46 protein-coding genes and 2 pseudogenes are annotated in these 57,144 nt (G+C 66.1%); 14 read left to right on the forward strand and 34 right to left on the reverse strand.

The window, feature by feature from the left end; translation table 11 throughout:
* From ACK4HL_RS08280 to ACK4HL_RS08290, 3 genes are all read left to right on the forward strand, one after another.
* On the forward strand, window positions 1-943 hold a 943-nt coding region (locus tag ACK4HL_RS08280), incomplete at its 5' end, for a sulfatase-like hydrolase/transferase (protein WP_409758500.1).
* Between the two features lie 84 nt (window positions 944-1,027).
* Complete coding sequence (locus tag ACK4HL_RS08285; RefSeq protein WP_409758503.1) at window positions 1,028-3,268, forward strand: cytochrome c3 family protein; 2,241 nt, start codon at window positions 1,028-1,030, stop codon at window positions 3,266-3,268.
* A 93-nt stretch (window positions 3,269-3,361) separates the two neighbouring features.
* The gene (locus tag ACK4HL_RS08290; RefSeq protein ID WP_409758506.1) at window positions 3,362-5,641 is read left to right on the forward strand and encodes a PAS domain-containing protein; all 2,280 of its coding nucleotides are present in this window, start codon (window positions 3,362-3,364) and stop codon (window positions 5,639-5,641) included.
* Here the strand turns inward: ACK4HL_RS08290 and ACK4HL_RS08295 are convergent.
* Entirely contained in the window at window positions 5,611-7,524 is a 1,914-nt protein-coding gene (locus ACK4HL_RS08295; protein ID WP_409758509.1) for an adenylate/guanylate cyclase domain-containing protein, read from the reverse strand. The two genes, ACK4HL_RS08290 and ACK4HL_RS08295, sit on opposite strands and share 31 nt — an antisense overlap.
* Window positions 7,525-7,647: 123 nt before the next feature.
* Between ACK4HL_RS08295 and ACK4HL_RS08300 the strand changes: the two genes are divergently transcribed.
* Window positions 7,648-8,301, forward strand: a complete 654-nt coding sequence (locus tag ACK4HL_RS08300; RefSeq protein ID WP_409758881.1) for an SOS response-associated peptidase — start codon at window positions 7,648-7,650, stop codon at window positions 8,299-8,301.
* 23 nt (window positions 8,302-8,324) lie between these two features.
* Here the strand turns inward: ACK4HL_RS08300 and ACK4HL_RS08305 are convergent, their stop codons facing one another.
* The 4 genes from ACK4HL_RS08305 to ACK4HL_RS08320 form a co-directional block, all read right to left on the reverse strand.
* A complete protein-coding gene (locus ACK4HL_RS08305) occupies window positions 8,325-9,620 on the reverse strand; it encodes a DUF892 family protein (protein ID WP_409758512.1) in 1,296 nt (431 codons plus the stop codon).
* A 121-nt stretch (window positions 9,621-9,741) separates the two neighbouring features.
* A complete protein-coding gene (gene glf / locus ACK4HL_RS08310; protein ID WP_409758515.1) occupies window positions 9,742-10,878 on the reverse strand; it encodes a UDP-galactopyranose mutase in 1,137 nt (378 codons plus the stop codon).
* A 5-nt stretch (window positions 10,879-10,883) separates the two neighbouring features.
* A complete protein-coding gene (locus ACK4HL_RS08315) occupies window positions 10,884-12,062 on the reverse strand; it encodes a glycosyltransferase family 1 protein (RefSeq protein WP_409758518.1) in 1,179 nt (392 codons plus the stop codon).
* Between the two features lie 334 nt (window positions 12,063-12,396).
* Window positions 12,397-13,320 (reverse strand): hypothetical protein, encoded by a 924-nt coding sequence (locus ACK4HL_RS08320; protein WP_409758521.1) that lies wholly within the window; start codon window positions 13,318-13,320, stop codon window positions 12,397-12,399.
* A 443-nt stretch (window positions 13,321-13,763) separates the two neighbouring features.
* Here ACK4HL_RS08320 and ACK4HL_RS08325 point away from each other — a divergent pair, with 443 nt between their 5' ends.
* Complete coding sequence (locus ACK4HL_RS08325) at window positions 13,764-13,943, forward strand: hypothetical protein (protein ID WP_409758524.1); 180 nt, start codon at window positions 13,764-13,766, stop codon at window positions 13,941-13,943.
* 45 nt (window positions 13,944-13,988) lie between these two features.
* Window positions 13,989-15,095, forward strand: coding sequence for an S-methyl-5-thioribose-1-phosphate isomerase (gene mtnA, locus ACK4HL_RS08330; protein ID WP_409758527.1), 1,107 nt, complete (start codon window positions 13,989-13,991; stop codon window positions 15,093-15,095).
* Here the strand turns inward: mtnA and mtnK are convergent.
* A complete protein-coding gene (mtnK, locus tag ACK4HL_RS08335) occupies window positions 15,089-16,369 on the reverse strand; it encodes an S-methyl-5-thioribose kinase (RefSeq protein WP_409758530.1) in 1,281 nt (426 codons plus the stop codon). The two genes, mtnA and mtnK, sit on opposite strands and share 7 nt — an antisense overlap.
* Window positions 16,370-16,648: 279 nt before the next feature.
* On the opposite strand from mtnK, the gene ACK4HL_RS08340 reads away from it, so the two are divergent.
* The 3 genes from ACK4HL_RS08340 to ACK4HL_RS08350 are packed head-to-tail and all read left to right on the forward strand — an operon-like array spanning window position 16,649 to window position 20,299.
* A complete protein-coding gene (locus ACK4HL_RS08340) occupies window positions 16,649-17,674 on the forward strand; it encodes a sugar ABC transporter substrate-binding protein (RefSeq protein WP_409758532.1) in 1,026 nt (341 codons plus the stop codon).
* Between the two features lie 11 nt (window positions 17,675-17,685).
* Window positions 17,686-19,203 (forward strand): sugar ABC transporter ATP-binding protein, encoded by a 1,518-nt coding sequence (locus tag ACK4HL_RS08345; protein WP_409758535.1) that lies wholly within the window; start codon window positions 17,686-17,688, stop codon window positions 19,201-19,203.
* A gap of 25 nt (window positions 19,204-19,228) precedes the next feature.
* Window positions 19,229-20,299 carry an ABC transporter permease gene (locus ACK4HL_RS08350; RefSeq protein ID WP_409758538.1) on the forward strand — a complete coding sequence of 357 codons (1,071 nt, stop codon included), beginning with the start codon at window positions 19,229-19,231 and terminating at the stop codon, window positions 20,297-20,299.
* A 66-nt stretch (window positions 20,300-20,365) separates the two neighbouring features.
* On the opposite strand, the gene ACK4HL_RS08355 is transcribed toward ACK4HL_RS08350, so the two are convergent.
* Window positions 20,366-21,319, reverse strand: coding sequence for an MBL fold metallo-hydrolase (locus ACK4HL_RS08355; RefSeq protein ID WP_409758541.1), 954 nt, complete (start codon window positions 21,317-21,319; stop codon window positions 20,366-20,368).
* Between the two features lie 119 nt (window positions 21,320-21,438).
* Between ACK4HL_RS08355 and ACK4HL_RS08360 the strand changes: the two genes are divergently transcribed.
* A complete protein-coding gene (locus ACK4HL_RS08360) occupies window positions 21,439-22,866 on the forward strand; it encodes a cryptochrome/photolyase family protein (protein ID WP_409758544.1) in 1,428 nt (475 codons plus the stop codon).
* A complete protein-coding gene (locus ACK4HL_RS08365; RefSeq protein ID WP_409758547.1) occupies window positions 22,863-23,411 on the forward strand; it encodes an NADPH-dependent FMN reductase in 549 nt (182 codons plus the stop codon). The genes ACK4HL_RS08360 and ACK4HL_RS08365 overlap by 4 nt, the downstream gene beginning before the upstream one ends.
* Window positions 23,412-23,459: 48 nt before the next feature.
* On the opposite strand, the gene rpe is transcribed toward ACK4HL_RS08365, so the two are convergent.
* From rpe to ACK4HL_RS08380, 3 genes are all read right to left on the reverse strand, one after another.
* The gene (rpe, locus tag ACK4HL_RS08370) at window positions 23,460-24,128 is read right to left on the reverse strand and encodes a ribulose-phosphate 3-epimerase (protein ID WP_409758550.1); all 669 of its coding nucleotides are present in this window, start codon (window positions 24,126-24,128) and stop codon (window positions 23,460-23,462) included.
* Window positions 24,129-24,133: 5 nt separating this feature from the next.
* Complete coding sequence (gap, locus tag ACK4HL_RS08375; RefSeq protein ID WP_409758553.1) at window positions 24,134-25,147, reverse strand: type I glyceraldehyde-3-phosphate dehydrogenase; 1,014 nt, start codon at window positions 25,145-25,147, stop codon at window positions 24,134-24,136.
* A gap of 88 nt (window positions 25,148-25,235) precedes the next feature.
* Window positions 25,236-25,883 carry a TetR family transcriptional regulator C-terminal domain-containing protein gene (locus tag ACK4HL_RS08380; protein ID WP_409758557.1) on the reverse strand — a complete coding sequence of 216 codons (648 nt, stop codon included), beginning with the start codon at window positions 25,881-25,883 and terminating at the stop codon, window positions 25,236-25,238.
* A gap of 115 nt (window positions 25,884-25,998) precedes the next feature.
* Here ACK4HL_RS08380 and ACK4HL_RS08385 point away from each other — a divergent pair, with 115 nt between their 5' ends.
* Complete coding sequence (locus tag ACK4HL_RS08385; protein ID WP_409758560.1) at window positions 25,999-27,264, forward strand: DUF3422 family protein; 1,266 nt, start codon at window positions 25,999-26,001, stop codon at window positions 27,262-27,264.
* A 94-nt stretch (window positions 27,265-27,358) separates the two neighbouring features.
* On the opposite strand, the gene ACK4HL_RS08390 is transcribed toward ACK4HL_RS08385, so the two are convergent.
* The 14 genes from ACK4HL_RS08390 to ACK4HL_RS08455 all read right to left on the reverse strand — a co-directional run bounded on the left by ACK4HL_RS08390 (window position 27,359) and on the right by ACK4HL_RS08455 (window position 45,262).
* Entirely contained in the window at window positions 27,359-28,528 is a 1,170-nt protein-coding gene (locus tag ACK4HL_RS08390) for a Gfo/Idh/MocA family protein (protein WP_409758563.1), read from the reverse strand.
* Window positions 28,529-28,557: 29 nt separating this feature from the next.
* The gene (locus ACK4HL_RS08395; RefSeq protein WP_409758566.1) at window positions 28,558-29,616 is read right to left on the reverse strand and encodes a sugar phosphate isomerase/epimerase family protein; all 1,059 of its coding nucleotides are present in this window, start codon (window positions 29,614-29,616) and stop codon (window positions 28,558-28,560) included.
* Window positions 29,617-29,643: 27 nt separating this feature from the next.
* Window positions 29,644-30,960, reverse strand: a complete 1,317-nt coding sequence (gene xylA / locus ACK4HL_RS08400) for a xylose isomerase (RefSeq protein WP_409758884.1) — start codon at window positions 30,958-30,960, stop codon at window positions 29,644-29,646.
* A complete protein-coding gene (xylB, locus tag ACK4HL_RS08405; RefSeq protein WP_409758569.1) occupies window positions 30,957-32,414 on the reverse strand; it encodes a xylulokinase in 1,458 nt (485 codons plus the stop codon). Before xylB ends, xylA begins: the two co-directional genes overlap by 4 nt.
* Window positions 32,415-32,422: 8 nt before the next feature.
* A complete protein-coding gene (locus tag ACK4HL_RS08410) occupies window positions 32,423-33,448 on the reverse strand; it encodes a LacI family DNA-binding transcriptional regulator (RefSeq protein WP_409758572.1) in 1,026 nt (341 codons plus the stop codon).
* Between the two features lie 69 nt (window positions 33,449-33,517).
* Window positions 33,518-34,984 (reverse strand): alpha/beta fold hydrolase, encoded by a 1,467-nt coding sequence (locus tag ACK4HL_RS08415; RefSeq protein ID WP_409758575.1) that lies wholly within the window; start codon window positions 34,982-34,984, stop codon window positions 33,518-33,520.
* A gap of 5 nt (window positions 34,985-34,989) precedes the next feature.
* Window positions 34,990-36,645, reverse strand: a complete 1,656-nt coding sequence (locus ACK4HL_RS08420) for an ABC transporter ATP-binding protein (protein ID WP_409758578.1) — start codon at window positions 36,643-36,645, stop codon at window positions 34,990-34,992.
* Window positions 36,635-37,537: an ABC transporter permease gene (locus ACK4HL_RS08425; protein ID WP_409758581.1), complete on the reverse strand. Its 903-nt coding sequence runs from the start codon at window positions 37,535-37,537 to the stop codon at window positions 36,635-36,637. The genes ACK4HL_RS08420 and ACK4HL_RS08425 overlap by 11 nt, the downstream gene beginning before the upstream one ends.
* Window positions 37,534-38,505 (reverse strand): ABC transporter permease, encoded by a 972-nt coding sequence (locus ACK4HL_RS08430; protein ID WP_409758584.1) that lies wholly within the window; start codon window positions 38,503-38,505, stop codon window positions 37,534-37,536. The genes ACK4HL_RS08425 and ACK4HL_RS08430 overlap by 4 nt, the downstream gene beginning before the upstream one ends.
* A 140-nt stretch (window positions 38,506-38,645) precedes the next feature.
* Entirely contained in the window at window positions 38,646-40,253 is a 1,608-nt protein-coding gene (locus ACK4HL_RS08435) for an ABC transporter substrate-binding protein (RefSeq protein WP_409758587.1), read from the reverse strand.
* Window positions 40,254-40,465: 212 nt separating this feature from the next.
* On the reverse strand, window positions 40,466-42,064 hold the full coding sequence (locus tag ACK4HL_RS08440; RefSeq protein ID WP_409758590.1) for an ABC transporter substrate-binding protein: 1,599 nt from the start codon (window positions 42,062-42,064) through the stop codon (window positions 40,466-40,468).
* Between the two features lie 124 nt (window positions 42,065-42,188).
* Entirely contained in the window at window positions 42,189-43,139 is a 951-nt protein-coding gene (locus tag ACK4HL_RS08445; protein WP_409758593.1) for an Hsp33 family molecular chaperone, read from the reverse strand.
* Window positions 43,139-44,068, reverse strand: a complete 930-nt coding sequence (gene argF / locus ACK4HL_RS08450) for an ornithine carbamoyltransferase (protein ID WP_409758596.1) — start codon at window positions 44,066-44,068, stop codon at window positions 43,139-43,141. Before argF ends, ACK4HL_RS08445 begins: the two co-directional genes overlap by 1 nt.
* Window positions 44,069-44,077: 9 nt before the next feature.
* Window positions 44,078-45,262 carry an aspartate aminotransferase family protein gene (locus ACK4HL_RS08455; protein ID WP_409758599.1) on the reverse strand — a complete coding sequence of 395 codons (1,185 nt, stop codon included), beginning with the start codon at window positions 45,260-45,262 and terminating at the stop codon, window positions 44,078-44,080.
* A gap of 434 nt (window positions 45,263-45,696) precedes the next feature.
* On the opposite strand from ACK4HL_RS08455, the gene ACK4HL_RS08460 reads away from it, so the two are divergent.
* Window positions 45,697-46,233 (forward strand): GcrA family cell cycle regulator, encoded by a 537-nt coding sequence (locus ACK4HL_RS08460; RefSeq protein ID WP_409758602.1) that lies wholly within the window; start codon window positions 45,697-45,699, stop codon window positions 46,231-46,233.
* Between the two features lie 153 nt (window positions 46,234-46,386).
* Here ACK4HL_RS08460 and phoB read toward each other — a convergent pair whose 3' ends face one another.
* The 8 genes and pseudogenes from phoB to ACK4HL_RS08500 all read right to left on the reverse strand — a co-directional run bounded on the left by phoB (window position 46,387) and on the right by ACK4HL_RS08500 (window position 54,091).
* On the reverse strand, window positions 46,387-47,088 hold the full coding sequence (phoB, locus tag ACK4HL_RS08465; RefSeq protein ID WP_409758605.1) for a phosphate regulon transcriptional regulator PhoB: 702 nt from the start codon (window positions 47,086-47,088) through the stop codon (window positions 46,387-46,389).
* Window position 47,089: 1 nt separating this feature from the next.
* Entirely contained in the window at window positions 47,090-47,812 is a 723-nt protein-coding gene (gene phoU / locus ACK4HL_RS08470) for a phosphate signaling complex protein PhoU (RefSeq protein ID WP_409758608.1), read from the reverse strand.
* A gap of 17 nt (window positions 47,813-47,829) precedes the next feature.
* Window positions 47,830-48,597 carry a phosphate ABC transporter ATP-binding protein PstB gene (gene pstB, locus ACK4HL_RS08475; RefSeq protein WP_409758887.1) on the reverse strand — a complete coding sequence of 256 codons (768 nt, stop codon included), beginning with the start codon at window positions 48,595-48,597 and terminating at the stop codon, window positions 47,830-47,832.
* Between the two features lie 73 nt (window positions 48,598-48,670).
* Window positions 48,671-49,492, reverse strand: a pseudogene (gene pstA, locus ACK4HL_RS08480) (phosphate ABC transporter permease PstA); the annotation flags it as partial.
* Window positions 49,493-50,020: 528 nt separating this feature from the next.
* Window positions 50,021-50,500 (reverse strand): annotated as a pseudogene (locus tag ACK4HL_RS08485) (DUF3333 domain-containing protein); the annotation flags it as partial.
* The gene (gene pstC, locus ACK4HL_RS08490; protein ID WP_409758611.1) at window positions 50,493-51,860 is read right to left on the reverse strand and encodes a phosphate ABC transporter permease subunit PstC; all 1,368 of its coding nucleotides are present in this window, start codon (window positions 51,858-51,860) and stop codon (window positions 50,493-50,495) included. The gene pstC and the pseudogene ACK4HL_RS08485, both read right to left, overlap by 8 nt.
* Window positions 51,861-51,949: 89 nt before the next feature.
* Window positions 51,950-52,990, reverse strand: a complete 1,041-nt coding sequence (locus tag ACK4HL_RS08495) for a PstS family phosphate ABC transporter substrate-binding protein (protein WP_409758614.1) — start codon at window positions 52,988-52,990, stop codon at window positions 51,950-51,952.
* Window positions 52,991-53,095: 105 nt separating this feature from the next.
* Complete coding sequence (locus ACK4HL_RS08500; protein WP_409758617.1) at window positions 53,096-54,091, reverse strand: ATP-binding protein; 996 nt, start codon at window positions 54,089-54,091, stop codon at window positions 53,096-53,098.
* 159 nt (window positions 54,092-54,250) lie between these two features.
* Between ACK4HL_RS08500 and ACK4HL_RS08505 the strand changes: the two genes are divergently transcribed.
* Window positions 54,251-55,204: an alpha/beta hydrolase gene (locus ACK4HL_RS08505; RefSeq protein WP_409758620.1), complete on the forward strand. Its 954-nt coding sequence runs from the start codon at window positions 54,251-54,253 to the stop codon at window positions 55,202-55,204.
* On the opposite strand, the gene ACK4HL_RS08510 is transcribed toward ACK4HL_RS08505, so the two are convergent.
* Together ACK4HL_RS08510 and speB are read right to left on the reverse strand one after the other, a co-directional pair.
* Window positions 55,201-56,115 carry a sulfotransferase domain-containing protein gene (locus ACK4HL_RS08510; RefSeq protein WP_409758623.1) on the reverse strand — a complete coding sequence of 305 codons (915 nt, stop codon included), beginning with the start codon at window positions 56,113-56,115 and terminating at the stop codon, window positions 55,201-55,203. The genes ACK4HL_RS08505 and ACK4HL_RS08510 overlap by 4 nt on opposite strands.
* 19 nt (window positions 56,116-56,134) lie before the next feature.
* The gene (gene speB / locus ACK4HL_RS08515) at window positions 56,135-57,046 is read right to left on the reverse strand and encodes an agmatinase (protein ID WP_409758890.1); all 912 of its coding nucleotides are present in this window, start codon (window positions 57,044-57,046) and stop codon (window positions 56,135-56,137) included.
* Window positions 57,047-57,144: the final 98 nt, after the last annotated feature.

Consider the following 57,144-nt stretch of genomic DNA (forward strand, 5'->3'; position numbering starts at 1 on the left):
CCGCAAGCGCATGGAGACGATCGACGAGGAGGTGACGGCGGCTGCGCTGCGCTTCATCGACGAGGCCCACAAGGCGGGCAAGCCCTTTTTCGTGTGGTGGAACTCCACCCGCATGCACGTGTTCACGCACCTGAAGCCCGAGTCCGCCGGCAAGACCGGGCTCGGCATCTATGCCGACGGCATGGTGGAGCATGACGGACAGGTGGGCCAGCTCCTCGCCAAGGTGAAGGAGCTCGGCATCGAGGACAACACCATCGTCATGTACTCGACCGACAACGGCGCAGAAACCTTCACCTGGCCCGACGGCGGCACCACCATGTTCCGCGGCGAGAAAAACACCAATTGGGAGGGCGGCTACCGCGTGCCCGCCATCATCAAGTGGCCCGGCGTGATCAAGCCCGGCACGGTGATCAACGACATTGCCGCGCATGAGGACATGATGACGACGCTCGTCTCCGCCGCCGGGAACCCCACGGCGAAGGACGAGCTCCTCAAGGGCAGGAAGATTGGCGCCAGGGATTACAAGGTCCATCTCGACGGCTACGATCTCGGGCCCGCGCTGAAGGGCCAGGGCCAGTGGCCGCGCAAGGAGTTCATCTACTGGACGGACGACGGCCAGGTGGCGGCACTCCGCTACGGGAACTGGAAGATCACCTTCCTGGAGCAGAAGGGCGAAGGCCTGCGCGTGTGGCAGGAGCCCTTCACGGTGCTGCGCGCGCCCATCCTGACGAACCTGCGCATGGATCCCTTCGAGCGTGCCGAGCACGAGAACGCGATGGGCTACCAGCGCTGGTTCATGGAGCGCATGTTCCTCATCGCCCCGGCCGGCGCCTATGTCGCGACGTGGCTGCAGAGCTTCAAGGAGTTTCCGCCCCGCCAGAAGCCAGGCAGCTTCAACCTGGAGCGCGTCATGGAGGCCGTCACCAGCGCGCAGCATAATTGAGCTGAAAGCACCCGTGGCACCGGAGCGCCTTGACAGTGCGCTCCGGTGCCTTTTTGCTTCTGAGGAGTGGACGGGAGAAGAACAATGGCGGGCCGCAGGTTGGAGCGTCTGGTGGCCGCGGCCTTTTTCGCCCTCATGGCGGCGGGTCCGGCGCGCGGCGCTGCCGAAGCCTCTTTTTCAGGCTCCAAGGTCTGCGCCGAATGCCACGCGGCGGAGGCGGCGGAGTGGGCGGAGTCCGACCATGCCTGGGCGCTGAAGGCGCCAGGCGCTAACAGCGTGCTCGGCGATTTCGGGGGCGCAACCTTCACCCACAAGGGCATCACCTCGCGTTTCTTCACGCGCGGCGGCGGGTATTTCGTCGAAACCGAGGGCGTGACGGGGAGACTGGAGACCTTCGAGATCCGCTACACGGTGGGCCATCGCCCATTGCAGCAATATCTCGTCGAAACAAGCAACGGGCGACTTCAGGTGCTCGACCTCGCCTGGGACGTCAAAGGCGGCAAGTGGTTTCACCTCTACCCCGATCAGGATGCCCCCCCGGGCGACGGCATGCACTGGACCGGCACCTACAAGAACTGGCAGGCGCGCTGCGCCGAATGCCACCAGACCGGATTCGACAAGGGCTATGACCTGGCCAAGCGCGCCTATCAGAGCCATTGGGCGGAACTGACGGCAGGTTGCGAATCATGCCATGGGCCGGGTAGCGCGCATGTGGATGCGGCCCGGCGGCCCGATTCGGGCAATCCGCACCAGAGTTTCCTGCCGAAGCTCGGGCGCGGACAGCAGGAAAACGAGATCAATGCCTGCGGGCCCTGCCACGCGCGGCGCGAGGCCTTTGCGCAGGCGGCCCCGCCGGCGGGTTCGGCCTTCCATGACCATTACGCGCTCTCGCTGCTGACACCCGATCTCTATTTCGGCGACGGGCAGCAGAATGCCGAAGTATTCATCCTCGGCTCCTTCCTGCAGTCGAAGATGAAGGCCAGGGGTGTGACCTGCTCCGACTGCCACGCCCCGCATTCGGGAAAGCTCGTGGCCGAGGGAAACGCCGTGTGCACGCAATGCCATGGCGAGGCCGGGCGGCCGGAGTTTCCGAGCCTGCGCAAGGCCGATTACGACCAGCCGGCACATCACCGCCACAGGCCGGGGAGCGAGGCGGCGCAATGCGTGAGCTGCCACATGCCTGAGCGCAGCTACATGCTGATCGACCCGCGGCGGGACCATTTCTTCCGCATGCCCGATCCAATCCAGGCGGAGGCCGCGGGTGCGCCCGACGCCTGCACCACCTGCCACGAAGGCAAGACCCCCGCCTGGGCGGCGGAGCGGATCGCCGAATGGTTTCCCGCCGGCGACCGCTCCTGGCAGGACCGCAGCGCCATCATCGCCTTCCAGCGCGGCGAGGGGCCGGAGAAGGCCGTGCAGGACCTCGTCGGCTTCATCCGCGACACGGAGAAGCCGGGCATCGCGCGGGCCACGGCGGTTTCGATCCTCGCCGGCCATCCGGCGCTCGGCAGGGAACAGGCCGAGGCGCTGCTCCAGGACGACGACGCACTGCTCCGCGCCGCCACGGCGGCGGCGATCCGGCATCTTCCGCCAGAGGAGAGAATCGCGCTGCTCCGGCCGCTGCTCTCCGATGCGCGGCGCAGCGTGCGGCAGACGGCGGCCACCGAACTCGCCGGAGCGGGTGTCGCGGTGCTTCCGGCGCCCGATGACGAGGCCTATCGCGCCGCCATGCGCGAATTCCTGAACGCCAAGTTGGCCAACGCCGACACGCCCGAGAGCCACATGGCGATCGGCGGCTTCGCGCTGACCCGCCGCCAGTGGGACGAGGCGGAGAAGGCCTTCGGCACGGCAGCCGAGATCGACCCGCAGATGGCCGAGGCCTGGCTGATGCTGGCGCGGATCGGGGAGGCACGTGGTGAGCCGCAGAAGGCGGAGGCCGCACTGGCCGCGGGCACAACGGCATTGCCGCGCAGTGCCGACCTCGCCATCGCGCGCGCTGAATTCGAGGCCCGGCGCGGCGCCACCGCCCGGGCGATCGACTGGTACCGGCGTGCGCTCGGCATCGATCAGGGCCGCGCCGAGGCATGGTTCGGCCTGGGGCTCGCCGGCCTCTCCGCCGGCAATACAGGGCTGGCGCTCGACGCCGCCAGGCGCGCCGGAAAGCTCCGCCCGGAAGACCCTATGCCGCTCGTGCTCGAGGCCATGGCGCTCGACGCCGAGGGGCGGGCAGGAGAGGCGCGAAAGACAGCGGAGCGAGTGCGTGCCCTGGCGCCCGGGCTGCAACTTCCGGCCGAGCTGGAGGCGCTGCTTCGGACGCAGCCGTAAGATATCTCCTGCGGCAAGGAACCGGCGCTCACGCCACGCGTTGCAGGTCAAGCGGGAGAGTGCCCGCGGCTCACTCCTGCTCGAACGGTCTTCATGCCCTACCAGAGTTTCCTCCAGAACGGAGGCGAAACCGCAGCCCTGATCCGTTCGCGAGACTGGTCCGGCACACCCCTTGGATCACTGCAACGCTGGCCGCAAAGCCTGCGCACCACGCTCTCCATCCTGCTCCATTCAACCGTTCCCATGGTGCTGCTCTGGGGCGAGGAAGGCGTGATGCTCTACAACGACGCCTACTCCGTCTTTGCCGGGGGTCGGCACCCCAAGCTTCTCGGTTCAAAGGTGCGGGAGGGCTGGCCGGAGGTCGCAGACTTCAACGACCACGTGATGAAGACCGGACTCGCCGGTCAGACCCTGGTGTTCCGCGACCAGGAGCTCACCCTCTACCGTTCGGAGCGGCCCGAGCAGGTGTGGATGAACCTCGACTATTCGCCCGTCTATGACGAGAGCGGCAGGCCCGCCGGTGTGCTGGCGCTCGTGGTGGAGACCACAGACCGTGTGCTGGCGGAACGCAAGCTCGCCAGCGAGCACAGGCGGCTGCGCGAGATGGTGGAGCAGGCGCCGGGCATCGTCGCCATGTTCGAGGGCCCCGAACACCGGTACGTGCTCGCCAATGCCGCCCATCGCAAGCTGATCGGCCGCGAGGACGTGGTCGGCCGAACGGCGCGCCAGGCCCATCCCGAACTCGAGGGCCAGGGCTTCTTCGAGCTGATGGACCGCGTGTACGAGACGGGCGAGGCCTATCACGGCAAGGGTGTTCCGGTGCGGCTGGCGCGGCCGGGTGATGAGCTGCAGGAACGGCTCCTCAATTTCATCTACCAGCCGATCCGCAACGAGCAGGGCGCAGTGACGGGAATATTCGTCGAGGGCTTCGACGTCACCGAGGAGCGCCGCGAGATGGAGCGGCGCACCAAGGCGGAGGCCGTGCTCCGCGAGCGCGAGCGTGAGCTCCAGGAGGTGGCAGACGCCATTCCGGCCCTCGTCTCCTACATGAACAGGGATCTCCGCTACCAGTTCGTCAACAAGCTTTACGAAGAGTGGTTCGGGCGGCGCCGGGAGGATATCCAAGGCAAGCAAGTGCGCGAGATCGTGGGCGAGAAGGCCTTCGCGCGGGCACTGCCCTTCTTCGAGCGCGCATTGAAAGGCGAACGGATCACCACCGAGCTCGACATGCCCTACCCCGAAGGCGCGCGGCACATCCGCGTCGACTACGTGCCCCGCCTGAACGAAGCGAGGGACGTGATCGGGGTATACGCACTGGTCGAGGACATCACGACGGCGAAGCGTGCCGAGCTCGCACTCCGAGCCAGCGAGGCGCGGCTGCGCGAAAGCGAGGAGCGGCTGCGCCTCGCCAGCGAGGCGGCAGGCCTCGGAGCACATGAATATGACATTGCCTCCGGCACCGTCACCTGGTCTTCCGGACTGCAGCGCCTCGCCGGCCGGGCATTGACGACGCTGACCATGGCCCAGGCCCAGCTTTCCACCCACCCCGCCGACCGGGCGCGGATCGCTGGCGAGATGGCGGAGGTGATGACGCGCGTCGGGCCCTATGAGCTCGAGTTCCGCCTGCAGCGGCCGGACGGGGAGACGATCTGGGTGCTCGACCGCGGCGAGGCTTTCGGCCCCATCGACCCCGCCAACGGCCGCGTCGCCCGCATCATGGGCAATCTCATCGACATTACCGAGCGCAAGCGGGCGGAGGAGCGTATCCGCATGCTGATGCGCGAAGTGAACCATCGCTCCAAGAATCTGCTGGCAGTGGTGCAGGTGGTTGCCAAGCAGACGGCGGGACGGGGCGATCTCGAGACATTCGCCAGCCGCTTCACCGAACGGCTGCAAGGGCTGGCGGCGAGCCATGACCTTCTCGTCCACAACAGCTGGCAGGGGGTGTCGTTCCCGGCACTGGTGCGCTCGCAGCTGGCGCATCTGAGCGACCTCATCGGAAGGCGTATATTGACGACGGGGCCGGACATCTGGGTAAAGCCGTCGGCGGCCCAGGCGCTGGGCATGGCGCTGCACGAGCTTGCCACCAACGCATCGAAGTATGGCGCGCTTTCTTCCGAGGGTGGCAAGGTGGAGATCGCATGGAAGATCGTGCCCTCGGCAGAGGGCGAGCGCTTCCACCTCATCTGGCGCGAAGGCGGCGGCCCTGCCCCGCGGCGCCCGGTGCGCCAGGGTTTCGGTTCGATCCTGCTCAAGACCATGACGGAGATGACCTTCGGCGGCTCCGTCACCAACGACTTTCTTCCCGAGGGTCTGAGCTGGTCGCTCACGGCGCCGGTTGATCAGGTGAGCTGGGAGCCCGAGCTCGCCTGAGATTCTCCGCCCGCCGCGGAACGCCGCACGTCCTTCCAGCGCGGGTCGGCGTGAAGGCCGTCGAAATCGGAATCGCTGAGGATCCAGTCCTTCATCTCGGCATTGCTGAGCGGCAGAAGCCGCTCGAGAAGGGCGAAGGCATCGTCTTTCTGGCCGCTGACGCTGTAGTAGCAGGCGATGTTGTACAGCGTCAGATAGTCCTCCGGCGCGATGGCGAGCGCCGTACTCGCCCATTCCGCAGCGCGTTCGAGCTGTCCGAGCTTGGCCAGCGCAGTGGCGATGAAATAGGCGGGACGCGGATTCTCCGGCATGCGCGCGAAGGCGCGCTCGGCGCGTTCGACCCCCTTGAGCGCTGCGCGCTCGGCATCGGCGCTGCGGCCGAGCGAAGTATAGACCTGGTTGAGGAGAATCAGCGCCTGGTAGTCCTCGGGCTTGATCTCGGCGGCGCGCTCCCAGTGCAGGGCAGTCTCCTCGAGCTTTCCCTGGGCATAGCAGTAGCGGCCATAGAAGTAGTTGACCTCGAAGAGGACTCCACCCTTGGCGAGCGCCTCGGCGAATTCCGCCTCAGCCTCGGCGTGGCGATGCGCGATCGAAAGCGCCAGGCCGCGCGAGGCGCGCGCCTCGACAAGGCCAGGTTCGAGCGCCAGCGCCTTTCCGCTGTTCGCCAGGACGTCTTCCGAGAGCTCCTCGCTGTAATCCATGTAGAGGAAGGCGTCGCAGTCGGCGAGGCCTGCATAGGCGCGGGCATAGCGGGGATCGAGCTCGATTGCCTTGGCGAACATGCGCTTGGCCATCAGGTAATAGGTCCTGGCGCCGCGGTGGAAATAGTCGCGGCCGCGCAGGAAATAGGTGTAGGCCTCGACATTGGTGGTGGGCGGCTGCTCGATGGCCTTGCGCTCGCGCGGCAGGAGGCGGACCTTGAGCTGTTCGACGATCGACTTGGTGATCTCGTCCTGGAGAGCGAAGATGTCGGTGAGGTCGCGGTCGTAGCGGTCGGCCCAGACCTGGCCGCCGCTGGCCCCCTCGGTGAGCTGTGCGCTGATCCTGACCTTTGATCCCGCCTTGCGCACGCTGCCGTGTAGCAGATAGGCAACGCCGAGATCGCCGGCGATCTCCTCCATGTTGGCGGGCTTGCCCTTGTGCTTGAAGACGGCGTTGCGGCTCAGGACGAAGAGTTCAGAGACGTTGGAGAGATCGGTGATCAGGTCCTCGGTGATGCCGTCGGAGAAGTATTCCTGCTGCGGATCGCCGCTCATGTTGGTGAAGGGCAGGACCGCCAGCGAGGCCCGTTCACTGCCGCGGTGCGCCACAGCCCGGCTGCCGGCGGCCGCACGGGTGGCGGACGGCGCCGGTTCGCTCTGCCATGCGATCTCGAAGACGTGGAGCGGGCGGACGATGTTGCGCAGCGCCTTCTCCCCCATGTCGGTGAAGGCAATGTCGAGCTTGCTGCCGATCTGAAAGCGGATGCCCGCCGAGCAGACGATGCCGCCCGGCGCGGCAAGGGCCACCATGCGGGAGGCCAGGTTCACGTCGTCGCCGTAGAAGTCGTCGCCCTGGACCATGACGTCGCCGAGATTGATCCCAATGCGAAAGAGCACATGGCGGTCCGGCGGGCCGTCGTTGCGCAGTGCCATGGCGCGCTGGATCTCGATCGCGCATTCTGCCGCCTCGAGCGCGCTGTGGAACTCGGCAAGGAAGCCCCCGCCCATGGTCTTGAAAACGCGACCATCATGCCGGACGACGGCCGGCGCAACGACCTCCTGCCGCCCGCGACGGACAGCCTCGAGCGTTGCTTCCTCGTTGGCCTCCATGAGGCGGCCGAAGCCAACCACCTCCGCCGCCATGATTGCAGCGAGCCGCCGTTTCACGCGCTCCCCGCGCATTCCGATCTTCTCCGGGCAGAATCCGGTTCAACTATGAGATTCCACGGGGCAAAATGCAATGTGTCGCCGATGGCGGGCAGCAGCCCGGGCAGACACCCGGTAAAGGAGCGAGGCTCGACGCGGATGTGCAATCTCTACAGCCTCACCAAGGGACAGGCGGCGATCCTCGCCATGACCCGCGCCATGACGGACCGCACCGGCAACATGCCGCCGCTTCCCGGCATCTTCCCGGACTACCAGGCGCCCATCGTGCGGAACGGGGCCGAGGGGCGCGAACTCGCCTATGCGCGCTGGGGCATGCCGTCACCCCCCTTCGCGCTCGAGGGCCGCAAGACCGACCCCGGGGTCACCAACGTGCGCAACCTGGGTTCACCCCACTGGCGACGCTGGCTCGGCCCCGGCTCGCGCTGCCTCGTGCCCTTCACCAGCTTCGCGGAGCCCGCGACGCTTCCAGACGGCACCAAGGAGACCGTGTGGTTTGCGCTTGGGGAAGACCGGCCGCTCGCCTTCTTCGCCGGGATCTGGACGCGGTGGACATCGGTGCGGAAGCTCAAGGAGGGCGAGACCACCAATGACCTCTTCGCCTTCCTGACCACCGCCGCGAACGAGGAGGTGGGCGCCATCCACCCCAAGGCAATGCCGGTGATCCTCACCGAGCCCGCGGAGTTCGAAACCTGGCTGACGGCACCCACACCGGCCGCCCTCAAGCTGCAGAGGCCGCTGCCCGACGGCTCTCTCAAAATAGTGGCGCGCGGCGGGGCGAGGCAGGACGGCTGAGCCGCCCTGCCCCAATCCAGCCGCTACATGATGGCTGCGGGGCGGCCGAGGACAGAGGTGAGCGGCCTCTGGATCTGGTCGAGCAGCAGGTCGGTGTTCTGCTCTTCGGCGAGCGACATCTGCAGAAGGCGGCTCACCTCCGGCAGGCGGAGCTGGTTCGCCAGATTGCGCGCCGTGGTGTAGCCCGCGATCTCGTAATGCTCGACCTTGTGGGCGGCGGCGATGAGGTTGAGGTCCGCCGCATAGGGCTCACGCTTCTTGTTCTCGGCGATCACCTCCTCGCCCTCCTCGATCAGGCCCATCATGCCCCTGCACGGCTTCGGCCTTGCCGCGCTCTCGCCCAGGAGTTCGAGAATTTCGGTGAGGCGCTGGGCCTGGACCTCGGTCTCGGCGAGATGAAGGTCGAAGGCGTCCCGGAGCTGCTCGGCGTGTGCCGCCTTCGACATCTTCGGAAGGGCCTTGATGAGCTGCTTCTCGGCGTGGAGCAGGTCGCGCAGATGCTCGACGAGGGATTCGTGGATCTGGTCCGGCTCGGCGGGAATCGAGCTTTCCAGCACCGGCTCGGCCGAGGCTTGCTGTTCGCGGCCATGGCCGTTGCCGCCGGCCCCGTTCGCGAAAGGGGCCGCGGGAGACTGGACGAATTCCCACTCGCCGCCTTCGTTCCAGGGCCCGCGCGTGTCGATCTCGCCCATGTCGCCGGTGCCCGTCGAGTCGTTGTAGAACTGGTTGACGACGCCGGCGCTCGGCGCGATGCGGCCGATCGAGAAGGGCGGCTTCTCCATGCTCTCGAGCGCCGCGGCAAAGGCTTTCATGTGTGTGATCTCGCGCGTCATCAGGAACTGCAGCGCATCCTTGGTGCCGGCGTCGTCGCAGAAGTCGATGAGGCGCTCATAGACGATCTTTGCGCGGGCCTCGGCGGCGATGTTGCTGCGCAGGTCGACGTCGAGCTCGCCGGTGATCTTGAGATAGTCGGCCGTCCATGGGCTGCCCATGGAGTTGTAGAGATTGACGCCGCCGCCGCCGGCAATGGCGATGAGCGGATCGGCCTCGGCGGCCTCGCGGTTGTTCTTCATGTGGGCGAGGTGCAGGCGGGCGAGCGTTCCCACCACCTCGAGATGGCTCAGCTCCTCGGTGCCGATGTCCATCAGCAGATCCTTCCGTGCGGCATCGTCGCAGTTGAGGCCCTGCACCGAGTACTGCATGGCGGCGGCAAGCTCGCCGTTGGCGCCGCCGAACTGTTCGAGCAGCATGTTGCCGAAGCGCGGGTCGGGGGCATCGACTCGGACCGTGTACATGAGCTTCTTGACGTGATGGTACATGTGGGCTCTCCTCACTCCAGACGATGATGGGGGCTGCGTTCCATCCAATCGGCGGCAGGCTCTGCGGGTTCCTGCGACAAGGGAGGAATCGGAGGAGCGGGAAAGAAAAAGGCTGCGGAGCTTACTCCGCAGCCACCTTGGCTCTCTCCCCGGCCGCCGCAGAGGGCAGCGTGTCCTGGATGCGGCGGAAGGTCGCCAGCGCCTGACCCACCACCTGGTCCATGTTGTAGTAACGGTAGGTCGCCAGCCGGCCGACGAACCACACGTCGCTCCGTGCCGCGGCAAGCGCCTCGTAGCGCTTGTAGAGCGCTTCGTTCTCGGCGCGCGGGACGGGATAGTAGGGGTCGCCGACGTCGGTGGGATACTCGTAGGAAATCGACGTCTTCGGCGCCTTCTGCCCGGTGAGGTGCTTGTATTCGGTGATGCGGGTGAAGTCTTCCGTCTGCGGATAGTTGACGACGGCGACCGGCTGGAACTGCTCCTGGTCGAGCGTGCGGTGCTCGAAACGGAGCGATCGATACGGAAGCTTGCCGTATTGCCAGTCGAAGAACTCGTCGACGGGTCCAGTGAAGATCAGGCGGTTGTAGCGGATCTGGTCGCGAATCTCGCGGTAATCCGTCTGCAGCATGATCTTGATCTTGGGGTGCTTCAGCATCCGCTCGAACATGCGGGTGTAGCCATGGAGCGGCATGGCCTGGAAGCTGTCGGTAAAGTAGCGGTCGTCCCTGTTGGTGCGGGTGGGGATGCGGGAGGTCACCGACTTGTTGAGCTCTGACGGATCCATGCCCCACTGCTTCCGGGTATAGCCCCGAAAGAACTTCTCGTAGAGCTCGCGCCCCACCGTGCTCACCACAACGTCCTCCGACGTCCTGATCTCATCGACCTTCTCGCGGCGCTCGGCGAAGAAACGCTCGAGCTCGTCCGAGGAGAGATCAAGGCCGTACAGCCGGTTGATGGTGTCGAGATTGATGGGGATCGGCAGCAGCTTCCCGTCGACGCGGGCCAGCACGCGGTGCTCGTAAGGCCGCCAGTCGGTGAACTGCGAAAGGTAGTCGACGATCTGCTGGCCATTCGTGTGGAAGATGTGGGGTCCGTAGCGGTGAACCAGGACTCCCGCATCGTCATGGCAGTCATAGGCGTTGCCGCCCACATGGTTGCGCCGGTCGATCAGGAGGACGGACTCGCCCCGCTGCGAGGCGATCCGCTCCGCCAGCACGCTTCCGGCAAAGCCCGCACCGACAATCAGCCAATCGAACATGTGGCTCAGGCTCCCACGCGGAACACGGCGCCGGCACGCGGCCTGGACACCCGGGCGATGTGGCCCGCCATGGCGTTCCATGTCTGGTCCCAGGACATGGTCGCGAGGTAGGCGTCGACGGAATTCCTCAGGAGATCCTTGGGGTTGCCAAGCGCCTCGCGTATCTTTTCTTCGACATCGTCCTCGTCGGCGATCTGCACAAGGCCGTGCGCACCATAGCTGCGCACCACGTCGACGATGGCCGTCGAGACGACGGGAAGGCCCGCCGCCAGAAATTCGGGAGTCTTGGTGGGACTGATGTAGCGCGTCGCCTCGTTCAGCGCGAAGGGCATCCAGCCCATGTCCCAGTTCGCCATGTATGCCGGAAGATCGGCATAGGACTTGCCGCCGAGCCAGTGGATGTTCGGCAGCCGCGGCAGATCGGCAGGATCGATCTTGACCACCGGGCCCAGCATGATGAAGTGGACGTCCGGCATCTTCGCCGCCGCCTGCTCGAGAAGCTTCACATCGAGGCGTTCGTCGATGACGCCGGCGAAGCCCACCCGCGGGTGCGGGATCGCCGCCTGGTCCGCCGGATCCTTAAGGGGCTTCCGCGCCTTGTGGAAATGGGCGACGTCGATGCTGCTGGGGAATGGATGGATGGACTTGTGGAGACGGCGCTTGGCCTCATAGATGCTCTGCCCGCCGGTGAAAACGACATCGGCACGCTGCATGAGCAGGCGCTCCATCTGCACGAGCTCACGCGGAGCGTTGCGGAAGGCGGAAAGTTCGTCCATGCAGTCATACACACAGACGTCGCAATCGACATGGTCGGTGAAGGGCAGCGCCATCGGCGTATAGTACCAGAGCACCAGGTGGTCATACTGGACGGAGGCGAGCGCACGGTCGACGAGCATGCGCTGCATGTCGATGGCAGAAGCGGCCGGAGTTCCATCGGGCAACACCGGGGTCAACACACGGATGTTTGCCGAAGGCTCGGTGGCGCGCATGAAGGGCTTGGAAACAGCCTCGAAGACCGGCTCCTCGAAGTAGAGGACCTTCCGATTGCGGGAGGCGCGGGTGAGGAGATGCTGGGGGCGCTGGAAGACGAAGTTCCACCTGAGGTGGGAAAGGCAGAGGAGGAGCGAAGATTCCGGGAGCGTGCCGGTCGTCTTCGTAAGTGCCGTCGGTGTCTGAAGCGCCATGTTTGTCCTGTTCCTTTTTCAACCAGCCTAGGTATTTCGTCCTGCCTGCCACCCCGGAGAGCCGCATGCAGCCCATCTTCCTCCGGCGGCCATCGGTCATCCGCCCTTGGGCGGAGCCGCACCTGCCATGCGAAATCTGCCGATGGCCTCACCGGTTTCGGTCTGTGGCCTGGAGCAGGACTAGTGTGGAAGCTTTGGGGGTCCGCTGGGACAGAACGTGCGGCCGCGGGTTTGGTTCCCCGTCAAGTCAGGCCTGAGTTAAGTATGGAAGAGGACAGAGGGAAGCGGCCGCGGCATGTGTTCTCACGCCGCCGCCGGACGGGGCTCAGGAGAATCAGGCGCTGCGCGAGAGCTTCGGCTGCGCGAGATTGAACTTGGCAATGCCGAAGCGCCAGCGGTGATCGGTGGCCACACGGCGGCTCTGGTAGAAAAGGGTGAGCTCGGTGCCGTCCACCATCACTGTCGAATGGCCGTTCTCACCGGGCTCGCCGGGGTCCAGCACGGGACCAAGTGATTCGTATGGACCCTCGACATCGTCGGCGATTGCGAAGAAAACGCGCTGGCGGCTGCCCCTTGCGCCTTCGGGGAGAAAGCACGTGGCGTTGAGGAGGATGCGGCCATCGGGAAGCTCCACGAGCTGGGCGCCTTCGAGACCCCACTCGTAATCGGGATGCTCACGCGGGTTGTGATGGGGAAGATCGTTATGGTCGAGGATCTTTCCCAGTCGTTTCCACGGGCCGAACCAGGAGTCGGACATGCTGCGCGCAAGGTATATGTCGGGCTGGGGCACGCGCGAGAAGGGCGGCATGCCGGAATAGACGATGTAGCGGCGGCCACCGATGAGCGCGGGATGGGGGTCGTAGATGCCGTCCTCTCCAGTGCCGGGGAGCGAGAGCAGTGCGGGCTGGAGCACAACCCAGTTGAAGCCGTCATTCGAGACTGCGTGTTCGCAGCGCCCCCCGGACTTCATGAACTCGGTCTGCACGAACATGTGGAAGACGCCCGCATCGAAGATGACGCCCGGAGCGGCGATTCCCGAACCCTTCACCGGCAGGCGGATCGGTTGATGCTCCGTCCACGGACCATAGAGGTCGGGTGCGGTGGCGTGAAGGATGTTCCAGGTTTCGCTGCGCACCGTGCCGCTCGAACCGAAGACATGCCACAGCTCGCCGTCGAAGACGGGGCACGGGTCCTTCAGATCCTCGGTGAGGGTGGGATGAAAGAGCGGAAAGATGTTCTCACTGAACGTGATGGCCATGTTCTTGAATCCGGGCGCCGGCGCGTTGCTTGGACCGGCCGGTCGCAGTCATTTCTAGTCTCGGGCGGCGCAAGTGCGGCGCCGCCGCATTCTTCACTGTACTGAGTATCTCCAGCGCCGCCTGAACGGGCGCTTAACGCAGATCACTGTCCACTTGTGGACTTCCGGCGGAACGGGAGAGACCTTCCGGCCTCTGCCGCATTCCGCCGGCGCTCAAGTCGCCAGAGTCGCCCGCGAAGTCAAGACGCTTCGAGCAAGCGCCCCAACAATTTCCTTCCACGTCCCCCGTTGGGCGGCCAGGGAGAAACCCTCTTAGCGGGTCGCTCCTGATTTGCATATGGGACGAAGGCATGATCGCACTCACGCGTAAGTTACACTCTGGCGGGCACCGGAACCGCACTGTTCCACACGGCATTTCCCGATCCTTCATATGGAGAACCCCAATGCCGAAGCCAAGCGACATCGAGGAGACCGCCAGCCGCGCCAATGACCACAAGGAAAAAGCCAGCCCTCCCGACAACCGCGGCGGCAACGTGACGGACGGGAAGTTCGAGGACGTGCCCCAGGGCGGCAAGCGCCGCGGTCCCGGACGGTGGGTCGACCCGAAGTCATCCGGCGATTGATTGTGCGCTCAGCATCCTCCACATTCCGCACCGAGGAGGATCTCCATGAACGTGAACGGACGGCATTACCGCACCATCTGGCTCGCTGACGACGGCTGGTCGGTCGACATCATCGACCAGACGAAATTCCCGCATGTGTTCGAAACGGCTCGGCTGGGAACGCCGGAGGAAGCGGCTGCCGCCATTCGCGACATGCTGGTGCGCGGCGCGCCGCTGATCGGGGTGACCGCCGCTTACGGCGTGGCGCTGGCCATGAAGCAGGACGCTTCCGACGCAGCTTTGGCGGGGGCTTACGAGCTGCTGGTGAAGACACGGCCCACGGCCATCAACCTCCGGTGGGCTCTCGACGAGATGATGCGCGTGCTGAAGCCGCTTTCCGAGGGGGAGCGGGCGGCGGCGGCCTATCGGCGCGCCGCGGAGATCGCCGAGGAGGACGTCGCCATCAACCAGGCGATAGGCCGCAACGGGTTCGAGATCATCAGGAGCATCGCGGCGCGCAAGCCGCCTGGCGAGCGGGTCAACATCCTCACCCACTGCAACGCGGGCTGGCTCGCGACGGTGGACTGGGGAACGGCCACCGCCCCCATCTATACGGCGCATGACTCGGGTGTTGGGGTTCACGTCTGGGTGGATGAGACGCGGCCGCGGAACCAGGGCGCTTCGCTCACCGCGTGGGAGCTCCTCCACCACGGCGTTCCGCACACCGTGATTCCCGACAATACCGGCGGCCATCTGATGCAGCATGGCCTGGTCGACATCGCCATCGTCGGCACGGACCGCACCACCGCCCAGGGTGACGTGTGCAACAAGATCGGAACCTATCTCAAGGCGTTGGCCGCGCATGACAATGGCGTGCCATTCTATGTGGCGCTCCCCTCCCCCACCATCGACTTCCGGGTGGTGGACGGCATCAGGGAGATCCCGATCGAGCAGCGGGGCGGGCATGAAGTCTCCCACATGACCGGGCGCACGGCAGACGGACGGATCGAGACAGTGGAAATCACGCCAAGAGGTTCGAAAGTCGCCAACTACGCTTTCGACGTGACGCCTGCACGCTACGTGACGGGGCTCATCACCGAACGGGGCGTGATCGCCGCGAACCGCGACGCGATCGGCGAGGCTTTCCCCGAGCGGCTGGCCGAGGCTCAGTAGCGGATCACGTCGCGGCGCACGCGACGGGCGCGCTCTGCGAGGGCGGAGACCGAGGGATAGTCGCCGGGCTTCACCATCATGTCGCGGGCGAGGATGAGAGCCCGCGCCTCGCAGACTGCGCGGCGGTCCTTGTCCCCGATCCATTCGAGATCGATGTTGTGGGCCAATCCAAGGATGCGGCGGATCATCTTCGCGGCGGCGAATCCCACCGTATCAGCCCAGAGACGATCCATGTAGGACTGTCGCTCCGTTTCGAGGCGGCCTTCTCCTTCCGCCCCCTGAAAGAGGGATGCGGGATAGGCATCGCCCGCCGGGTTCTCCCGCCACAGGGCCAGGAACTTCTCGCGGAATGAGGTCCAGATCGCCTCCAGCGTAGCGAGGACCCACTCGCCATAGGCGTCGCGCTCGCCGGGGCTCGTGGCGTGGCCGTCCTGCGAGAAGTAATTGAGCAGGAAATTGGCGACGATTGCGCCGGTGTCGAAGCCCATCGGGCCCATGAAGGCGAATTCCGGGTCGATGACGCGGGTGTCCTCCGGCGTCAGCATGATGGAGCCGGTGTGGAGATCGCCGTGCAGCATGGCTTCCGCCGAGGAGAGGAACTTGAGCTTCAGCCGCGAGACGGCAACCTTGAGATCGCCGTCCTCGCGCCAGCGCGCCGCGTAAGGGTCGAGCTGGGGCGAGGTCCAGCGGTTGAGATCCGCCACGCGGTAGGGATCGGTGAAGATCAGATCCTCGGTGATCTTGCACAGCGCGGTGTTGCCGGCGAAGGCGGCGATCATCGCCTTTTTCCTCCCGGCCGGGAGTGCGAGGTCCGAGGTGAAGTAGAGAGTCCTCGACATGAAGGTGGAGATGTCCTCGGCGAATCGGGGATAGAGCGTCGCCGCGATCATGCCGCGCCGCATGATGACGTGCGGCTCGAGCAGCTCCATCACGATCAGCGCGAGGGTCTCGTCGTAGTGGAAGATCTCGGGCACCAGCCGTCCGGTGAGCCGAGCCTGCTCGGAGAGCGCCATGTGCTCGTAGTGCGCGCGCGAGAGCGGCAGAGGCCAGCTCTCGCCGACGAGGCGCACATAGGGGAGCGCCTGCTTGACGGCGACCCCGCCCGCATCGCCTCTCACGATGAAGACGAGATTGAGGTTGCCGTCCCCGACTTCGGCGATGCGCCAGCGGGAAGGGTCGCCACCGAGAATATTGCGCACGCGTTCGATGCCTGAAAGATAGGCAGAGAGCGTCTCGGGCGACTGGGGCGCGTAGCCCTCACGTGTTTCGATCATTGCCGTCATGTCATGCAGTCTGGATGTGGATGCCGCCCTAAGAGCACTGAACACGAGAGAAATGCAAGATCATGCGCCGCTAGTGCAAGAGCTTTCGCAACCGCAACAAGGTTGATGCTGTGCAACAATTCCAATTGTCGGACAATAGCTCTGGACAAAGTTCCGGCGGTGTTGGATGGTTCGCGTGATCGGCGTTCCTCAAGAAGTTTCGGCCGAAGAACTCGGCACGCAATCGTTCCGGACGCTCGAGATGACATGAGCTTGGAGGAGGACCACAGCATGCTCAACGATCTCATCAAGGAAGCAGCAACACGCCGCGACGTGTTCAAGAAGCTCGGCGCCACGGCGCTCGGTGCGGCCCTGCTCGCCGACGCCGGTTTCGACCCGGCCATGGCGCAGGCGCTGGCCCCCGCGGGCAAGCCGATGAAGGCGGCCTTCTCCAACGCCGGACTGCAGGCCACCTGGTGTGCCCAGGGCAAGCAGGCGGCGGAAGCCTGGGGCAAGCTGATGAACGTCGAAATCACCTGGTTCGACGGCGAACTCTCGGCCACCAAGCAGCGCGCCGCGATCGACAACATGGCCTCGCAGAAGTGGGATTTCGTCGCGATCCAGACCTTCGGCATCGGCACGCTCACCGACCCGATCAAGAAGATGATCGACGCCGGAACGCCCGTCATCGCCATGGACACGATGGTGGCGCCTCCCGGCACGGTGCCGCTCCATACCTTCATCGCGCCCGACAACATCATGATGGGCTCGGTCGTGACCTCGGCGCTCGTCGCCGCCATGGGCGGGGCGGGCAACATGGTGATGACGCAGGGCGCGCTCGGCCACTCCGGTGCGCAGGGCCGCGCCAAGGGCTTCCACCAGGTCGTCGACGGCAATGGCAACATCAAGCTCCTGGACGAGCAGCCGGCCGACTGGGACGTGACCAAGGTCGCGCGCATCTGGGACTCGCTGCTCACGCAATATCCTGACATCAAGGGCGCCTTCTTCCACAACGACGACATGGCGCTCGCGGCTCACAACGTCATGAAGGCCAAGAACCGCACCGACATCCTGATCGCCGGTGTCGACGCCATGCCGCCCGCGGTGAACGCGGTTCTCGACGGCGTGATGGTGGCGACCGTCCGCAATCCCTCCTGCCGCATCCATGGCTGGTCGGTGGCGGCCGGTGTGGCGGCGGTGCAGGGCGGCGAACAGGCCGGCAAGGACATTCCGGACTTCATCCTCGCCGACGGCCCGGTCATCACCAAGGAAACCGCGGCAGGTCATCTCTGGCTGCAGAAGAACTTCCTGATCTGATTCCAGACGTGATGGAAGATCACACGCAAAATGCGAGCGGGGGCGAAACGCCCCTGCTCGAGCTTCACAACGTCTCGAAGCATTTCGGCGGCGTCATGGCGCTGAAAAACGTGGACTTCACGCTGAAGGCCGGCGAAATCCATGGCCTCGTCGGCGAAAACGGGGCCGGCAAGTCCACCACCATGAAGATCATCGCCGGCGTCCACACCGACTACGATGGCGTCATGAAGATTCATGGCCGCGAGGTGCGGCTGCGCTCGGCGCGCGACGCGCTCGCCAATTCCATCGGCATGGTGCACCAGGAACTCTCGATCGTGCCGGACCTGACGGTGGCGGAAAACGTCTTCCTGGGCAACCAGCCGCTGACCCCTGTCGGCACCGTGGACTGGGGGCGGATGAACCGCGAGGCGAAGAAGCTGATCGCCAGCCTGGGTCTTGAGATCGACCCCACCACGACCATGGGCTCGCTCCCCGTCGGGCTGCAGCAGCTCGTCGAACTCTCGCGTGTCCTCTTCTCCGGAGCGCAGATCATCATTCTGGACGAGCCGACCTCCGCGCTGTCGCCGCCCGAGGTGAAACAGCTCTTCGAGGTGCTGAGGAGGCTTCGCGCCGAGGGGCGCTCCATCGTCTTCATCTCGCATTTCCTCGACGACGTGCTGGCGATCTCCGACCGGGTGACGGTGTTCCGCAACGGCCACAAGGTGATCACCGAGAACACGGGGAACCTCACGAAGGACCTCGTCATCTCCCATATGATCGGCCGTGGCTCCAAGGACATGCACATGGGCGAGGAGGCGGAGCTCAAGGGCGACGACTCGAAGCCCGTCGTGCTTTCAGTGGAAGGGGTCAGCGACGGCAGGAACCTTCGCGATTTCTCGATCGAGCTCCGCGCCGGCGAGATCACCGGCGTCTACGGCTTCATGGGTTCGGGCCAGATCGAGCTGGCGCGCGCGCTGTTCGGCAAGGTGCCGCTGCGGCGCGGCTCTCTCAAGCTCGCCGGCAGGCCGGTGCGCTTCAGATCCACCGCAGCGGCGCGCGCCGCCGGCATCGCATTCGTGCCGGAGAACCGGCGCATGATGCTGTTCCGCCAGGAACCGGTCTACAAGAACGTGTCAATCTCCATTCTCGAGCGTATCCACCGGCTGCTGGTCAAGCCGCGCGAGGAGAAGAAGATCACCGAGGCCCACATCAAGGACCTGCAGATCAGGCCTCCGCGCACGGCCATTCCGCTGGGCTCGCTTTCAGGCGGCAACCAGCAGAAGGTGGCTCTCGCCAAGTGGCTCACCCACCTGCCGCGCGTGCTCATCCTGTCCGAGCCCACACGCGGCATGGACGTGGGCGCCAAGGAAGACGTGATCCGCATCGTGAAATCGCTGCGCGACAGGGGTGTCGCCATCCTCGTGCTCTCGACCGAGCCCGAGACGATCCTGACGCTGGCGGACCGCGTGACGGTCATCAAGAAGGGTACGGTGGCCCGCGAGTTCTCGAAGGGCCACATCGAAAAGGCCGACCTGCTGTCGGCAGCCTGACAATGCGAAGGGAGACGGACTTACCATGACGACGGCAGAGACAGTGGCGCCCAAGGGCTTCAGCGTGAAGCGCTTCCTGGCCGAGCAGCTGAGGAACATCGCGCCCGTGTTCACGCTGATCGCGCTCGTCGTCTTCTTCAGCTTCGCATCGAGCTCATTCCTGACGCTCGACAATGCGCTGAACATCATCCGCCAGCTCTCGATCACCGGCATCATCGCGGTGGGGCTCACCTATGTGATCCTCACCGCCGAGATCGACCTCTCCGTTGCGGCGGTAGCGAACGCGGTGGGGATCACGGTGGCCTATTTCACCATCCAGCCGGACTACGTGAACATCGCCAACGTGCCGGTGCAGGGCTGGATCGCCATCGTGCTGGCGCTGGCTTCCGCCTTCGCTTTCGGCCTCGTCACCGCTGGCGGCATGACGATCATCGGCATTCCCTCCTTCATCATGACGCTGGCCATGATGCAGATCGCCAACGGCGTCTCGGCGCTTCTGGTGCGCGGCCAGATCGCCTACCAGTACCCCGATCTCATCACCACGCTTGGCTCCGGCACCGCCTTCACCATTCCCCTCGGGGTGGACGCGGCGGGCAAGGCCATGTTCATCCCCATCGGCTGGACGATCATCGTCTGCCTGGTCTTCCTGCTCGTCGGGCACCTCGTGCTCAAGTACACGCGCTATGGCCGCTACGTGTACATGGTGGGCGGCAACCGCGAGGCGGCGGAGTATTCGGGGGTCAACGTCAAGTTCATCATCGGCTCGGTGATGGTGATCTGCGCGGTGTGCTCGGGCATCGCGGGCATGCTGGGCGTTGCCTACTTCGGCTCGGCCCAGCAGAACCAGTTCGACACCTTCCTGCTCGACGCCATTGCGGCGGTCGTGGTGGGCGGCACCTCCCTGTTCGGCGGGCGCGGCGGCATCGGCAACACCATCATCGGACTTCTCGTGCTGGGTGTCGTCAACAACGGGCTCGACCACATCCAGATCGACTCCTTCCTCAAGATCCTGATTCGCGGCCTCATCCTGCTCGCGGCACTGATCATCAACGTCTATGCCCAGGTCCTGAAGGAAAAGCAGGCTGACCTCGATTGAGAGAGCGGGGCACAGGAAGAGCGCGGGCGCCTCACGGCACCCGCGCTTCCATCACGTCACGGCGGATCAGGCCAGCAGCTGGTAGGAGGCGGGCACGAAGCGGTAGCCGTCCGCTCCCGCCCTCTCGACGAAGCCCACCGCCGGGAAGGGCATGTGGTAGCTGGTGAAGGGGATACGGTCAGCGGCCAGCATGTCGAGGATCCTCCGGCGGGTCTCGGCTGCCTTGGCCTTGTCGGCATCGAACTTCACCTCCCAGTCCGGGCGCTGGAGCGAGAGCACATAGTGGTTGCAGAAATCCGCGCCGAGCAGCAGCCGCTTGCCGCCGCTCTCGAGGTGGAAGGCCATGTGGCCCGGCGTATGGCCAGGCGCCGCCATGGCGCGAATGCCGGCCACGACTTCTGAATCGTCAGCAAGGAAGCTCATCTTCTCCTTCAGCGGCGAAACATTGGCAGCCACCAATCTTGCCGGCCCCTCCGTGGGACCCGACAGGCGCTCGGGTGCCGACCAGAACTGGTACTCAGTCTCGCCGATCACGTAGCGGGCCCTGGGGAAGCTGGGCTTTCCATCCCTCATCAAGCCGCCGATGTGATCAGGATGGCAGTGGGTGATGACGACGATATCGACCTGGTCTGCGGGCGTGCCCGCCGCGGCGAGCTGCTCGACGAGCTTTCCGCCGTTGGCAGCACCCAACCCGGTGTCGAATAGGATGCGCTCCTTGCCGGTGCTGACGAGGAGCGGCGTGAACATGTTCATCATCCAGTCGGCGGGCAGGAAGTTCTGCTGGAGCAGGGCCGCCACGTCGGCAGGGGTCTGGTTGGTGCCGAAGATCGTTTCCGGCTTCTCCATCCGCCGGGCGAAATCGAGGATGGCGGTGACCTCGAAATCGCCGAGCCTGTAGCGGTATGTGGTGGCGGGCTGGATCGCCTCGCTCGCCTCCTGAGCGCGGGCCGGTTGCCTCAGCGCTGCGGCGGCGCCCAGAACGAGTGCTCCGGCCATCACGCCGCGTCGGGTGGACTGCATGGTGCTCTCCTCTCGCATGATCGACTGACAACATACGTATGAGTACTGATTTTCCAGCCGCTCCTCACGGAGCTGTGAACAGGGTTGATCCGGATCCGCAATCGCGCGTAGCGAAGTGCATGGTTTCTCCCTCGCTCATGTGGTTCAGGCAGGATCTTCGTCTCGCCGACAACGCCGCACTCACTGCCGCCGCGGCGGCGGGACCGGTGATTTCGCTGTTCATCCTCGACGACGAGACGCCGGGCGAATGGCGCTTCGGCAGTGCATCGCGCTGGTGGCTGCACAGGAGCCTCGAAGCCTTAGGCACCAGGCTGCCGCTCGTGCTGCGGCGTGGCAGGCCGGAGCACGTGATCGGGGACGTCCTGGCTCTAACCGGGGCTTCCTCCGTTCACTTCACGCGAGACTATGCGCCATGGTCGGGCCCACTGGAGCGCCGGGTGAAGGACGCCTGCGAGGGAGCGGGCGCGGCCTGCCACCGCTATGCTGGCTTCCTTCTGCATGAGCCGGAGGCAATCAGGAATGGTGCGGGGGACCCCTACCGCGTCTATACGCCGTTTTCCAAGGCATGTTTCGCGGCGGGCGAGGCCCGGCCGCAGAAACCCGTGCCGGAGTTTGCCGCGTGGCAGGGCAAGATCCGCAGCGAGAGGCTCGAAGACTGGGGCCTCTTGCCGGTGGAGCCCGACTGGGCCGCCGGTTTCCGTGACCACTGGACGCCCGGCGAGGCTGGAGCGGAGGCGCGCCTCGAAGCGTTCATCGCGCAGGGCCTGGCCCTATATGCCGACGAGCGCGACAGGCCGGACCGGGAAGCGACCTCCCGCCTCTCCCCTCATCTCCATTTCGGCGAGGTGAGCCCGGCGCAGTGCTGGCACGCGGTGCGAAGGGCGCAGTTCGCCGATCCAGCCAGGCTGGACCGGGGGGCGGAGAAATTCCTCAAGGAACTTCTGTGGCGGGAATTTTCGTACCATTTGCTGCATCACTGGCCCAGCATTCCGGAGAAGCCGTTCCGGCCGGAATTCGCGGATTTCCCCTGGAGCGGGAATCCCGGGGCGCTGAGAGCCTGGCAGCGTGGGCAAACAGGGTACCCGATCGTCGATGCCGGGATGCGGGAGCTTTGGGCCACCGGCATCATGCACAACCGGGTGCGGATGATCGCGGCTTCCTTCCTCATCAAGGACCTGCTCATTCCCTGGCAGGAAGGCGAGCGCTGGTTCTGGGACACGCTGGTCGATGCCGACCTTGCCAGCAATGCTGCGAGCTGGCAGTGGGTGGCGGGCTCAGGCGCCGATGCAGCCCCGTATTTCCGCATCTTCAACCCCGTCCTGCAGGGCGAGAAATTCGATCCTCGCGGCGACTACGTGCGCCGCTGGGTGCCCGAGCTTTCACGGCTGCCGGACCCCTTCATCCACCGCCCGTGGGAGGCGCCGCAGCCGGTGCTCGCGGAGGCGGGCGTTGAACTCGGGCAGAACTACCCTCATCCTATCGTCGACCATGGCCAGGCGCGGGACAGGGCGCTCGCGGCCTTTCAGGAGATCAAGGGATCAGCATGACCAAGCTTCTCGCCATCAGCGGCTCGCTGCGCAGGGCCTCGACCAACACCGGGCTTCTCCGAGCTTTGCGCGACATGGCGCCGGCACATGCCAGCCTGGAGATCGCGACGCTGCACGGCATTCCGCTGTTCAACGAGGATGACGAGCAGGCGACCGGCAAACCGGAGGCCGTGAAGGCGCTCGACCAGAAGATCCGCGCGGCGGAGGGTATCGTGATCGCCTGTCCGGAGTATAACTTCTCCGTTCCCGGTGTGCTGAAGAACGCCACGGACTGGCTCTCGCGCGGCGGATCGCCGTTTCGCTGGAAGCGCGTGGGCATCGTCGGCGCGGGCGGCGGGCAGTTCGTGGGCACGGCGCGCTCGCAGTATCACTTCCGCCAGAACCTGCAGGCGTTGCAGGCGATCACCATGCCGCGGCCGGAGGTGTTCGTGAACCACAACGAGCAGAAGTTCGACGCGGAAGGCAACCTTACGGACGAGGAAACGAAGCGATATCTCGGCAAATGGCTGGAATCGTTCCTCGAGTGGGTGGAGAAGCGGCCCTAGGCGTGCCGAAAGGAAGCCCGATCCCGACCATCGCCGGGTGGGAATATATCAGGCGGCGATGCTCGTTGCCGCCGTGCGGATGGCGTGAATTTCCGCGGCGTATTCCCTGGCCCTGAAGATCGCCGAGCCGGCGACCAGCACGTTGGCGCCGGCGCGCACCACGTCTGCCGCATTGGCCCGGGTGATGCCGCCGTCGACCTCAATGTCGATGGCGCGGCCCCGTACCATCTCGCGGATCTCCGCGATCTTCTCGATCATCGCGGGCATGAAGGACTGGCCGCCGAAGCCGGGGTTCACCGTCATTACCAGGATGAGGTCCAGCCGGTCCAGCACGTGCTTCAGCACGGAAGCAGGAGTTGCCGGATTGAGCGACACCCCCGCCTTCTTGCCGAGCGTGCGGATCTGCTGCAGCGAACGGTCGAGATGCGAGGTCGCCTCGGCATGGACGGTGATGATGTCAGCACCCGCCCTGGCGAAGGCCTCGAGGTAGCGGTCGACGGGGGAGATCATCAGGTGAACGTCGAAGGGTTTCCGCGTCAGCGGGCGGATCGCCTCGATCACCGGCAGGCCGAAAGAAATGTTGGGCACGAAGTGCCCATCCATCACGTCGATGTGGATCCAGTCCGCCCCCGCCTCGTCCACGGCGCGGACGTCGTCGCCGAGCCGCGCGAAATCGGCCGCGAGGATCGAGGGCGAGACGAGGAGCGGCCTGGTCATGGAGGTCAGCCGATCAGCTTGCCGAACAGCACGGCGGTATCGCCCATGCGGTTCGAGAAGCCCCATTCATTGTCATACCAGGAGAGGATCTGCACGAAGGTGTCGTCCATCACCTTGGTTTGGTCGAGGTGGAAGACCGAGGAGTGCGGATCGTGATTGAAGTCGATCGACACGTTGGGTTTCGCGGTGACGCCGAGGATTCCCTTGAGCGGGCCGTTGGCGGCCTTGATGATCGCCTCGTTGATCTCTTCCTTCGTGGTCTTGCGCCGGGCGATGAACTTGAGGTCGACCACCGAGACGTTGGGGGTCGGAACCCGAATGGAGATGCCGTCCAGCTTGCCCTTGAGCTCCGGCAGCACAAGCCCCACGGCCTTGGCCGCGCCCGTGGAGGTGGGGATCATGGAGAGTGCCGCGGCGCGGGCGCGGTAGAGATCCTTGTGCATCTGGTCGAGCGAGGGCTGGTCGTTGGTGTAGGAGTGGATCGTCGTCATCATGCCCTTCTCGATGCCGACGGCCTCGTTCAGCACCTTCGCCACCGGGGCGAGGCAGTTCGTGGTGCAGGAGGCGTTCGAGATCACCATGTGATCCTTGGACAGCTTGTCGTGGTTGACGCCATAGACGAGCGTGAAATCGGCTCCATCCGAGGGCGCCGAGACGATGACGCGCTTGGCGCCGGCGCTGAGGTGGGCAGCCGCCTTGTCACGCGCGGTGAAGATGCCGGTGCACTCCATGGCGATGTCGACGCCCAGATCCTTCCAGGGGAGCTGGCTCGGATCCTTGATGGCCGTCACCTTGAACTGGTCGGAGCCGATCGAGATCGAGTCTCCCTTCACGGAAACCTCGCGGGGGAAACGTCCATGGACGGAATCGAACTGCAGGAGATGGGCGTTGGTCTCCACGGGCCCGAGATCGTTGACGGCCACGATGTCGATGTCCTGACGGCCCGATTCATAGATGGCGCGGACGATGTTGCGGCCGATGCGGCCGAAACCGTTGATGGCGACACGGACTTTCGTCATGGCAGATCTCCGGATTGAGGGTCGATTGAATTCCGCCGCACTTATAGAGATTTTGCTGCGGCGCGAAAGGGGGTACCGGCCGGCCGGCTCAGCCAGGCTGCTTGTAGTGAGACGGGAAGAAGGCGGCGAGAGCGGCTTCGACCGAGCGCTGGGCCTCGGCCGCGGAAATGCGGCCCTTGTGGCCCGCGCCGTCGGCTGCAAGGCCGAGCCACAGCCCGTCACACAGGGAATCGAGCGTGCGCATGACGAGCGCCGGGTCGAGCCCGTAGGAGCCCTCCTCGTTGAGTGCCCGGCACAGGACCTCCGTCGTGTCGCGGCGCTCGGCATCGAGGCCGGAGCAGATCTGGTCGTAGACGGGCCGTCCCTGGGTTTCGCCCCAGAAGGCGATCCAGGCAGCGAGCTTTTCCGGGGTAAAGACGCGGGAGTCGAAATCGGCGAGGAGCAGTGCCCGCAGCCGCCCCGCGGCCCCCGGTCCTGCCTTGCGCATCTCGTCTTCCCAGTGGCGGCGATATTCGGCCGCGAGGAAGCTCAGCACATCGGCGAGAAGGGCATCCTTGCTGCTGAAATGGAAGATGACGATTCCCGGCGATAGGCCTGCCTCTTTCGCCACATCCGCCACCGTGAGGGCGGCATAGCCCTTGCGGGCAAGGATGGCGATCGTCGAATCGATCAATTGTTGGCGGCGGACGGGGCGCGCCGCCTTGCGCAGCGTTGGCGCCTCCTCACGACCCTGCATCTGCCCGGCTGTTTTCATGCAATGCAACATAGTGGGACGCGGCGTGGGGGGAAAGCCCCTTGCGTCGCATTGACCGCTTTCCTCGGCGCAACTAAGGAGTGCGGCAGGGCCACACATGCGCGATCACGAACTCCGGCACGCTCTCAACGACGAACTCCACGGGCGTCCCGGGCTTCCTGTGACCGCCCCTGCCCGCATCACGCATCTGGCCTTCACCCTCGGCGAGGGGGATGCCGACCCCCTCACCCACGTGAAACGGCTTTGTGACGCGCTGGGCGTCAGGGCCCCGGCGGACGGCGCGGCTCACCATGGCACGGAGATTGCCGGAGGCCTCCTCAAATATGAGCGGCACGGCGAGTTCTACCGGGTGAGCGTCACTGCGGCGGGCGGGCCGGAGAAGGGCGAGGCCCTGGCGCTGCTGCCGCTCGGCTGGGTGGACAGCCTGCCCGGCGCCCGGCTGGTCGGAATCCACACCCGCATCCTGCCGAAAAGCGAGCCCGAGCCCGACGTCGCCGCGCTGACCACCTGGTTCGGGCACGAGGACATCGCGGGATCGCGGGTGAGCCTCGGGCTCGCCACCGTGTGGACCGATTTCCGCATCGGGGCCGACGGCTACACGCGCATGCTGGTACATGACCATGGGCTCTCGCCCTTCCGCCTCGGCCGCGTGAGCCGCCGCATCCACGAGATAGAAACCTACCGCATGATGGCGCTGCTGGCGCTGCCGCTGGCGCGCCAGGTTCAGCCGGAACTCGCGGCGCTCGAGCGCGCCCTTTCCGGCGTGACGGCGGACATGCTCTCCGCCCGGGAGAGCCACGAGGATGCGGAGCTGCTCGCCGCCCTGAGCCGAATCGCACGTGACGTCGAGGAGATCTCGAGCCGCACGAGCTACCGCTTCGCGGCAGCGCGCGCCTATGCCGCCCTCGTGGACAAGCGCCTCCTCGAACTGGGCGAGGAGCGCGTGATGAACTTCCAGCGCATCGGCGTTTTTCTGGACCGGCGATTCTCGCCCGCCATGGCAACCTGCCTTGCCGTGTCTGAACGCATCAGGAGCCTCGCCGAGCGCAGCGAACGGGCCTCGAACCTCCTGCGCACGCGCGTCGACATCGCGCTCGAGGCACAGAACCAGCAGCTGCTGAAGTCCATGGAAAGGCGCGCCCAGCAGCAGCTGCGGCTGCAGGAGACCGTGGAAGGTCTTTCCGTCGTGGCGATCAGCTACTACCTGATCGGCATTCTCGGCAAACTCATCGAGGGCATTGGCGTCTACGCCCATGTCGAGACGAAACTCGTCAGTCTGCTGAGCATCCCCGTGGTGGTGTTCCTCGTCTGGTATGGGATCAGGAGGCTGAGGAAGCACATCCTCAGCATGAAGGGGGAGTAGGAGTCCTCGTCGGGGCGCTGCCGCGCCACCTTCTCCCGCCTGCGACGGGAGAGGGGGCTTTCGCGCTTTCCAAAGACGGGTGAGGGGCCCCCGCCTAGAGCTTCGTCCACCTGCCGTTCTTCTCGGACGACTTCACGCAGGCCTCGATGAAGGCCATGCCGGCGATGCCGTCGGCGATGCCAGGGAAGGCAACCTCCTTCTCGGGCTTCCTGCCTGCCCGCTTCGCCTTGATGGCGCGCGCCACTTCGGAATAAACGTTGGCGAAGCCCTCGAGATAGCCCTCGGGATGGCCCGGCGGCACGCGCGTCACGCGGCCCGCTGCGGCGTTGGAACCCGCACCGCCCCGCGTGATCAGCCGCTTCGGCTCGCCGAATGGCGTGAACCACAGATAGTTCGGGTCCTCCTGCCTCCATTCGAGCCCGCCCTTGCTGCCGTAGACGCGGATTTTGAGGCCGTTCTCGTTGCCGGGCGCCACCTGGCTCGCCCAGATCATGCCCTTTGCACCGCCCCGGAAGCGCAGCATCACGTGGACATTGTCGTCCAGCACGCGCCCCTTCACGAAGCTCGTGAGGTCCGCCGAGAGCTCCTCGCAGGCAAGACCCGAAACGTCGCAGAGGAGCTGGAAGGTGTGTGTGCCGATGTCGCCCACGCAGCCGCCCGCACCCGAGCGTTTCGGGTCCGTGCGCCATGCCGCCTGCTTCTGGCCGGTCTTCTCCAGCGCGGTGGTGAGCCAGTCCTGGGGGTATTCGCCCTGCACCACGCGGATATCGCCAAGTTCACCCGCCTTCACCATGGCCTTGGCCTGGCGGATCATGGGGTAGCCCGAGTAGTTGTGCGTCAGGGCGAAAATGACGTCGGGGTTCCTCGCCAGCAGCTTTTCCAGGGCCTTCGCCTCCTTGAGGTTCAGCGCCAGCGGCTTGTCGCAGATCACGTGGATGCCCTGCTCGATGAAGGCCATCGCAGCGGGAACATGGACATGGTTCGGCGTTACGATCGAGACCGCCTCGATGCCGTCGGCCCGATGCGCCTCCGCTTTCGCCATCTCGCCGAAATCGGCATAGATGCGATCCGGCGCGAGGCCCAGTTCCAGACCTGAGGCCTTCGCCTTCTTTGCATCGGCGGAAAGTGCTCCCGCCACGAAGTCGTAGTGATCGTCCATGCGCGCGGCGAGGCGGTGCACGGCGCCGATGAAGGCCCCCTGCCCGCCGCCCACCATGCCGAGCCTGATGCGGCCTGAATTCGCGTCGCTCCGTCCCGAAACCATGTGAGTCCTCCTGTTGTCTGCGGACGGCGTCAGGCCAGCCCCAGCATGCGCCGGGCCACGGAGTTATCCGTGCCTCCGCCGGCAAAATCGTCGAACGCCTTGGCAGTGGTCTTGATGATGTGGCTCTCGATGAAGGGCGCGCCCTCCGCCGCACCCTGCACCGCGTCCTTGATGCAGCATTCCCATTCGAGCACGGCCCAGCTGTCATAGTCGTAGGCGGCGAGCCTCGAGAAGATGCCGCCGAAATCCACCTGCCCGTCGCCCAGCGAGCGGAAGCGGCCGGCGCGCTTCAGCCAAGGCTGGAAGCCCGAATAGACACCCTGCCGGCCCGTCGGGTTGAATTCCGCGTCCTTCACGTGGAACGCGCAGATGCGCTCGTGGTAGATGTCGATGAAGTCGAGATAGTCGAGCTGCTGCAGCACGAAATGCGAGGGATCGTAGTTGATCTGGCAGCGCGGATGATTGTTCAGCCGCTCGAGGAACATTTCGAAGGTGACGCCGTCGATCAGGTCCTCGCCGGGGTGGAGTTCGTAGCCCACGTCAACCCCGTTCTCGTCCATGGCGTCGAGCAGCGGCTTCCAGCGCCGGGCGAGCTCGTCGAAAGCCTCCTCGATGAGGCCCGGCGGCCGTGGCGGCCAGGAATAGAGGAACGGCCAGGCGAGCGCCCCCGAAAAGGTGACGTGCGCGGTCAGCCCCAGGTTCCTCGAAGCCCTGGCGGCGAGCTTCATCTGATCCTCGGCCCAGGCGCGGCGGTCCTTCGGCTTGCCGTGGACGGCTCCCGGGGCGAAGGCGTCGAAGCCCTCGTCATAGGCGGGGTGCACGGCCACGAGCTGGCCCTGGAGATGGGTGGAGAGCTCGGTGATCTCGACGCCGTTGGCCTTGGCGACACCCTTCACCTCCTCGCAATAGGTTTTTGACTCGGCGGCTTTCTTCAGGTCGAAGAGGCGGCCGTCCCAGCTGGGGATCTGCACACCCTTGTAGCCGAGCGAGGCGGCCCATTTGGTGATCGCATCCCACGAGTTGAAGGGGGCCGCGTCTCCCGCGAACTGCGCGAGAAAGATGGCGGGGCCCTTGATGTCTGTCGGCATTGATTGTCCTCCCTGGAATTCGTGTCTTCAGATGTAGGAGTTGAGCAGGTTCTCGATTCGCTCCTGCTGGCCGGATTTCGGCTGTGGCTCGATGCCCTCGGCATGGACGCGCGCGGCGATCGACTCGAGCGTTTCTCTCCCCTCCAGCATGGCGCGGTTCTTCGGCTCGCTCCATTTCGCGTAACGCTCGGAGACGATGCGGCCGAGCTTGCCCTCCTCCAGGATCTTCGCCGCGATGAGGAGGCCCCGCGCGCAAGCGTCCATGGAGCCCACATGGGCGTGGAGAATGTCGTCGGGGTCGATCGACTGGCGTCTGATCTTGGCGTCGAAATTGAGACCGCCCGTGGTGAATCCTCCGGCCTTCAGGATCTCGAGGAAGGCGAGCGACATCTCCGGCACGTTCATCGCGAACTGGTCGGTGTCCCAGCCGGACTGGTAGTCGCCACGGTTGATGTCGATGCCGCCGAAGATGCCCAGCGCCGCGGCGAGAGCGATCTCGTGCTCGAAGGTGTGGCCGGCGAGGATCGCATGGTTCTGCTCGATGTTGACCTTCACGTCCTCCTTGAGGCCCAGCGCGTTGATCGTGGCGAAGACCGTGGCAACGTCATAGTCGTACTGGTGCTTGGTGGGCTCCTGCGGCTTGGGCTCGATCAGGATCGGGCCCTTGAAGCCGATCCTGTGCTTGTACTCGACCACCATGGCGAGGAAACGCTTCGCCTGCTCGAGTTCCTGTCCGATGTTGGTGTTGACCAGGGTCTCGTAGCCCTCGCGGCCTCCCCACATCACGTAGTTGGCGCCGTCGAGGTCCTTCGTCACGTCCAGGCAATGCTTCACCTGCGCTGCGCAATAGGCGAAGACGTCGGGGTCCGGGTTGGTGGCGGCACCGGCCATGAAGCGGCGGTTCGAGAACATGTTGGCCGTGCCCCAGAGAAGCTTCTTGTTCTTCGCCGCCATCTTCTTCTCGAAGACTTTCGCGATCTCGGTGACGTTGGCGTTGAACTCCTTAAGCGACTTGCCTTCCGGCGCGATGTCGAGGTCATGGAAACAGAAGAAGTCGATGCCGAGCAGTTCCAATGTCTCGAACATCAGGTCGGCCTTCATCCGGGCGGCCGCCATCTCGTCGCCCAAGTGGTGCCACCGGCGCATGAAGGTGTCGCCGCCAAAGGGGTCGGTGCCCGGCCAGCACAGCGTGTGCCAGTAGGCGACGGCGAAGCGCATGTGCTCGCGCATGGTCTTGCCCATCACCTTCTGGTCCGGGTTGTACCAGCGGAAGGCGAGATCGCTCGTGGAATCCGGGCCCTCGTAGCGGACCGGCTCCTTCCGGGAATAGAACTCAGTCATCAGCGATAGATCTCCTTGATGGCGGGATAGATGCCGGCATAGCGCCGGTAATGGGCCTCGTAGGCCTCGCGCGCCCTGGGCTCGGGCCTGATGGTGCGCGCCGTCCTGGGAGCGGTGAGAACCTTGCGGTAGTCCGCGCCCGTCGCGGCGATGAGGCCGAGGCGCGCCGCGCAGAAGTCGCCGCCCACGTTCCCCGCCGCCGGGAGATCGACGGGAACGCCCAGCACGGTGGCGATGATCCGGAGCCAGAGTTCCGACTTCGAGCCGCCGCCTACGGCGGTGACGCGCTTCACTTCCGTTCCCGCATCCTTCAGCGCCTCGAGCGAGTCGCGGAAGGCGAAGGCCACGGCGTCGAGGGCCGCGTGGGTGAGCGTCCTGTGGTCGCTCTCATGCCCAAGTCCCATGATGAGACCGCGCACCTGGGCATCCGCCACGGGCGTGCGCTCGCCCGAGAGATAAGGCAGCATCAGCGCCGGCGATGGCCCTGAGAGTTTCGTTCCGAGCGCGGCCGTCAGCTTTGGGGCGGGAACGCCCAGCACGCCCGCGAGCCATTCGAGGCTCGCCGCGGCGGAGAGGATCACCCCCATCTGATGCCAGGTGTTGGGCACCGCATGGCAGAAGGCATGGACGGCGCGCCCTGCGTTGGGGCGGAACTGGTCGTTCGAGACGAACATCACGCCCGAGGTGCCGATCGAGACGAGGGCGGCGTTGTCCGTGACCGCGCCGATGCCGCAGGCCGCCGCCGCGTTGTCGCCGCCGCCGCCTGCCACCACCGGCCGCTTCGGCATGCCCCAGGCCTTGGCGACGGCGGCGGTGAGGCGGCCCGTCGCGTCGGTTCCCTCGTAGAGCTTCGGCATCTGCTCGAGGTTCATGCCGGAGGCGGCCAGCAGCCGGTCCGACCAGTCGCGGCGGGCGACGTCAAGCCAGTAGGTGCCGGAGGAGTCGGACATGTCGGAGGCGAACTCGCCGGTCATGCGGAAGCGGATGTAGTCCTTGGGCAGCAGCACCTTCGCCACCTTCCCGAAGACTTTCGGCTCGTGCTTCTTCACCCAGACGAGCTTCGGGGCGGTGAAGCCGGCGAGCGGGATGTTGCCCGAGATGGCGCGGGCCTTGGGCTCCGCAGCCTCGATGTCGTCGCATTCGCGGAAGGCGCGCGCATCGTTCCACAGGATGCAGGGACGGAGCGGCTTCCCATCCTTGCCGAGCAATGTGGCTCCATGCTGCTGACCGGAGAGCCCGATGCCCTCCACGGCGGCAACCGCCTTGGGCTTCATCCTGCCGAGCGATTTGACGACCACGTTGCAGGCCTTCCACCAGTCTTCGGGGTTCTGCTCCGACCAGCCGGGCTGCGGCCGAGAGACCTTGAGGGGTGCGGACGCCGTCGCCAGGATCTTCTGCTTTCCGTCGATCAGCACGCCCTTCACCGATGACGTTCCGAAATCCAGCCCGAGATACATGTGCCCCCTCACGGAATGTTGTCGCGCAGGTAGATGTCGATGCGGATGCGCTCCATGGCGTCCACGATGGGTGCCCGGTCGGCCTTGCACATGAGCACGCGGATGGCGCTTCTCACCTCGTGGCCGGCATCCTGGTTGATGATGATGTCGATCGTGCCGTCGATCAGCGCCCGGCGCGTGTCGTCCGTCAGCTCATGAGTGATGAACACGATGTCGCGCGAACGGCCTGCCTGCGCCAGCGCCGCCGCGATCCCGCGCGAGCCCGCACCGACATTGTAGATGCCGACGAGGTCGGGGTGGTCGGCGATCAGCTGCTCGGCGAGCCTCAGCATCTTCGCGCTGTCGTCGCGGCCTTCGCGCACCGGAAGCAGCGCAAGGTTCGGGAAGTCGGCGGCGATCACCTGCTCGAAACCGAACTGCCGCTCCACATGGTCGCGGAGCGACAGCGATCCGGCGATGAGCCCCACCTTGCCGCGCCGCCCGCAGGTGTAGCGGCCCATCAGCGTGCCGGCGGTGCGGCCGGCGGCGGAATTGTCGATGCCGACATAATGGATGCGTTTCGAGTTCGGCACGTCGGAGACGAGCGTCACGACGCTGACACCGCGCTCGCTCAGCGCATTGATGGCCTCGCGCACGCGCGGGTGGTCCAGCGCCACGACGGCCGTGCCGTCATAGGCGGTGCCGATCCCGTCCAGCGTGGCGGCGAGCGCCTGGGCGTCGAACACGTCGGTATGGAAGAGGTCGATCGCCACCTTCTCGCCGGCCATGCGGGCCGCTTCCTCGCGCACCGCATCGGCGAGCGCGATCATGAAGGCGTTGCTGCCTTCCGGCAGGATGAAGCAGAAGCGGTATTCCCGGGCGCGCGCGAGGCGGGCCGCCAGCCGGTCCGGCTGGTAATTGAGGCGGCGGATCGCCTGGGCCACCCGCTCGGCCGTCCGGGGCCTCACGGCGGCGCGGCCGTTCAGCACGCGATCGACCGTCGCGACGCTGACGCCCGCCTCCTCCGCGACATCCTCGATGGTAGCCCTGGCCATGCTTCATCAAAGCCTTCCCGGCGTTTTTGTCAATTCCTGATAGGCGTCTATCAACCGGGGGACGCCTGGCTAGTCCACGGCCTTGACGGTGCCCTGGCGGTGGTCGCCGGAATAGATGCGGAAACGGCCGATCTTGCGTTCGGCCGCATAGCGCCGAAGCATGGAGCGCGTCGCCTCGTCGGGCAGCTTGTCCCAGGGGATGTCCTCGAAATCGGCCAGCACGGTACGGCCCCGCGCATGAAGCAGCGCCTCGCCGCGGTAATAGATGCACTGCTCGCGGGTGTCGGGGTTCTCGTAGACGGCAAAGAGGAACCCCAGCGTCGCATCCATGCCTTCGCGCCTGAGCATTTCATGAAGCTGCGAGGCGCTGCCGTTCTGGCCCTGTCGTCCCGCCTCGGGCAGCGAAAGGCCGTTGGGGCGCGATGGATCGGGAAGCAGCACGAGGCGGTTGTCGCTCTCGAGGATCGCCCCCACCACGGTGCGGCTGGCGGAGATCGCGGCGTTCACCGCCGCCTGCTCGAGGCCCAGCGTGATGTAGTGGCCGCGGGCGTAGCCCAGCGGATTGGCGTCCGAATAGGAGAAGGCCTCGATGTGGCCCATCAGGATGATGTGATCGCCTGCATCGATCACTTGGTAGCGCGCGCAGTCGAACCAGGCGGCGGAGCCCTCGATCAGGGGATTGCCGAAGGGCCCGCGGCGCCAGCGCGCCACATCGAACTTGTCCGGCCGCTTCGAGGCGAAGAGCACGGAGGTGTCCTTCTGCGCCTCCGACAGGATGTTGATGGCGAAGCCGCGAGCCTGGCGGAAGACGTCGATGCTGGCGGCGGACTTGCCGATGCACATCATCAGCAGCGGAGGCTCGAGCGAGACCGAGGTGAAGCTGTTGGCGGTAAAGCCGCGCGGCTGTCCGTCGACGCCGGCGGTGGTGACGATGGTCACCCCGGTCATGAAGCTGCCGAAGGCGGTGCGGAGTTCGCGGTTGTCGAAGCTGCTGAGGCGCTCGGAGAGGAAACCGGCGAGCAGCGCCGCAGTCTCTGCCGCGTGGGTGAAGGGCATGTCGGCACCCGCCCCTGCGATCACGGCGCCGCGGCCCCGCGGCAGGGCCCGGGCCAGCGCCTCTGACCTCGCTGCGTCGGCAGCAACAGCCACAGAGAGGACCGGGCAGAGGATGAGCGGCAGGCCTTCGGCATCAGGAACGCAGTTCAGGAGAGCGAGGCGCCTGACCCGTTGCGGATGAGATGCGGCGAGTGCCAGGGCAGCGCGGCCGCCCTCGGCGTGGCCGACGAGATTGGCAGAGGGAACGGCGAGATCGTCGAGAAGCCGCCTGATTTCGGTTGCGGCATCCTCCCCGGCGAGATCAGGAGCGATCACACGGTGAGTGGCGGCGAAGGCTTCAAACTGGTCCTGCCAGGCGGCAGCTTCCCCACCCTCGCCATGGATGAACACGATGGGTTCGCCCTCGCCTGCCTCCATGAAGCGGAGGCCTCCGATGGTCTTCCAGGGCTCGGTTGAAACGGAAGCGGGCACGGCCTGCACGATCCTCAGGCCCGCTCCTTCGCCCGGCTGCGCTGGGCGAGAAGATTGGTGAGCCAGTCAGGGTCCATCTGCGGCACGGAGGAAAGCAGGAGTTCGGTGTAGGCCGGATAGGGCGGGTTCAGCACCTGCGTCTTGGGGCCCTGCTGCACCACCCGGCCCTGGTGCATCACCACGATCTCGTCCGAAATCGCCCGCACGGTGGCGATGTCATGGGTGATGAAGAGATATGAGACATTGGTTTCCCTCTGCAGTTTCATCAGCAGCTTCAGGATCTCCTCCTGGACGATCTGGTCCAGCGCCGAAGTGACCTCGTCGCAGATGATGATCTCCGGCTCGGCGGCGAGCGCGCGGGCGATCGAGATGCGCTGCTTCTGGCCGCCCGAGAGCTCGGTCGGAAGCCGGTCGATGTAGCTCTCGTTGAGTTCGATGGCGTCGAGCAGTTCCGCCACCCGGCGGTCGCACGCCGCGCCCTTGATGCCGCGGTAGAATTCGACCGGCCGGCCGATGATGTCGCGAATGGTCTGGCGCGGGTTGAGCGAGGTATCCGCCGACTGGTAGATCATCTGGATGCGGCGGAGCGTTTCCTTGTCACGGTCCTTCAGGGCGCGCGGCAGCGGCTTGCCGTTGAACAGGATGTCGCCGCGCGACGGCGGCAGGAGGCCGGTGATGGCGCGGGCGAGCGTGGACTTGCCGGAGCCGGATTCCCCCACCACGGCCACCGTGCGGCCGCGCGGCAGGCGCACCGACACGTTGTCGAGAACCTTCACCACGCCGGAATAGCTCGCATCGACATTGCGCACCTGGAGCGCCACGTCGTCGCTGATCGATTCCTCCTTGGCGAGCTTGCGCACCGCCCAGAGCGAGCGGGTGTAGTCCTGCTTCGGCTCCTTCAGCATCTCGCGGGTGGGCGCCTCCTCCACCTCGAGTCCGTGGCGCAGCACCATGATGCGGTCGGCCATCTGCGCCACGACCGCGAGGTCATGGGTGATGTAGATGGCGGCGGTGTGGAATTGCTCCACGATGTTGCGCATCGCCGCCAGCACCTCGACCTGGGTGGTGACGTCGAGCGCAGTCGTCGGCTCGTCGAAGATGATGAGGTCCGGCCGGCAGGACATGGCCATGGCGGTCATGGCGCGCTGCAACTGCCCGCCCGAGACCTGGTGCGGATAGCGCTCCCCGATCCTCTCGGGATTGGGAAGCTGCAGGCGGCGGTAGAGGTCGACGGCATCGGCCACCGCCTTGTCCTCATCCCTGATGCCCTTGCGCACCACCGTCTCGATCGTCTGGTCGATCAGCCTGTGCGCCGGGTTGAAGGCGGCAGCCGCACTCTGCGCCACGTAGGCGATGCGCGAACCCCAGAGCTCGCGCCGCTCATCCTCGCTCGCGGCGCGCAGATCGATGCCGTCGAACGTGATCGAGCCGCCGACGATACGGCAGCCGGGCCTCGCGAAGCCCATGGCGGCTAACCCGATCGTCGACTTGCCGGCCCCCGACTCGCCGATGAGGCCCAGGACCTCGCCGCGCTTCAGCGTGAGGTCCACGCCCTTGACGATCGGGTGCCAGACGCCGTCGCTGTTGCCCTCGATGCGCAGCCCCCTGATCTCGAGGAGTGTCGCGCCCTTGACGCGCTGCCCGTCGCTCTTCGTCGCTTCACTTTTCATCGCGCAGCCCGCTCGTCTTGTGGAGGAACCAGTCCACCACGAAATTGATCGCCACGGTGAGGAGCGCGATGGCGATGGCCGGGTAGAAGGGCGCCGGGATCCAGGGGAAGGTCCGCACCGGGAAGGTGATGAGGGTCTTGCTCTCGGCCACCATGGAGCCCCAGTCGGCGGTGGGCGGCTGGATGCCGACGCCGAGGAAGGAGAGGGCCGAGATGGTGAGGAAGACGAAGCAGAACCTGAGGCCGAACTCGGTGATCATCGGCGGCAGGATGTTGGGCAACACCTCGCGGAAGATGATCCAGCCCATGCCCTCGCCGCGGAGTTTCGCCGCCTCGACGTAGTCCATCACCACGACGTCGAGCGCGGTGGCGCGGGCGAGCCGGAAGACGCGGGTGGAATCGAGCAGCGCCAGGATGAAGATCAGGTTTATGACGCTCTTCCCGAAGACGGCGAGAAGCATCAGCGCGAAGATGAGGACGGGGATCGCCAGAAAGGCGTCGACGATGCGCGAGATCGACTGGTCGAGCCAGCCGCTGCGGAGTGCGGTCAGCACGCCCAGCGTGCCGCCGATGGCGAAGGAGAGCAGCGTCGTCATGAAGGCGATGCCGATGGTGTTGCGGGCGCCGTAGATCAGGCGGGAGAACAGGTCGCGGCCGATCTGGTCGGTGCCGAGCCAGAACTCCGGCCCCGAAGGCTGGTAGGCCTTGCCGACGACTTCGGCCTCGCCATAGGGCGCGATCAGCGGCGCGAAGACGGCGGCGATCACGTAGATCAGGATCACGATCATGCCGAACCAGGCGCTGAAGGGTGCGGTGGCCAGCGTGCGGCGCGCATTCTCCCAGAAGGTGCGGCGGGCGCGGACGGAGCGGATGTCGGGGGCTTGCGCGGTCATTTCGGGTGCAGGAGGCGCGGGTTGGTGACGATCGAGATGATGTCGGCCGAGAGGTTGAGGAGGATGTAGGTGGCCGCGAAGATCAGGGCACACGCCTGCACGACCGGCATGTCGCGGCTCGAGACCGAGTCGACCATCAATTGCCCGATGCCCGGGTAGACGAAGACCACCTCGACCACCACCACGCCCACCACCAGATAGGCGAGGTTGAAGGCGATCACGGTGGCGATCGGCGCCCACGCATTGGGAAGGGCATGCTTGATGATTGCCTCGCGGCGCGGCACGCCCTTGAGCTGCGCCATTTCCATGTAGGGGCTGGCGAGCAGGTTGATGAGGGCGGCCCTGGTCATGCGCATCATGTGGGCAACGATGACCAGCGTCAGCGTGATCGCGGGCAGACCCGCGCGGTAGATGTGCTCGAGAAAGGGCGTCGCGTCCGATACGGTCGAGAGCGAATAGAACCACTTGTTCTTGATGGCGAAGAAGAACATCAGCAGATAGGCGATGAAGAACTCAGGCGTGGCGATGGTGGTGAGCGTCACTGAGTTGACGATGCGGTCATACCAGCTGTTGCGGTAGAGTGCGGCGAGGATGCCGAGCAGGAGCGACAGCGGCACCGCCACGATCGCCGTCATCAGGGCGAGGAAGAAGGTGTTGTAGAGCCTGGGCGCGATGAGGTCCGTCACGCTGCGCTTGATCGAGCCGCCGAGCCCGGCATAGGAATAACCGAAATCGCCCGTGAGGATTCCGCCGATCCACTCGACGTAACGTACCGTCGCCGGGCGGTCGAGCCCGATTTCGCGATTGAAGGCGGCGACTGTCTCGGGCGTTGCGCCCTGGCCGAGGATGGCCTCTGCGAAGCCACCAGGCAGCATCTCGAGGGACGCGAAGATCACGACCGACACGGCGAACAGCGTCAGCAATCCAAGTCCCAAGCGCTGCAGGACGGTTTTCAGAACCGGATGCATGCTTCTCCCCATGGGCCTCTTGCCGGGCCCCCCGACGGACAAGAGTAGCAGAACGTCACCGTCACGCTACTGCAAAAATGGCAAGGGCCGGATTGCGCTGCGGCATTCCGGCCCCTTCCGTCGGATGTCGCTCCGTCAGCTCAGGAGGTGAACCACCAGCGCTCGGCCACGCGCATGCCGTCGAGCTGCCAGTTGGCCGCCACCTTGCCGTGGCCGAGGGTCTTCACATGCGCCTCGACATATGAGTTGAAGAGCATGTTGATGAGGCCGCCGTCGTCATGCAGGATCTGCTGCATCTCGGCATACATGGCGGCGCGCTTGGCTTCGTCCGTCTCGGAGCGGGCGGCGATGAGCAGCTCGTTGAAGCGCGGGTGCTTCCAGAACGTGTCGTTCCAGGCGGCATCCGCCGCATAGGCGGTGGTCATCATCCAGTCCACGGTGGGGCGGCCGCTCCAGTAGGAGGCCACGAAGGGCTTCTTCAGCCAGACATTGTCCCAGTAGCCGTCATCCGGCTCCTTGATGACATTGATGTCGATGCCGCAGGCCTTGGCATGTTCCTTCCACAGGATGGCGGAATCGACAGCGCCGGCGAAGGCGGCATCGGCCACGGAGAGGTCGAAGGCCAGCGTCTCGAGGCCCGCCTTCTTCAGGTATTCCCTCGCCTTGTCGGGGTTGTAGCTGTGACGCGGCTGCGGATCGACGGCGAACTTCACCGTCGGCGCGATGGGGTTGTCGTTGCCAACCGTGCCGTGGCCGAGGAACACCTTCTCGAGAACGTCGTCGCGGTTCATCGAATGCTTGATGGCAAGCCTGACGTTCACATCGTCGAAGGGCTTCTGCGTGACGTTCATGACGTAGATGTAGTGGCCATAGCCGGTGATCTCGGAGACGTCGATGTCCGGGTTGGACTTCAGCTGGTCCAGCGTCTTGAGGTCGCAGCGGTCCATGTAGTGGATCTCGCCCGAGAGCAGCGCGTTGGTGCGTGCCGCCACGTCCTTGATCGAGTAGAATTCGACCCGGTCGAACCAGCCCTTGCCCGGCTTGTAGTAATTCTCGTTCCTCGTGAAGGAGGCCTTCACGCCGGGCTCGAACTTCTCGAGCTTGTAGGCGCCGGTGCGAATGCCGGATTCCCAGTCCACCGAACCGTCGTCCTTCTTCGGCATGATCGGCATGTGGTAGTCGGAGACGGTATAGGGGAAGTCGGCGTTGCCGCCGGAGAGCTCGAAGACCACGGTCTCAGGGCCATCGGCCTTGAGGGAAACGATCTCCTTCAGCAGCGACTTGGCGGCGGACTTGGAGTTCTCGGCCTGGTGATGCACCAGCGAGGCGACGACGTCCTCGGCCGTCACCGTCCGGCCATCGTGGAAGGTGATGCCCTTGCGCACCTTGAAGACCCATTTCTTGGCGCCGTCAGAGGGCTCGAAGCTCTCGGCCACGTCGCCCACGACGTTGCCGTCGGCGTCGATCTCGGTGAGGCTGTTGGCCAGCGTGCCCCACAGCGCAGTGCCGGTGAACTGGTCGGGATAGAGGCCGGGGTCCATCGAGTCCGTCGTGGCGCCATGGCCCACGCCGATCTTGAAGGTGCCGCCCTTCTTGGGCTCATCGGCCTGAGCCCTGCTCAGCATGCCGTTCGCGGCGGCGAGGCTCACGCCCGAGGCCAGCGCCAGCTGGGTGAATTCGCGCCGGCTAATGCGGCCGCGGACGGCCTCGCGCAACGCGGTGCCGAGTTTCTCCTGAATGTCCTTCATCGTCTCTCCCTTGACCGGCACAGCCGGCAGATTATCCACAGCTCAACGGCGTGCGGCTGGTGGCCGCCCTCTCTTGTCCAGAGACCCTTGAGATTTCCTCTTGGTATATCTGTGGTTGTCGCCGTCGGACGATGACGTTCTCACGACGAAAAGACCCCGTCAATTGGCTTGACGGGGTCTGGATCCACAAATTTATGTAATGTGTCGGGCCGTCAGGCCATCCACCAGCGCTCCACCATGTAGCCGCCGTCGCTGTCCTGGTCGGAGTTGAACTCGCCGTGGCCGATGGCGGTGTTCAGCGCACCGACGAAGTTGTAGAACATCAGCACCAGCTGGCCGCCGTCGTCATGCAGGAGCTGCTGCATCTCGGCATACATCGCCTGGCGCTTGGCCTCGTCGGTCTCGCCCCGGGCCTGGACCAGGAGTTCGTTGAAGCGCGGGTTCTTCCAGCGCGTGTCGTTCCAGGCGGCGTCGGCGGCGAGCGAGGTGGTGAACATCATGTCGATCGTCGGGCGAGAACCCCAGTAGCACATGGACCAGGGCTTCTTCAGCCAGACGTTCGACCAGTAGCCGTCGTCCGGCTCGCGCACCACGTTGATCTCGATGCCGGCCGCCTGGGCATGGCTCTGCATGAGCTGAGCTGCGTCAAGCGCTCCCGGGAAGGCCGCACTGGGCGGGGCCGAGAGATCGACCTTGAGGTTCTCGAGCCCGGCCTTCTTCAGGTAGCTCTTCGCCTTGTCGGGATCGTAGCTGTGGATCGGCTCCGGGTTGGTCGCATATTTCATCGACTGGCCGATCAGGTTGTCGTTGCCGGGCTTGCCGTAGCCGAAGAGGATCTTGTCGACGAGGTCCTGCCGGTTGATGGCGTGCTTGATCGCCAGACGGACGTTCACGTCGTTGAACGGAGCCGTGTCGCAGAGCATGGGTGCCGTGTAGGGCGTCGGGCCGCTCTGGTTATAGATCTCCGTGTCCGGCGCGTTCTTCAGCATGTCGATGGTCTTGAGGTCGGCGCGGTCGATGAAATGCACCTCGCCCGAAAGATAGGCGTTGGTGCGCGCGGCGACGTCGGCGATCGTCAGCATCTCGATCGCGTCGAACCAGGTGTCCTTGAAGTAGTTCGGATTGCGCTCGGCGGTGAGCTTCACGCCGGGCTCATAGGACTTGAGGATGTAGGGGCCCGCGCCGATGCCCTTCTCCCATTCGATCTTGCCGTCCGCCGAGGGATAGATCGGAAGGTGATAGTCGGTGGTGAGGTAGGGGAAATCGGCATTGGGCGAATTGAGCTCGACCACCACCGTCTCCGGCCCGTCGGCCTTGATGGACGTGATGGAGTTCATGAAGTCCTTCACCGGGGACTTGGAGTCCGGACCGATGTGGTAGTTGATGGTGGCCACCACGTCGTCGGCGGTCAGCGACTTGCCATTGTGGAAGGTGATGCCCTTGCGGAGCTTGATGATCCACTTCTTGGCCCCGTCGGCGGGCTCGAAGCTCTCGGCCACATGCGGAACGAGGCCGCCCTTCTGGTCGATCTGGGCAAGCGGCGCACCCATCACCGACTTGCCGAACTGGAAATTGAACCCGTTGGCCCAGGTTGCCGGGTCGAGCGTGTCGGTGGTCGAGCCGTGGCCGGAGCCGAACTTGAACAGCCCGCCCTTCTTGGGCTCGGCGCGCGCCGCCTTTGCGAACATCGTCTGGGCGGCGGCCAGCGTCACGCCGGAAGCCAGCGCCAGCTGGATGAAATCGCGGCGCGACAGCTTGCCCCGCGCCACCGCCGTTCCGGCGGCCTTCAGTTTCATTTCGAACTCGGTCATTTGCCTGTCTCCTTCAGGGGTTCGCCCGCTGCGGCTGAACCTGTCATGGAGATTTCCCGCCGTCAACGACACTCTCATGACGGGAGCGTGAATTGAACGCGCGATCAAGGCGTGCCCAGCCGCCTCAGCGCTCCAGCTCGCCGGGCCTCACCCGGTAGGTGGTGGAGCAGAACTCGCAGGTGACGGCGATCTCGCCGTTTTCCACCATGTCCGCCCGGTCTTCCTCGGGGAAGCGCGCCAGCATCCGGGCGATCGAGTCCTGCGAACAGCTGCAGTAGCGCGCCAGCGGCGTCGCCGGCCAGGCGGTCACCCCGTCCTCGTGGTAGAGCCGGTAGAGCAGGCGTTCGGCGGAGAGCTGCGGGTCGAGCAGCTCATGGTCCTCCACCGTGTCGAGCAGCAGCCTCGCCTTGACCCAGTCGTCATGTTCCCGGGGTGATGCGTCGGCCCCTTCCGGATTGTCGCCGGAATGGGTGGGAAGCGGGCTCGCGCCCCCCTCGCGCGGCAGGTGCTGCACCATCACCGCGCCGGCGCGCCAGCTCTCCGCCCGGCTGCCGCGCTGCAATAGCGGCCCCGCCGCCATGCGGATGCGGGTGGGGATCTGCTCGGACTTCTCGAAATAGCTGTGGGCGGCGGCGGTCAGGTCGCCGCCGTCCAGCGGCACGATGCCCTGGTAGCGCTCCATGTCCGGGCCCTGGTCAACCGTCATGGCGAGGTAGCCCGAGCCAAGAAGGGCCGCCTGTGCCGGGTTCTCAAGCGCCGCGACGCGGGCCGCATCGAAGCGGGCATAGCCCCTGATCTTGCCCGGCGAGACGTAGTCGGCCACCAGCATGTCCACCGGCCCGTCGGTCTTGGTCTGGAGGATGAACTTGCCGTCGAATTTCAGCATCGCGCCGAGCATGGCGGTGAGCGCCACGGCTTCCGCGAGAAGCGAGGAGACGGCGGCGGGATAGTCGTGGCGGTGGAGGATGTCGTCGACGGCGGCACCCAGCCGCACCAGCCTTCCGCGCACGCCGAGCGGCCTGATCTCGAAGGGCAGGACGAGGTCCTCGCCCGGAAGGCTCACGGCATCCGCCATCACGCACCCAGGCAGTGGAGCAGGATGCTCTTCTGGATGTGGAGACGGTTCTCGGCCTCCTCGAGGATCAGGGAGTTCGGGCCGTCCATCACCTCGTCGGTCACTTCCTCGCCGCGGTGGGCGGGGAGGCAGTGCATGAACCTGGCGCCGGGAGCCGCGTGCGCCATCAGCGCCGCGTTCACCTGATAGGGGCGGAGCAGATTGTGCCGGCTCGCGGCGTCCGTGTCGTGCATTGAGACCCAGGCATCGGTGATGACGCAATGGGCGCCCTGGACGGCCTCCTCCGGCGAGCGCGTGACGCTGACGGCCGCACCCTGTGCCTTCGCCCAGGCCATGAGTGCCGGCGCGGGCTCGAGTTCCTTCGGGGTTCCGAGCTTCAGCGTGCCGCCCAGCCGGGCGACGGCATGGATCCAGGAGGCGGCGACATTGTTGCCGTCGCCGATCCAGCTCACCGTCAGCTCCTTCAGGGGCGCCACATGCTCCTCCAGCGTCATCACGTCCGCCATGACCTGGCAGGGATGCGTGAGATCGGTCAGGCCGTTGATGACGGGAACGGTGGCTGCCGCCGCGAGTTCCGTGAGGTTGGAGTGGCGCGCGGCGCGGATCATGATGGCATCGACATAGCGCGACAGCACGCGGGCCGTGTCGGCGACCGTCTCGCCGCGGCCGAGCTGCATGTCGTTCGAGGAGAGCACCAGCGTCGCACCGCCCATCTGCCGCATGGCGACCTCGAAGGAGACGCGGGTCCTCGTCGAGGGCCGCTCGAAGATCAGCGCCAGCATGCGGCCGGCGAGCGGCGCATCCTTCTCCGTCAGCCCCTTGGGCCTGCCCCTGCGGCCGTCCTTCATGGCGCGGGCCTTGGCGAGGATGGCGTTCAGCGTTCCGGCGTCGAAATCGGAAATGTCAAGGAAATGCTTCGGTGCGGTCATGTCCGTTACTCAGGCCGCTGGCTTCGCCTCGAGCGCGCGGGCGGCGCGGTCGAGCTTCTCCACCGCTTCGGCGATGTCGGCGTCGGTGACGATGAGCGGCGGCAGCAGGCGCACGACGTTGTCGCCCGCGCCGATGACGAGGAGATGCTGGTCGAGCGCGGCGGCCTGGAAGGCGGTGTTCGGCACCTTGCACCTGATGCCCATCATGAGACCGGTTCCGCGCACCTCATCGATGATCGCGGGGTGCTGGTCCTTCAGCGCGGCGAGCTTCTGCTTCAGCGCGAGGGCGCGTTGCTGCACGCCCTCGAGGAAGCCCGGCGCCAGGACCACATCGAGCACGGCGTTTCCGACCGCGGTCGCCAGCGGATTGCCGCCGAAGGTCGAGCCGTGAGTTCCCGCCGTCATGCCGGCGGCCGCCTTCTCGGTGGCGAGGCAGGCGCCGAGCGGGAAGCCGCCGCCGATGCCCTTGGCGATCGCCATGATGTCGGGCGCAACCCCCGCCCATTCATGGGCGAAGAGCTTGCCGGTGCGCCCGATGCCGCATTGCACCTCGTCGAAGATCAGAAGCAGCCCGTTGGCATCGCAGAGCTGGCGCAGCATCTTCAGGAATTGCGGCGGCACGGCGCGGATGCCGCCCTCGCCCTGCACCGGCTCGATCAGGATTCCCGCCGTCTCCGGGCCGATCGCCTGCTTCAGCGCCGCCTCCTCGCCGAAAGGCACCTGGTCGAAACCCTCGACCTTGGGGCCGAAGCCCTCGAGATACTTGGCCTGCCCGCCCGCCGCGATGGTGGCGAGCGTGCGGCCGTGGAAGGCGCCTTCGAAGGTGACCAGCCGGTAGCGCTCCGGGTGGCCGTTCGCCGCGTGGAACTTGCGCGCCATCTTGATCGCGCATTCGAGCGCCTCCGCGCCGGAATTGGTGAAGAACACGGTGTCGGCGAAGCTCGCCTCGATGAGCCTCTTCGCCAGCTTCTCCTGGCCCGGCATCTGGTAGAGGTTGGAGGTGTGCCAGATCTTCCTGGCCTGCTCGGTGAGCGCCTCGACGAGGTGCGGGTGGCAGTGGCCGCAGCTCGTCACCGCGACACCCGCGCCGAAGTCGAGATAGCTCTCGCCATCCGGCGTGAAGACGCGCACGCCCTCGCCCCGCTCGAAGGAGACGTTCGCTCTGGCGTAGGTCGGCAGGACGGGAGGGATCATGGCGGGCCTTGCTGTTCGGAAAACCAAAAGGCGCCCGCCTTGAACCGGAGGGCGCCCATCGCTTGAAAAAGCCATATAAATCCATGATGGCGGAGGGTCAATCGGCGGCGTGCGAGGAGTGATTCACGGGCGCCAGCGAATGATTCACGGTTATCCACACTGAGTCAAAACAGCGCATGGACCCCCGATTCGCGGCGCTGATAAGGTTTCGTTAACCAGGGCCGGGGGCGGGAAACTGGGGAAAACAGTCCCGATTCCGGCGCGCGTGGTTGCGGGCGAGTCACCGCGTATAGTAGGCTCGGGACCATCGGCTACGAGATGTAGCGTCTAACAGTCAGTTCACGTGATCAATTACGCCGGAACGGAGCGGGTCCGGCGCAGCATGAGGGATTCCGTTGGTGGAAGCGCAGGAAACCAATCTAGGAGGGGCGAAATTGTCCTGGACAGATGAACGCGTCGAGCTTCTCAAGAAGCTGTGGGCGGAAGGCCTCAGCGCCAGCCAGATTGCCGGCCGCCTCGGGGCGGGTGTCACCCGCAATGCCGTGATCGGCAAGGTGCACAGGCTCAATCTTTCCGGCAGGGTGCAGCAGCAGCGCGCCGCCCAGCCGCGCACCCAGAGAAAGCAGCGCGAGCCGAGCCTCGCGCCGAGGGCGGGCGGCAGCACGCCGAGCCTTCCCACCGCCGGCAGCACGGCGCTGAAACCCATGCTGCGCGCCGAGGTGCAGCTGCGCCCGGCGGCGCTGCCCGAGCCGCAGCCCCTGCGTCTCGTCGACCTGCCGAAGGACGGCCGCGTCACCATCCTCCATCTCTCGGACAAGACCTGCAAATGGCCGATCGGCGATCCGGGCAGCGAGGAATTCTGCTTCTGCGGCCACGGCCCCCGCGACGGCTCGCCCTATTGCGAATACCATGCGAGGCTCGCCTACCAGCCAATCCAGGACCGGCGGAACCGCCGGATGGCCTTCGGCTGAGGCGGGCGACAGGGAATAGGACCGAATTCCCCTCTCCCGTCCGAAGGATGGGAGAGGGTGCCCGAAGGACGCGTTAGGGCCTCTTGCCCACGCAGGCACCGCATGCCCTCATCCGGCGCATTCCGCGCGGGAGAAAAGACTGCAAATCACTCCCTACCCTGTTCGGCCGAACCTCTCGTCGAAGGCATAGCCCATGCCGCGCACGGTGCGGATGGGATCTGGCTCGCGGCCGCGGCTCAGCGACTTCCGCAGCCGGCCCACATGAACGTCAACCGTGCGCTCGTCCACGTAGACGTCGCGCCCCCACACCGTGTCGAGGAGCTGGCCGCGCGAATAGACCCGGCCCGGGCTCTGCATCAGCTGTTCGAGAAGCCGGAACTCGGTGGGCGAAAGATTGATGTCGCGCGTGCCCCGGGTCACCCGGCGGCTGCGCCGGTCGAGCGAGAGGTCGCCGGCCTTCAGCTGGTCGGCAACGGCTTCGGGATTGATGCGGCGCAGGATGGTGCGGATGCGCGCCAGGAGCTCGGGAACCGAGAAGGGCTTCACCATGTAGTCGTCCGCGCCGGTGGCGAGCCCCCTCACCCGCTCGGCCTCCTCGCTCCTCGCGGTGAGCATGATGATCGGGATGTCGCGCGTCTCGGGCTTCGTGCGCAGCAGGCGGCAGACCTCGATCCCCGACATGCCGGGCAGCATCCAGTCGAGCAGGATCAGGTCCGGACGCTCCTCGGCGAGGAGGCGCATCACCTCCTCGCCATCGGCCGTCTGGCGCACGCGGTAGCCCTCCGCCTCGAGATTGTAGGCAAGGAGGATCTGGATCGGCTCCTCGTCCTCGACGACCAGGATGGAGGCGCTCATGTCACTCGTCCGACGGCCGGAAGCCTTCGACCCGGAGCGAGGACGTCACGTCCTTCTTGGGCCGGCCTTCGCTCAGCGGCTTGCCGTACACGAGGTAGTGGATGTTCTCGGCGATGTTCGTCGCATGGTCGCCGATACGCTCCATGTTCTTGGCGCCGAAGAGCAGGTGCGTGCACAGCCCGATGTTGCGCGGATCCTCCATCATGTAGGTGAGGAGCTCGCGGAAGATCGAGTTGTAGAGGGCGTCGAGGTCCTCGTCGGAGCGCCACACGTCGAGCGCCATGGTGGCGTCCGAGCGCGAATAGGCATCGAGGATGTTCTTGAGCTCCACCTGCGCGAGCCTCCCCATGCGGGTGACGCCCGCCATGAGCTTGCGCGGCAGCTGGTCGGACATGGCGTGGGTGCGCTTGGCCGTGTTCTTGGCCAGGTCGCCGATGCGTTCGAGGTCGGAGGCCACCCGGATCGCCACCATGATCTCGCGCAGGTCGCGCGCCATCGGCTGGCGCTTGGCGATGGTGAGGATGGCCTTCTCCTCCACCTGGTGCTCGAGCGCGTCCACCTTCTCGTCGTTCTGGATGACGCGGTCGGCCAGCGCCGTGTCGCGGCGGGCCAGCGCGTCGATCGCGTCGTCGAGCTGCTGCTCGACGAGGCCCCCCATCTGCGCCAGCATGGTCTTGAGGTGGGCAAGGTCCTCGTCATAGGCCCTTACGATGTGGTCCGACATGCGGTTTCTCCTCAAGCTCAGCCGAAGCGGCCCGTGATGTAGTCCTGCGTGCGCTTTTCCTGGGGTGCGGTGAACATCTCGTCGGTATCGCCATACTCGACGAGGGTGCCCAGGTGGAAGAAGGCGGTGAGCTGCGAGACGCGCGCGGCCTGCTGCATCGAGTGGGTGACGATGACGATGCAGTAGTTCTGGCGGAGTTCGTCGATCAGCTCCTCGATCCTGGCGGTGGCGATCGGGTCGAGGGCCGAGCAGGGCTCGTCCATCAGGATCACCTCGGGATTGACCGCGATGGCGCGGGCGATGCAGAGGCGCTGCTGCTGGCCGCCGGAAAGACCGGTGCCGGGATGGTCGAGCCGGTCCTTCACCTCCTCGAACAGGCCCGCCTTCTTCAGGCTCGAGACGACGATCTCCTCGAGATCGGTCTTGTTCCGGGCAAGGCCGTGGATGCGCGGGCCGTAGGCGACGTTCTCGAAGATCGACTTGGGGAAGGGGTTGGGCTTCTGGAACACCATGCCGACGCGGGCGCGGAGCTGAACCACGTCGATTGCGGAGTCGTAGATGTCCTCGCCGTCGACGGCGATGCCGCCCGTCACGCGGGCCGATGCGATCGTGTCGTTCATCCGGTTGATGGCGCGAAGGAAGGTGGACTTGCCGCAGCCCGAGGGGCCGATGAAGGCCGAGACGGCGCGGTCGGGAATGTCGATCGACAGGTTCCGGATGGCGTGCTTCTCGCCATAGAAGACGTCGACGTTGCGGGCGGATATCTTCGTCTCGCGCTCGGCCATGATGCGCGGGCTCTGCGGCGTCACGAGGGTCTCGAAGGGGACGGGGGCGTTCATCTGTATTGACCTGTCTGCTTCACCAGCGCCTTTCGAAGCGCTTGCGGGTGTAGATGGCGAGGGCGTTCATGAGGAAGAGGAAGGCGAGGAGCACGATGATCGCCGCCGCCGTCTTGGCCTGGAAGGCCTGTTCCGGCAGGTCCGACCAGAGATAGATCTGCACCGGCATGGCGGTCGCCGCGGCGGTGATCGATTCCGGCACGTCGACGATGAAGGCCACCATGCCGATCATCAGGAGAGGTGCGGTCTCGCCCAGGGCATGGGCCATGCCGATGATGGTGCCGGTCATGATCCCCGGCACGGCGAGCGGCAGCACGTGGTGGAAGATCGCCTGCTGGTGCGAGGCCCCGACGCCGAGGGCCGCCTCCTTGATCGAGGGCGGCACGGCCTTCAGCGCGGCGCGCGAGGCGATGATGATGGTGGGCAGCACCAGGAGCGCCAGCACAAGGCCGCCAACCAGCGGCGCCGAGCGCGGCAGGTCGAAGAAGTTGAGGAACACCGCGAGCCCGAGCAGGCCGAAGACGATCGAGGGTACGGCCGCGAGATTGTTGATGTTGATCTCGATCAGGTCGGTCAGGCGGTTCTTGGGCGCGAACTCCTCGAGATAGATCGCCGCGCCCACGCCGAGCGGCAGGCAGATGAGGAGCGTCACGAAGAGGGTCAGGGCCGAGCCCACCAGCGCGCCCCTGATGCCGGCGAGCTCCGCCTCGCGCGAGTCGCCCGAGGTGAAGAAGCGCCAGGCGAAGCCGCTCTCGATTGCACCCTGGGCCTTCAGCGTCTCGAGCCAGATCGCCTCGCGGTCGGAGGTGCGCCGGCCGGTCTCCGGCGTTTCGATGGTAAGGACGCTCCATGTATCGGCGGACTGGGCAGTGGCCGGCACGACCGGCTCGGCGAGGACCGAGTTCTCCGAAAGCTCGGTGACGCGGAAGGCGCCGCCCGCCGCCTCGACGACGAGGCTCGGGAGATTGCCGTCGATCGCCTGCGCGCCGCCCGTCTCGCCGAGCCGCGCCGAGAGTGCCGCGAGCTTCGCCTTCAGCGCGTCGCGCTTGGCGGCGAGGGCGGAGATGTCGGCCTCGAAGCGGGCGAGATCGGCCGCGGCTCCCTCGGCACTCCCCTGACCTTCGGCACCGTTGACGGCGGAGAGGCGCTGATCGGCGAGGGCGCGGCCCTGCTCGGCGGCCTTCAGCGCCGCCTCGAGGCGCGTGAGCTCCGGCGTCCGGGCCTGAAGCTCGCGGGAGGCGAAAGCCTGGATGCGGGCGAGTTCGGCTGCGAATTCCGGCCCCGTGGCGGTGAGACGGACGAGATCGCCCTCGGCGGCGATGGCGAGCGGTGCCCTGACGCTGCGCCGGCTGAGCTCCGTCTGGTAGCCCTTGAGATACTGGTCGGCGTCGTCGGAGAGCAGTGCCGTGATCCGCACGTTGCTGCCGATGAGCGAGGGATCGGCCACCAGCAGATTGCGGAAGTCGTCGGCGGCACCCGAACTCAACAGCCCGTTCAGGAGCTTGCGGTTCGACCGGCCGGTGACGCCTGGCAGGAGCTCGCGCAACCCGTCCCGGACGAGGCCGTCGAAATCGCCGGCGCGGATCGTGTCGGGATTTCCCGTGCTCTGCGGGTCGAGCGCCTCGGCGGAGGCCGTCAGGGTCAGGACGAGGCGGTGCTCGGTGAAGGCAGGCAGGCCCTTCATGAGGATGTCGATCAGCAGCACGGCCACGAAGGTGGCCGTCACCAGGATGGCGGCGATGCCATAGAAGCGGAAGCGGCGCTCCGCGGCGTAGCGCCTGGCGATCCGCGCTTTCGCCGCCTCTCCGCGCATGGAGGCCACCGGCCTTGCGGCGCTCAGCTCAGTCATATTGTTCCCTGTAGCGCTGCACGACGCGGAGCGCGATGAAGTTGAGGATCAGGGTGAAGAAGAACAGCACGAAGCCCAGCGCGAAGGCGGAGAGCGTCTTGGCCGAGTCGAATTCCTGGTCGCCCACGAGGATGGTCTTGATCTGCACCGTGATGGTGGTCACCGCCTCGAGCGGGTTGAAGGTGAGGTTGGCGGCGAGCCCCGCCGCCATGACGACGATCATCGTCTCGCCCACGGCGCGCGAGATCGCCAGCATGAAGGCCGATACGATGCCGGGCAGTGCCGCCGGCAGAACCACCTTCCTGATGGTCTCGGAGCGCGTCGCCCCCATGGCGTAGGAGCCGTCGCGCAGCGACTGCGGCACGGCGTTGATGACGTCGTCCGACAGCGAGGAGACGAAGGGGATGATCATCATGCCCATCACGAGGCCGGCGGCGAGCGCGGACTCGGAGGCGACGGAGAGGCCGATGGACTCGCCCCAGCCGCGGATCAGCGGCGCCACGGTGAGGGCGGCGAAGAAGCCGAGCACCACGGTGGGAATGCCGGCCAGGATCTCGAGCACGGGCTTGGCGAAGGCGCGCATCCTGTCGGAGGCATATTCCGCCATGTAGATCGCGGCGAAGAGGCCGATGGGGCCAGCCACCAGCATGGCGATCGCCGTGATGAGGAAGGTGCCGGCGAGGAGCGGCAGGATGCCGAAGGCGCCGGAGGAGCCGCCCTGGTCGGCGCGGATCGCCGTCTGCGGCGACCAGTGCAGGCCGAACAGGAACTCGCTGACCGGAACCTTGCTGAAGAAGCGCAGCGTCTCGAACAGAACCGAGAAGATGATGCCGATGGTGGTGAGGACGGCGACGGCCGAACAGGCGAGCAGCACGATCGCCGTGATGCGCTCGAAACCGTTCCGTGCCCGGAAGTCCGGGCGGACGCGGGCGAGCGCGAACCACAGCCCGGCGAACCCCGCGCCCGCGCCGAGGAGGAGCACCGCCCAGGCGGAGAGGCTTTGCGCCTCGGCCATGGCGGCGGCGGCGGCGGAGAGTTCCGCCGAAGGCGTGCCCGCGTACTGCCCGCGCATGAGGTTCTCGACGTCGCGCAGAAGGCTGCCGCGCTGAAGGGGATCGGCGAGTGCGGCAGGCTCGAAGGGCGAAAGCCCAGCCCATACGGCATAGCGCTCGGCCAGCGGCAGGCCGATCACGATCACCGCCAGCATGGGAAGGAGAACGCTCGCCGCGGCGAAGAGGCCGTGATAGGCGGGCAGCGAATGAAGCTCGGAGGGATGCGCGATCCCGGCGGCACGCGCGCGCGCCAGGAAAAAGGCGGAGGCCACGAGCGCGGCGAGGAGCAGGAAATAGATCGCTGTCATGTCGGCCTCATGCCTTCCGGCAGAAAGATCGAAGCCAGGGCGGCCCGGTACATCCGCGGCGCCGCCCCGGCCAACAAAGAGTGAAGAGCCTACTTCAGCTCATCGCCCTTCATGGGTTCCATCGCGGCCACGGCGGCGGCCGCGGCCTTGTGCATGTCGGCGGGAAGCGGCACGAGGCCCTTCTCGCCCAGGTAACCATCCTCGCCGGTGGCGGCATCAGAGACGTATTCGGCGGCGAATTCGGCAAGGCCCGGGATCACGCCCACATGCTGCTTCTTCACATAGACGTAGAGCTTGCGCGAGGCCTTGTAGTCGCCTGCGGCGATGGTCTCGAAGGTGGGGGCCACACCGCCCAGCTCGACGCCCACCAGCTTCGCGGCGTTCTCCTCCAGGAAGGAGAAGCCGAAGATGCCGAAGGCGTTCGGGTTGGCCTCGAGCTTCTGGACGATGACGTTGTCGTTCTCGCCCGCCTCGACATAGGCGCCGTCCTCGCGGATCGACTTCCACACCGCCTCGAAGGCCTTGGCGTCGTCCTTCTTCAGCTGGGCGAGGGATTCGATCTCGAGGGCGCCCGCCTCCATGACGAGCTCATGGAAGGAGTCGCGCGTGCCGGAGGTGGGCGGCGGGCCCAGCACCTCGATCTTCGCGGCGGGAAGCGAGGGGTCGATTTCGTTCCACATGGTGTAGGGGTTGGGGACCAGCTTGCCGTCGGCTCCCGGAACCTCCTTGGCGAGCGCCAGGAAGATGTTCTTGAAGGAGGTGTTCATCGGCGTGCCGGACTTGGAGTGGGCGATGGTCAGCCCGTCGAAGCCCACGGCGATCTCGACGATGCCGTCGACGCCGTTCTTGGCGCAGGATTCGAATTCGCTCTTCTTCATGCGGCGGGAGGCGTTGGTGGCATCGGGCGTGTTCTCGCCGACACCTTCGCAGAACATCTTCATGCCGCCGCCGGTGCCGGTCGATTCGACGACGGGCGTCTTCATGCCGGTCTTCTTGCCGAACTGCTCGGCGACGGCGGTGGTGAAGGGATAGACGGTGGAAGAGCCGACGATGCGGATCTGGTCGCGGGCGGCAAGGGCCGGCACGGCGGTCAGGGCGACGAGGCTGGCGGCGAGAAGGAAGCGTTTCATGTCTTGGTCTCTCCTGTCTGAAGGCAGGCGGAAGCTATGAGCGGCACAAAACGCTTATGTGACCTTCGGATCACACTTTTATGACGATACAACGTTTTGAAACTTCTAAGTTTTTAGCGGCAGCCGGACGGTGAACGCGCTGCCTTCGCCGGGCGTCGAGGCGATGAGGAGGCGGCCGCGGTGGCGGTTGACGATGTGCTTGACGATGGCAAGCCCGAGGCCGGTGCCCCCGCGCGAGCGGCTTTCCTGCACGTTCACCCGGTAGAAGCGCTCGGTGAGGCGCGGGATGTGCTCGGCCGCAATGCCGGGGCCGAAGTCGCGCACGGTGATCTCGGCGAAGCCGCCCTCCCGGCCCAGCACCATTTCCACCCTCTTGCCGGAGCTTCCATACTTGATGGCGTTCTCGACGAGGTTCTGGATGACCTGGACGAGTTCGTCGCGGCTTCCGGGCACGGTGAGCGGGCCTTCGCCGGTGAGCGCCAGCTCGCAGCCCGACTCGCGCGCCATGCCGGAGAGGACATCGCGCACATGGGCGGCGGCCTGGGCGAGATCGACCTCGCCCGAAGGCTTCACGTGCTCGTTCATCTCGATCCGGGAAAGGGAGAGAAGGTCGTCGATCAGGCGGCGCATGCGCTCGGCCTGGCTGCGCATCAGGCCCAGGAACTTCGCCTGCGCCTTCTCGTCGTCCCGCGCCGCGCCCTGGATAGTTTCGAGGAAGCCCGAGAGGGCGGTGAGCGGCGTTCGCAGCTCATGGCTGGCATTGGCCACGAAATCGGCGCGCATGCGCTCGATCTGCTGCTCGCGCGTCAGGTCGCGCAGCACGAGGAGCACCGCCCCGCCGCGGCCGAGCGGCGCCACATGGGCGCGGAAGCTCCTGGGCATGGGCACGCGGATCTCGTATTCCACGGCCGCCGCCTCCTCGCCGCCCGCCACCGCCTGCACCGCCTCGAGCACCGCGGGCACGCGGAGCGAGGCCGAGAGGTGACGGCCCGAGGGATTGGCCTCGAGCACCGCCGCGGCGAGCGCATTGGCGAGCATCACGCCGCCCTCCCGGCCGATCACGAGTGCCGGGTCCGGAAGGGCCTGCACGAGTTCGGCCACGGCCGGAGGTGGCGGCTCCGCTGCCCTTGCCTGTGCTTCCTCCGGCGCCGGTGTGCTTCTGGTGAAGGGCCACATGATTTGTATCAATGGACGGGCGAACTGCATTGCGGCAGACTCGCAGCTGCATATGACAGAATTGACTCGAGGGACAGTGGGATCATGAGCGGCACGCCATTCGACGCGGAGATGCGCCAGTACCTCGAGGACGAGGCCGCCTCGGGCGAGCCGTGGGACCCCTCCTGGCCGCTCGCCCGCCAGCGCGAGGCGTGGGAGGCGCAATGCCGCCGCGCCCGCGCCCGGAGGTCCGCCCGGCTCATGGTGGAGGATCTCGAGGCCGACGGCATCGCCCTGCGCATCTTCCGACCGCCGGGAGAGGAGCCGAAGCCGGGCGTGCTTTATGCCCATGGCGGCGGCTGGACCATGGGATCCCGCGAGACCCATGACGACATCTGCGCCGAGCTCGCGGAGGAGGCCGACGTGGTGGTGGTGTGCTTCGACTATCGGCTGGCCCCCGAGCACAGGCACCCGGCGCAGGTCGAGGATGCGCTCACGGTGCTGGAGTGGATGCGAAGCTCCGGCCGTGCCATCGGGCTCGACCCCACCCACATCATCGCGGCGGGCGACAGCGCCGGCGGCCAGGTGGCGGCGGGCCTGGCGCTGGCCCTGAAGCGCCAGGGCGCAATGCCGCTGCGCGGCCTCGTGCTGATCAACCCCGCGCTCGGGGCGGATCTCGAAACGGACTCCTACCGCACCCACGCCGCCGCTCCCGGCCTCACCCGCGCCGAGATGGCGGACTGCCTCGCAGCACTGCTCGGGCCCCCGGGCTCCGCCAGCTGGCGGGATCCGCTTGCCCTTCCCAACCTCGCGGAGGACGCCGCGGGGCTTCCCCCCACCTTCATCACTGTCGCGGGGCATGACCCGCTGCATGACGATGGCGTGATCTTCCACGCCAAGCTCCGCGCCGCGGGCGTTCCGGCGACACTGCGCGAGGAGGCCGCCCTCGCCCATTCCTACTGGCGGGCCCGCCACGCGAGCCGTGGGGCCATGGCGGGCTTCAGGGCCATCGTCGCGGCGGTGCGCCACCTCGGCCACGAGGGGCTTCTTCCCGCCTAGGCCGCAATCGCACCGCCGGTGGCGAGCCAGCGCGCGCATTGGGGGCCGAGCTCGGCCAGCGCGCGCTCTTCATAGGCCGCCACGTCCTCCGCCGTGAGGCGGTCGCGCCAGCGGCCGTTGGTTCCCTTGTTGATGAAGGTATCGGCCCCGCCCTTCCAGGCCGCGCCGCCGCGCGGCGCCACCTCGGGCGCGTGGGCCTTCATGTAGTCGAAGCTGCAGTGGGAGACGATGCGGGCGAGCGTTTCTCCGCCCACGGACATTCCGAGGAATTCCGCGATCCGGCGGATCGTGCCCTCGAGGTCCGACTTCATGTCGTTGAAGTGGACCAGGAGCACGTTCGGCAGGGAGCGAACCTCCCACCACGAGCGCACATGCTCCCAGAAGGGCCACATCGGATGGCCGTTCCGCTCGAACCAGGTGCGGTAGAACTCGCAAGGATCCCCCGTGCCCCTTTCGAGAATCGGAAATCCGTCAGGCAGGCCTGAATTGTAGAGGCGGAAATAGTCGTCGGTGGCGTTGTAGTGGTGATTGTGCAGGCTCCACGCCGAATCCCGTCCGTCGCGCCCGATGTAGATGTAGCGGGCCTTGGGAGAGAAGACGAGCGCATCCGCCGGAAGGTGGGTCTTCACGAAGCGGCGGTGCTCCTGGGCGGCGACGGCGGCCAGCGCCTCGGGCGGCAGGACGCGGAGGTCGATCCAGGGCGAGAGCTGGTGAAGCACGATCCCTTCGGCGCCCCCGAAGATCAGCTGCGATACGATCTGCTGCATCCATGTGGTTCCGGACTTCGCATAGGTGGCGATGACGACGTCGCCGTCGCGGAAGCCGAAGCCGTTCCACACCCTGGAGTCGATGTGATGGGTGAACATCTCACGCGTCTTCACCGGCCAGGCAGGCCCGGGCATCTTCGTCATCGCAGCCTCCTCATGGGCTTCAGCCGTATTGCACCCCCGGCAGAACGCAGAGCATCTCGAACAGGAAATTGGCGCCGATCAGCGCCGTGTTGCCGGCGGGATCGAGCGGCGGGGAAACCTCGACCAGATCGCCGCCGACGAGGTTCAGGCCCCGGCAGCCGCGGATGATCTCCAGCGCCTGCCAGGTGGAGAGGCCGCCCACCTCCACCGTGCCGGTGCCCGGCGCGAAGGCGGGGTCGAGGCTGTCGATGTCGTAGGAGAGATAGACCGGGTGATCGCCGATCTTGCGGCGCACCTCCTCCATGAGCGGTGCCAGAGACTTGTACCAGCACTGCTCGGCCTCGACCACGGTGAAGCCCTGCTTCCTCGGCCAGTCGAAATCCTCAGGGGAATAGCCCGAGCCGCGGAGCCCGATCTGGTAAACCCTGTCGCAGGCCAGCAGGCCCTCCTCCACGGCGCGGCGGAAGGGCGTGCCGTGGGCGATCTTCTCGCCGAACATCTCGTCATTGATGTCGGCATGGGCGTCGACGTGGATCAGCGCCACGGGCCCGTGCTTCTTCCTCATCGCCCGCAGGATGGGCAGCGTCAGCGTGTGGTCGCCTCCCAGCGTCAGCGGCACCGCGCCGTGGCCGAGGATCGCGTCGTAGGCCTTCTCGATCAGCCCCACCGTCTTCTTCAGGTCGAAGGTGTTGACGGCGACGTCGCCGATGTCCGCCACCTGGAGGGACTCGAAGGGCTTCGCACGCGTGGCCATGTTGTAGGGCCGGATCATGCAGGATTCGGCGCGGATCTGGCGCGGCCCGTGGCGGGTGCCGGAGCGGTTGGAGGTTCCGATGTCGATCGGGACGCCCACGAAGCAGGCGCCGAGGCCCTCCGCCGTCGTCTGCGAGGGCAGCCGCATCATGGTGGCAGGCCCCGCGAAGCGCGGCATGTCGTTGCCGCCGAGGGGCTGGTTGTATCGGTGTCCGGTCACTTGTTCATGCACTCCTTCAGGAAAGGTACAGTTCTAGCCCGTGCGCCGGAGAATTG

Source organism: Aestuariivirga sp. (genome assembly GCF_046294715.1).
GTDB lineage: Bacteria > Pseudomonadota > Alphaproteobacteria > Rhizobiales > Aestuariivirgaceae > Aestuariivirga.

Excerpts from the sequence above, each read along its gene's own strand:
- ACK4HL_RS08285 (WP_409758503.1), top strand. The coding sequence starts at position 1,028 with ATGGCGGGCCGCAGGTTGGAGCGTCTGGTGGCCGCGGCCTTTTTCGCC.
- ACK4HL_RS08290 (WP_409758506.1), top strand. The coding sequence starts at position 3,362 with ATGCCCTACCAGAGTTTCCTCCAGAACGGAGGCGAAACCGCAGCCCTG.
- ACK4HL_RS08295 (WP_409758509.1), bottom strand. The coding sequence starts at position 7,524 with ATGCGCGGGGAGCGCGTGAAACGGCGGCTCGCTGCAATCATGGCGGCG.
- ACK4HL_RS08300 (WP_409758881.1), top strand. The coding sequence starts at position 7,648 with ATGTGCAATCTCTACAGCCTCACCAAGGGACAGGCGGCGATCCTCGCC.
- ACK4HL_RS08305 (WP_409758512.1), bottom strand. The coding sequence starts at position 9,620 with ATGTACCATCACGTCAAGAAGCTCATGTACACGGTCCGAGTCGATGCC.
- glf (WP_409758515.1), bottom strand. The coding sequence starts at position 10,878 with ATGTTCGATTGGCTGATTGTCGGTGCGGGCTTTGCCGGAAGCGTGCTG.
- ACK4HL_RS08315 (WP_409758518.1), bottom strand. The coding sequence starts at position 12,062 with ATGGCGCTTCAGACACCGACGGCACTTACGAAGACGACCGGCACGCTC.
- ACK4HL_RS08320 (WP_409758521.1), bottom strand. The coding sequence starts at position 13,320 with ATGGCCATCACGTTCAGTGAGAACATCTTTCCGCTCTTTCATCCCACC.
- ACK4HL_RS08325 (WP_409758524.1), top strand. The coding sequence starts at position 13,764 with ATGCCGAAGCCAAGCGACATCGAGGAGACCGCCAGCCGCGCCAATGAC.
- mtnA (WP_409758527.1), top strand. The coding sequence starts at position 13,989 with ATGAACGTGAACGGACGGCATTACCGCACCATCTGGCTCGCTGACGAC.
- mtnK (WP_409758530.1), bottom strand. The coding sequence starts at position 16,369 with ATGATCGAAACACGTGAGGGCTACGCGCCCCAGTCGCCCGAGACGCTC.
- ACK4HL_RS08340 (WP_409758532.1), top strand. The coding sequence starts at position 16,649 with ATGCTCAACGATCTCATCAAGGAAGCAGCAACACGCCGCGACGTGTTC.
- ACK4HL_RS08345 (WP_409758535.1), top strand. The coding sequence starts at position 17,686 with ATGGAAGATCACACGCAAAATGCGAGCGGGGGCGAAACGCCCCTGCTC.
- ACK4HL_RS08350 (WP_409758538.1), top strand. The coding sequence starts at position 19,229 with ATGACGACGGCAGAGACAGTGGCGCCCAAGGGCTTCAGCGTGAAGCGC.
- ACK4HL_RS08355 (WP_409758541.1), bottom strand. The coding sequence starts at position 21,319 with ATGCAGTCCACCCGACGCGGCGTGATGGCCGGAGCACTCGTTCTGGGC.
- ACK4HL_RS08360 (WP_409758544.1), top strand. The coding sequence starts at position 21,439 with ATGGTTTCTCCCTCGCTCATGTGGTTCAGGCAGGATCTTCGTCTCGCC.
- ACK4HL_RS08365 (WP_409758547.1), top strand. The coding sequence starts at position 22,863 with ATGACCAAGCTTCTCGCCATCAGCGGCTCGCTGCGCAGGGCCTCGACC.
- rpe (WP_409758550.1), bottom strand. The coding sequence starts at position 24,128 with ATGACCAGGCCGCTCCTCGTCTCGCCCTCGATCCTCGCGGCCGATTTC.
- gap (WP_409758553.1), bottom strand. The coding sequence starts at position 25,147 with ATGACGAAAGTCCGTGTCGCCATCAACGGTTTCGGCCGCATCGGCCGC.
- ACK4HL_RS08380 (WP_409758557.1), bottom strand. The coding sequence starts at position 25,883 with ATGCAGGGTCGTGAGGAGGCGCCAACGCTGCGCAAGGCGGCGCGCCCC.
- ACK4HL_RS08385 (WP_409758560.1), top strand. The coding sequence starts at position 25,999 with ATGCGCGATCACGAACTCCGGCACGCTCTCAACGACGAACTCCACGGG.
- ACK4HL_RS08390 (WP_409758563.1), bottom strand. The coding sequence starts at position 28,528 with ATGGTTTCGGGACGGAGCGACGCGAATTCAGGCCGCATCAGGCTCGGC.
- ACK4HL_RS08395 (WP_409758566.1), bottom strand. The coding sequence starts at position 29,616 with ATGCCGACAGACATCAAGGGCCCCGCCATCTTTCTCGCGCAGTTCGCG.
- xylB (WP_409758569.1), bottom strand. The coding sequence starts at position 32,414 with ATGTATCTCGGGCTGGATTTCGGAACGTCATCGGTGAAGGGCGTGCTG.
- ACK4HL_RS08410 (WP_409758572.1), bottom strand. The coding sequence starts at position 33,448 with ATGGCCAGGGCTACCATCGAGGATGTCGCGGAGGAGGCGGGCGTCAGC.
- ACK4HL_RS08420 (WP_409758578.1), bottom strand. The coding sequence starts at position 36,645 with ATGAAAAGTGAAGCGACGAAGAGCGACGGGCAGCGCGTCAAGGGCGCG.
- ACK4HL_RS08425 (WP_409758581.1), bottom strand. The coding sequence starts at position 37,537 with ATGACCGCGCAAGCCCCCGACATCCGCTCCGTCCGCGCCCGCCGCACC.
- ACK4HL_RS08430 (WP_409758584.1), bottom strand. The coding sequence starts at position 38,505 with ATGCATCCGGTTCTGAAAACCGTCCTGCAGCGCTTGGGACTTGGATTG.
- ACK4HL_RS08435 (WP_409758587.1), bottom strand. The coding sequence starts at position 40,253 with ATGAAGGACATTCAGGAGAAACTCGGCACCGCGTTGCGCGAGGCCGTC.
- ACK4HL_RS08440 (WP_409758590.1), bottom strand. The coding sequence starts at position 42,064 with ATGACCGAGTTCGAAATGAAACTGAAGGCCGCCGGAACGGCGGTGGCG.
- ACK4HL_RS08445 (WP_409758593.1), bottom strand. The coding sequence starts at position 43,139 with ATGGCGGATGCCGTGAGCCTTCCGGGCGAGGACCTCGTCCTGCCCTTC.
- argF (WP_409758596.1), bottom strand. The coding sequence starts at position 44,068 with ATGACCGCACCGAAGCATTTCCTTGACATTTCCGATTTCGACGCCGGA.
- ACK4HL_RS08455 (WP_409758599.1), bottom strand. The coding sequence starts at position 45,262 with ATGATCCCTCCCGTCCTGCCGACCTACGCCAGAGCGAACGTCTCCTTC.
- phoB (WP_409758605.1), bottom strand. The coding sequence starts at position 47,088 with ATGAGCGCCTCCATCCTGGTCGTCGAGGACGAGGAGCCGATCCAGATC.
- phoU (WP_409758608.1), bottom strand. The coding sequence starts at position 47,812 with ATGTCGGACCACATCGTAAGGGCCTATGACGAGGACCTTGCCCACCTC.
- pstB (WP_409758887.1), bottom strand. The coding sequence starts at position 48,597 with ATGGCCGAGCGCGAGACGAAGATATCCGCCCGCAACGTCGACGTCTTC.
- pstC (WP_409758611.1), bottom strand. The coding sequence starts at position 51,860 with ATGACAGCGATCTATTTCCTGCTCCTCGCCGCGCTCGTGGCCTCCGCC.
- ACK4HL_RS08495 (WP_409758614.1), bottom strand. The coding sequence starts at position 52,990 with ATGAAACGCTTCCTTCTCGCCGCCAGCCTCGTCGCCCTGACCGCCGTG.
- ACK4HL_RS08505 (WP_409758620.1), top strand. The coding sequence starts at position 54,251 with ATGAGCGGCACGCCATTCGACGCGGAGATGCGCCAGTACCTCGAGGAC.
- ACK4HL_RS08510 (WP_409758623.1), bottom strand. The coding sequence starts at position 56,115 with ATGACGAAGATGCCCGGGCCTGCCTGGCCGGTGAAGACGCGTGAGATG.
- speB (WP_409758890.1), bottom strand. The coding sequence starts at position 57,046 with ATGCCGCGCTTCGCGGGGCCTGCCACCATGATGCGGCTGCCCTCGCAG.